This window comes from Gordonia sp. DT219, assembly GCF_049847065.1.
In the GTDB taxonomy this organism is placed as follows: domain Bacteria; phylum Actinomycetota; class Actinomycetes; order Mycobacteriales; family Mycobacteriaceae; genus Gordonia.
In genome coordinates, this window is record NZ_JBNCNR010000006.1 from 113,327 (window position 1) to 170,492 (window position 57,166).

The 57,166-nt window shown below is 68.7% G+C and carries 54 protein-coding genes (2 of these 54 cut by a window edge); 33 read left to right on the top strand and 21 right to left on the bottom strand.

From position 1 onward, the window contains the following. From ACPXB3_RS10360 to ACPXB3_RS10380, 5 genes are all read right to left on the bottom strand, one after another. Window positions 1–240, bottom strand: the beginning of a protein-coding gene (locus tag ACPXB3_RS10360; protein ID WP_425727533.1) for a serine hydrolase domain-containing protein. It extends 936 nt beyond the left edge of the window; only the first 240 of its 1,176 coding nucleotides appear in the window; it begins with the start codon at window positions 238–240; the stop codon falls past the left edge of the window. A gap of 4 nt (window positions 241–244) precedes the next feature. Beyond that, a complete protein-coding gene (locus ACPXB3_RS10365; protein WP_425727534.1) occupies window positions 245–1,435 on the bottom strand; it encodes an aminotransferase class I/II-fold pyridoxal phosphate-dependent enzyme in 1,191 nt (396 codons plus the stop codon). 114 nt (window positions 1,436–1,549) lie between these two features. Further along, window positions 1,550–2,380 (bottom strand): aldo/keto reductase, encoded by an 831-nt coding sequence (locus ACPXB3_RS10370; protein ID WP_425704576.1) that lies wholly within the window; start codon window positions 2,378–2,380, stop codon window positions 1,550–1,552. A gap of 66 nt (window positions 2,381–2,446) precedes the next feature. Beyond that, entirely contained in the window at window positions 2,447–3,445 is a 999-nt protein-coding gene (locus tag ACPXB3_RS10375; RefSeq protein WP_425727535.1) for an NADP-dependent oxidoreductase, read from the bottom strand. Window positions 3,446–3,530: 85 nt separating this feature from the next. Further along, a complete protein-coding gene (locus tag ACPXB3_RS10380) occupies window positions 3,531–4,004 on the bottom strand; it encodes an NUDIX hydrolase (protein WP_425727570.1) in 474 nt (157 codons plus the stop codon). Between the two features lie 154 nt (window positions 4,005–4,158). Here ACPXB3_RS10380 and ACPXB3_RS10385 point away from each other — a divergent pair, with 154 nt between their 5' ends. Both ACPXB3_RS10385 and ACPXB3_RS10390 read left to right on the top strand, forming a co-directional pair. Beyond that, entirely contained in the window at window positions 4,159–4,722 is a 564-nt protein-coding gene (locus ACPXB3_RS10385; RefSeq protein WP_425727536.1) for a hypothetical protein, read from the top strand. A gap of 62 nt (window positions 4,723–4,784) precedes the next feature. Next, window positions 4,785–5,009 (top strand): hypothetical protein, encoded by a 225-nt coding sequence (locus ACPXB3_RS10390; protein WP_425704579.1) that lies wholly within the window; start codon window positions 4,785–4,787, stop codon window positions 5,007–5,009. 47 nt (window positions 5,010–5,056) lie between these two features. Here ACPXB3_RS10390 and ACPXB3_RS10395 read toward each other — a convergent pair whose 3' ends face one another. Further along, on the bottom strand, window positions 5,057–5,800 hold the full coding sequence (locus ACPXB3_RS10395) for an SDR family oxidoreductase (RefSeq protein WP_425704580.1): 744 nt from the start codon (window positions 5,798–5,800) through the stop codon (window positions 5,057–5,059). A gap of 168 nt (window positions 5,801–5,968) precedes the next feature. Between ACPXB3_RS10395 and ACPXB3_RS10400 the strand changes: the two genes are divergently transcribed. From ACPXB3_RS10400 to malQ, 4 genes are all read left to right on the top strand, one after another. Then, window positions 5,969–6,808, top strand: coding sequence for a helix-turn-helix transcriptional regulator (locus ACPXB3_RS10400; RefSeq protein ID WP_425704581.1), 840 nt, complete (start codon window positions 5,969–5,971; stop codon window positions 6,806–6,808). A 101-nt stretch (window positions 6,809–6,909) separates the two neighbouring features. Beyond that, the gene (locus tag ACPXB3_RS10405) at window positions 6,910–7,557 is read left to right on the top strand and encodes an SDR family oxidoreductase (protein ID WP_425704582.1); all 648 of its coding nucleotides are present in this window, start codon (window positions 6,910–6,912) and stop codon (window positions 7,555–7,557) included. A 78-nt stretch (window positions 7,558–7,635) separates the two neighbouring features. Continuing rightward, window positions 7,636–9,024: an FAD-binding oxidoreductase gene (locus ACPXB3_RS10410; protein WP_425704583.1), complete on the top strand. Its 1,389-nt coding sequence runs from the start codon at window positions 7,636–7,638 to the stop codon at window positions 9,022–9,024. Window positions 9,025–9,078: 54 nt separating this feature from the next. Then, window positions 9,079–11,274 (top strand): 4-alpha-glucanotransferase, encoded by a 2,196-nt coding sequence (malQ, locus tag ACPXB3_RS10415; protein WP_425727537.1) that lies wholly within the window; start codon window positions 9,079–9,081, stop codon window positions 11,272–11,274. A gap of 19 nt (window positions 11,275–11,293) precedes the next feature. Here malQ and ACPXB3_RS10420 read toward each other — a convergent pair whose 3' ends face one another. Next, entirely contained in the window at window positions 11,294–12,544 is a 1,251-nt protein-coding gene (locus tag ACPXB3_RS10420; protein WP_425727538.1) for an MFS transporter, read from the bottom strand. Between the two features lie 52 nt (window positions 12,545–12,596). On the opposite strand from ACPXB3_RS10420, the gene ACPXB3_RS10425 reads away from it, so the two are divergent. Then, window positions 12,597–13,784: an ATP-grasp domain-containing protein gene (locus tag ACPXB3_RS10425; RefSeq protein WP_425727539.1), complete on the top strand. Its 1,188-nt coding sequence runs from the start codon at window positions 12,597–12,599 to the stop codon at window positions 13,782–13,784. Window positions 13,785–13,845: 61 nt separating this feature from the next. Here ACPXB3_RS10425 and ACPXB3_RS10430 read toward each other — a convergent pair whose 3' ends face one another. After that, complete coding sequence (locus tag ACPXB3_RS10430; protein WP_425704587.1) at window positions 13,846–14,268, bottom strand: globin domain-containing protein; 423 nt, start codon at window positions 14,266–14,268, stop codon at window positions 13,846–13,848. Window positions 14,269–14,490: 222 nt separating this feature from the next. Between ACPXB3_RS10430 and ACPXB3_RS10435 the strand changes: the two genes are divergently transcribed. Together ACPXB3_RS10435 and ACPXB3_RS10440 are read left to right on the top strand one after the other, a co-directional pair. Beyond that, window positions 14,491–15,987, top strand: coding sequence for a flavin-containing monooxygenase (locus ACPXB3_RS10435; protein WP_425727540.1), 1,497 nt, complete (start codon window positions 14,491–14,493; stop codon window positions 15,985–15,987). A 2-nt stretch (window positions 15,988–15,989) separates the two neighbouring features. Then, window positions 15,990–16,994 carry a zinc-binding alcohol dehydrogenase family protein gene (locus ACPXB3_RS10440; protein ID WP_425727541.1) on the top strand — a complete coding sequence of 335 codons (1,005 nt, stop codon included), beginning with the start codon at window positions 15,990–15,992 and terminating at the stop codon, window positions 16,992–16,994. 38 nt (window positions 16,995–17,032) lie between these two features. Here the strand turns inward: ACPXB3_RS10440 and ACPXB3_RS10445 are convergent, their stop codons facing one another. Next, on the bottom strand, window positions 17,033–17,797 hold the full coding sequence (locus tag ACPXB3_RS10445) for an SOS response-associated peptidase (protein ID WP_425727542.1): 765 nt from the start codon (window positions 17,795–17,797) through the stop codon (window positions 17,033–17,035). A 51-nt stretch (window positions 17,798–17,848) separates the two neighbouring features. Continuing rightward, window positions 17,849–18,352: an aminoacyl-tRNA deacylase gene (locus ACPXB3_RS10450; protein ID WP_425704591.1), complete on the bottom strand. Its 504-nt coding sequence runs from the start codon at window positions 18,350–18,352 to the stop codon at window positions 17,849–17,851. Window positions 18,353–18,651: 299 nt separating this feature from the next. On the opposite strand from ACPXB3_RS10450, the gene ACPXB3_RS10455 reads away from it, so the two are divergent. After that, window positions 18,652–19,464: a sigma-70 family RNA polymerase sigma factor gene (locus ACPXB3_RS10455; RefSeq protein WP_425704658.1), complete on the top strand. Its 813-nt coding sequence runs from the start codon at window positions 18,652–18,654 to the stop codon at window positions 19,462–19,464. Further along, complete coding sequence (gene rsrA, locus ACPXB3_RS10460; RefSeq protein ID WP_425704592.1) at window positions 19,461–19,769, top strand: mycothiol system anti-sigma-R factor; 309 nt, start codon at window positions 19,461–19,463, stop codon at window positions 19,767–19,769. The genes ACPXB3_RS10455 and rsrA overlap by 4 nt, the downstream gene beginning before the upstream one ends. A gap of 123 nt (window positions 19,770–19,892) precedes the next feature. Here rsrA and ACPXB3_RS10465 read toward each other — a convergent pair whose 3' ends face one another. Beyond that, window positions 19,893–19,967: a 50S ribosomal protein bL37 gene (locus tag ACPXB3_RS10465; protein WP_109239415.1), complete on the bottom strand. Its 75-nt coding sequence runs from the start codon at window positions 19,965–19,967 to the stop codon at window positions 19,893–19,895. Between the two features lie 155 nt (window positions 19,968–20,122). On the opposite strand from ACPXB3_RS10465, the gene ACPXB3_RS10470 reads away from it, so the two are divergent. Both ACPXB3_RS10470 and ACPXB3_RS10475 read left to right on the top strand, forming a co-directional pair. Further along, window positions 20,123–20,338, top strand: coding sequence for a biotin/lipoyl-binding carrier protein (locus ACPXB3_RS10470; protein WP_425704593.1), 216 nt, complete (start codon window positions 20,123–20,125; stop codon window positions 20,336–20,338). 30 nt (window positions 20,339–20,368) lie between these two features. After that, window positions 20,369–21,898: a sensor histidine kinase gene (locus ACPXB3_RS10475; RefSeq protein WP_425727543.1), complete on the top strand. Its 1,530-nt coding sequence runs from the start codon at window positions 20,369–20,371 to the stop codon at window positions 21,896–21,898. A gap of 125 nt (window positions 21,899–22,023) precedes the next feature. Here the strand turns inward: ACPXB3_RS10475 and ACPXB3_RS10480 are convergent, their stop codons facing one another. Beyond that, window positions 22,024–22,278, bottom strand: coding sequence for a WhiB family transcriptional regulator (locus ACPXB3_RS10480; protein ID WP_425704595.1), 255 nt, complete (start codon window positions 22,276–22,278; stop codon window positions 22,024–22,026). Window positions 22,279–22,690: 412 nt separating this feature from the next. After that, complete coding sequence (locus tag ACPXB3_RS10485) at window positions 22,691–23,644, bottom strand: diacylglycerol/lipid kinase family protein (RefSeq protein WP_425727544.1); 954 nt, start codon at window positions 23,642–23,644, stop codon at window positions 22,691–22,693. An 86-nt stretch (window positions 23,645–23,730) separates the two neighbouring features. On the opposite strand from ACPXB3_RS10485, the gene ACPXB3_RS10490 reads away from it, so the two are divergent. After that, complete coding sequence (locus tag ACPXB3_RS10490; RefSeq protein WP_425727545.1) at window positions 23,731–24,357, top strand: hypothetical protein; 627 nt, start codon at window positions 23,731–23,733, stop codon at window positions 24,355–24,357. Window positions 24,358–24,431: 74 nt separating this feature from the next. After that, window positions 24,432–25,223, top strand: coding sequence for a ParA family protein (locus ACPXB3_RS10495; RefSeq protein WP_425704598.1), 792 nt, complete (start codon window positions 24,432–24,434; stop codon window positions 25,221–25,223). A 46-nt stretch (window positions 25,224–25,269) separates the two neighbouring features. Here ACPXB3_RS10495 and ACPXB3_RS10500 read toward each other — a convergent pair whose 3' ends face one another. Both ACPXB3_RS10500 and ACPXB3_RS10505 read right to left on the bottom strand, forming a co-directional pair. Further along, window positions 25,270–26,472, bottom strand: a complete 1,203-nt coding sequence (locus ACPXB3_RS10500; RefSeq protein WP_425704659.1) for a hypothetical protein — start codon at window positions 26,470–26,472, stop codon at window positions 25,270–25,272. A 140-nt stretch (window positions 26,473–26,612) separates the two neighbouring features. Next, window positions 26,613–28,301, bottom strand: coding sequence for a DEAD/DEAH box helicase (locus ACPXB3_RS10505; protein ID WP_425704599.1), 1,689 nt, complete (start codon window positions 28,299–28,301; stop codon window positions 26,613–26,615). A gap of 345 nt (window positions 28,302–28,646) precedes the next feature. On the opposite strand from ACPXB3_RS10505, the gene ACPXB3_RS10510 reads away from it, so the two are divergent. Both ACPXB3_RS10510 and ACPXB3_RS10515 read left to right on the top strand, forming a co-directional pair. Further along, window positions 28,647–29,372: a ferritin-like fold-containing protein gene (locus ACPXB3_RS10510; protein ID WP_425704600.1), complete on the top strand. Its 726-nt coding sequence runs from the start codon at window positions 28,647–28,649 to the stop codon at window positions 29,370–29,372. Window positions 29,373–29,527: 155 nt separating this feature from the next. Beyond that, window positions 29,528–29,758 carry a DUF3107 domain-containing protein gene (locus ACPXB3_RS10515; RefSeq protein ID WP_425704601.1) on the top strand — a complete coding sequence of 77 codons (231 nt, stop codon included), beginning with the start codon at window positions 29,528–29,530 and terminating at the stop codon, window positions 29,756–29,758. A gap of 69 nt (window positions 29,759–29,827) precedes the next feature. Here the strand turns inward: ACPXB3_RS10515 and ACPXB3_RS10520 are convergent, their stop codons facing one another. After that, the gene (locus ACPXB3_RS10520; RefSeq protein ID WP_425704602.1) at window positions 29,828–30,526 is read right to left on the bottom strand and encodes a TetR/AcrR family transcriptional regulator; all 699 of its coding nucleotides are present in this window, start codon (window positions 30,524–30,526) and stop codon (window positions 29,828–29,830) included. 296 nt (window positions 30,527–30,822) lie between these two features. On the opposite strand from ACPXB3_RS10520, the gene ACPXB3_RS10525 reads away from it, so the two are divergent. The 8 genes from ACPXB3_RS10525 to ACPXB3_RS10560 all read left to right on the top strand — a co-directional run bounded on the left by ACPXB3_RS10525 (window position 30,823) and on the right by ACPXB3_RS10560 (window position 40,798). Further along, window positions 30,823–31,785 carry a DUF3152 domain-containing protein gene (locus ACPXB3_RS10525; RefSeq protein ID WP_425704660.1) on the top strand — a complete coding sequence of 321 codons (963 nt, stop codon included), beginning with the start codon at window positions 30,823–30,825 and terminating at the stop codon, window positions 31,783–31,785. A 126-nt stretch (window positions 31,786–31,911) separates the two neighbouring features. Then, a complete protein-coding gene (gene moeZ / locus ACPXB3_RS10530) occupies window positions 31,912–33,087 on the top strand; it encodes an adenylyltransferase/sulfurtransferase MoeZ (protein ID WP_425704603.1) in 1,176 nt (391 codons plus the stop codon). A 116-nt stretch (window positions 33,088–33,203) separates the two neighbouring features. Further along, window positions 33,204–34,058: a TIGR02569 family protein gene (locus ACPXB3_RS10535; RefSeq protein WP_425704604.1), complete on the top strand. Its 855-nt coding sequence runs from the start codon at window positions 33,204–33,206 to the stop codon at window positions 34,056–34,058. 207 nt (window positions 34,059–34,265) lie between these two features. Beyond that, a complete protein-coding gene (locus ACPXB3_RS10540) occupies window positions 34,266–35,774 on the top strand; it encodes a nitrate/nitrite transporter (protein WP_425704605.1) in 1,509 nt (502 codons plus the stop codon). Between the two features lie 89 nt (window positions 35,775–35,863). Continuing rightward, window positions 35,864–38,434, top strand: coding sequence for a nitrite reductase large subunit NirB (nirB, locus tag ACPXB3_RS10545; protein ID WP_425727571.1), 2,571 nt, complete (start codon window positions 35,864–35,866; stop codon window positions 38,432–38,434). Further along, window positions 38,431–38,835: a nitrite reductase small subunit NirD gene (gene nirD / locus ACPXB3_RS10550; RefSeq protein ID WP_425704606.1), complete on the top strand. Its 405-nt coding sequence runs from the start codon at window positions 38,431–38,433 to the stop codon at window positions 38,833–38,835. The genes nirB and nirD overlap by 4 nt, the downstream gene beginning before the upstream one ends. Beyond that, the gene (locus tag ACPXB3_RS10555; RefSeq protein ID WP_425727546.1) at window positions 38,832–40,058 is read left to right on the top strand and encodes a uroporphyrinogen-III synthase; all 1,227 of its coding nucleotides are present in this window, start codon (window positions 38,832–38,834) and stop codon (window positions 40,056–40,058) included. The genes nirD and ACPXB3_RS10555 overlap by 4 nt, the downstream gene beginning before the upstream one ends. After that, window positions 40,055–40,798, top strand: coding sequence for a sirohydrochlorin chelatase (locus ACPXB3_RS10560; protein WP_425727547.1), 744 nt, complete (start codon window positions 40,055–40,057; stop codon window positions 40,796–40,798). The genes ACPXB3_RS10555 and ACPXB3_RS10560 overlap by 4 nt, the downstream gene beginning before the upstream one ends. 15 nt (window positions 40,799–40,813) lie before the next feature. On the opposite strand, the gene ACPXB3_RS10565 is transcribed toward ACPXB3_RS10560, so the two are convergent. After that, window positions 40,814–41,122, bottom strand: coding sequence for an MGMT family protein (locus ACPXB3_RS10565; protein WP_425727548.1), 309 nt, complete (start codon window positions 41,120–41,122; stop codon window positions 40,814–40,816). Next, window positions 41,119–41,904: an alpha/beta fold hydrolase gene (locus ACPXB3_RS10570; protein ID WP_425727549.1), complete on the bottom strand. Its 786-nt coding sequence runs from the start codon at window positions 41,902–41,904 to the stop codon at window positions 41,119–41,121. Before ACPXB3_RS10570 ends, ACPXB3_RS10565 begins: the two co-directional genes overlap by 4 nt. Before the next feature lie 126 nt (window positions 41,905–42,030). On the opposite strand from ACPXB3_RS10570, the gene ACPXB3_RS10575 reads away from it, so the two are divergent. The 8 genes from ACPXB3_RS10575 (at window position 42,031) to ACPXB3_RS10610 (ending at window position 54,510) form a co-directional block, all read left to right on the top strand. Continuing rightward, a complete protein-coding gene (locus ACPXB3_RS10575) occupies window positions 42,031–45,612 on the top strand; it encodes an ATP-dependent helicase (protein WP_425727550.1) in 3,582 nt (1,193 codons plus the stop codon). Continuing rightward, a complete protein-coding gene (locus ACPXB3_RS10580) occupies window positions 45,605–49,048 on the top strand; it encodes an ATP-dependent helicase (RefSeq protein ID WP_425704612.1) in 3,444 nt (1,147 codons plus the stop codon). The genes ACPXB3_RS10575 and ACPXB3_RS10580 overlap by 8 nt, the downstream gene beginning before the upstream one ends. Before the next feature lie 53 nt (window positions 49,049–49,101). Next, a complete protein-coding gene (locus ACPXB3_RS10585; protein ID WP_425704613.1) occupies window positions 49,102–50,172 on the top strand; it encodes a potassium channel family protein in 1,071 nt (356 codons plus the stop codon). Between the two features lies 1 nt (window position 50,173). Then, on the top strand, window positions 50,174–51,115 hold the full coding sequence (gene nudC, locus ACPXB3_RS10590; protein ID WP_425704614.1) for an NAD(+) diphosphatase: 942 nt from the start codon (window positions 50,174–50,176) through the stop codon (window positions 51,113–51,115). Between the two features lie 57 nt (window positions 51,116–51,172). After that, window positions 51,173–51,445, top strand: a complete 273-nt coding sequence (locus tag ACPXB3_RS10595) for a mycoredoxin (protein WP_425704615.1) — start codon at window positions 51,173–51,175, stop codon at window positions 51,443–51,445. 115 nt (window positions 51,446–51,560) lie between these two features. After that, on the top strand, window positions 51,561–53,663 hold the full coding sequence (locus ACPXB3_RS10600; RefSeq protein ID WP_425704662.1) for an ATP-dependent DNA helicase UvrD2: 2,103 nt from the start codon (window positions 51,561–51,563) through the stop codon (window positions 53,661–53,663). A gap of 135 nt (window positions 53,664–53,798) precedes the next feature. Further along, on the top strand, window positions 53,799–54,041 hold the full coding sequence (locus tag ACPXB3_RS10605; protein ID WP_425704616.1) for a hypothetical protein: 243 nt from the start codon (window positions 53,799–53,801) through the stop codon (window positions 54,039–54,041). Between the two features lie 151 nt (window positions 54,042–54,192). Continuing rightward, window positions 54,193–54,510, top strand: a complete 318-nt coding sequence (locus ACPXB3_RS10610; RefSeq protein ID WP_425704617.1) for a WhiB family transcriptional regulator — start codon at window positions 54,193–54,195, stop codon at window positions 54,508–54,510. 104 nt (window positions 54,511–54,614) lie between these two features. On the opposite strand, the gene ACPXB3_RS10615 is transcribed toward ACPXB3_RS10610, so the two are convergent. The 3 genes from ACPXB3_RS10615 to ACPXB3_RS10625 form a co-directional block, all read right to left on the bottom strand. Continuing rightward, entirely contained in the window at window positions 54,615–55,928 is a 1,314-nt protein-coding gene (locus ACPXB3_RS10615) for an ABC1 kinase family protein (RefSeq protein WP_425727551.1), read from the bottom strand. Between the two features lie 17 nt (window positions 55,929–55,945). After that, window positions 55,946–56,920 carry a hypothetical protein gene (locus ACPXB3_RS10620; protein ID WP_425727552.1) on the bottom strand — a complete coding sequence of 325 codons (975 nt, stop codon included), beginning with the start codon at window positions 56,918–56,920 and terminating at the stop codon, window positions 55,946–55,948. 74 nt (window positions 56,921–56,994) lie between these two features. Beyond that, a protein-coding gene (locus tag ACPXB3_RS10625) for a zinc-dependent metalloprotease (RefSeq protein WP_425727553.1) crosses the window boundary here: on the bottom strand, window positions 56,995–57,166 show its 3' end. Its footprint extends 1,289 nt past the window's final position; only the last 172 of its 1,461 coding nucleotides appear in the window; its start codon lies beyond the right edge, outside the window; it ends in the stop codon at window positions 56,995–56,997.

The window sequence follows — 57,166 nt, forward strand, 5'->3', positions numbered from 1 at the left end:
GAGATCGAGTACGCCGTCGTCGACGAGTTGCAGGGCGACGGTCGCCGTGAGGGATTTGGTGACCGAGTACAGGGCCAGCACGGCGTCGGTGGTGATCGGTCCCGCGGCGCCGAGGTGGACCGTCTCGTCTGCGGTCGTCACACCGGCGACGACACCGGGGAGTCGCGAGACGTCGGCGGCGCGCAGCTGCGCATCGGCGGCGTGGGCGAGGCGTTCAGGGTCCGGCGGTGGCGTCGACATGGCTCTAGCCTCGCAGGCCGTCCACGAAGCGCTCCAGGCGTTCGAGGGCATCGGTCAGGTCGGCGGTCGATGCGGCGTAGGAGAGCCGGACGTGATCGTCGGCGGTGGCGACCCCGAAATCCATCCCGGGAGTGAGCGCGACGTGCGCCTGGGTGAGTGCGCGCTCGCAGAACTCGGCCGAGCCCAGTCCGGTGCCCGAGACGTCGAGGTAGACGTAGAAGGCGCCGTCGGGTGGCACCGGGACCGGCAGCCCGATGCCCTCGAGTCCGTCGAGGACGAGCCGGCGCCGGTTGCCGAACTCGCGTCGCCGCTCCTCGGTGACGGCCAGCGACTCGGCGGTGAAACAACTGAGTGCGGCCAACTGGGCGAGGGTCGGCGGGCAGACATAGAAGTTCTGCGCCAGACGTTCGGTGACGTCGACGAGATCCGGCGGCAGGATCGCCCAGCCCAGCCGCCACCCGGTCATCCCGAAATACTTCGAAAAGCTGTTGATGACAACGGTGTTCGCGTGGAAGTCGCCGCCGGCCGCCAGGACCGAGCGCGGCGGATGCCCATCGGCGCCGGGATCGGCGAGGCCGAGATAGATCTCGTCGACGATGCTCCATCCGCCGCGTCGGGCAACCGCCCGGCACAACGCGACGAGGTCGTCGTGGGGCACCGAGGTCCCGGTCGGGTTCGACGGCGAGGCGACGATCACGCCGCGGGTGCGCTCGGTCCAGGCGTCGGCCACCAGCGCCGGGGTCAACTGGAAACGGCTCTCCGGTGTGGTGGGGATCAACGACACCTCGGCGCCGAAGCTCTCGGCGAACTGGCGGTTGCACGGATAGGACGGGTCGCCGACGAGGACCCCGTCACCGGGATCGATCAGCGCCGCGCAGGTCAGCAGCAGTGCCGCCGATGCGCCGGAGGTGACCGCGACCTGCCGCGGATCCACCTCGGCGTGGAAATGCGTGGCATAGAAGTCGGCGATCGCGGTGCGCAGTGCCGGCGTGCCCAGGGCGTCGGTATAGGCCAGCGGCCGACCGTCGGTGAGTTCGCGGGCCGCGGCGAGGAACGCCGGCGGCGCCCCGAAATCCGGTTCCCCGATGTTGAGCCGGATGACGTCGTGGCCGGCCGCATCGAGTGCACCCGCCTTCTTCGCGAACTCCATCGCGTAGAACGGCGCGACCCGCTGGGCCCGTCGGGAGATCTGCATGGACCTCATTGTGCGACCGGCCGGCCGGCGCCTGGTCGGCCGGGTGGGGGCCGAGACACGGCTGCGGCCGGCGGGGGGATCCCCGCCGGCCGCAGCGATTGCCGATGTGCCGGATCAGGGCACGTAGTTGAAGGAGTCGGGATCGGGCCCGCGCCGCTTGTCCTTGTTGAGACCGTCGATCGCGGCGGTGTCCTCGGGGCCGAGCTCGAAGTCGAAGAGTGCGAAGTTCTCCTCCACCCGCGAGCGCGTCACCGACTTCGGGAAGATGATGTCGCCGCGCTGAATGTGCCAGCGCAACACCACCTGTGCGACCGTGCGGTCCTTCTCCTGGGCGATCTTCTTGAGCACCGGATCGTCGAGCACATCGCCCTGGGCGATGGGCGACCACGCCTCGGTGGCGATGGCGTGCTCGGAGTTGAAGGCCCGCAACGCGTTCTGGGTGAGATACGGGTGGATCTCGATCTGGTTCGCCGCCGGCACCACGTCGGTTTCGAGGAACAGACGCTCGAGGTGGTGCTTCTGGAAGTTGGAGACGCCGATCGCGCGGGCCTTGCCATCGGAGTAGATCTTCTCGAGCGCCTTCCACGTCTCCACGAAGTCGCCGACCTCGGGCAGCGGCCAGTGGATGAGGTACAGGTCGAGGTGATCGACACCGAGACGCTTCAGAGACTCGTCGGTGGCCTTGATGGCGTCGTCGTAGGCGTGGTTGCCGTTGTTCAATTTGGACGTGATGAAGACCTCGTCGCGCGAGATGCCCGACTTGCGAACGGCTTCACCGACCTCCGCCTCGTTGCCGTACATCTGGGCGGTGTCGATGTGGCGGTAGCCGACGTCGAGTGCCGAGAGGGTCGCCTCGACGGTGTCCTCGGGCGTGATCTGGAAGACGCCGAATCCCAGTTGCGGGATCTGCACGCCGTTGTTGAGGGTGATGGAAGGGACTGTCATGGAACACCTTTCACTTCATTGTTGTGGGGTGCCCGCCGGTGTGGCGGAGGTGGTCACCGACGCCGATCAGGGGATGAGGACGAACTTTCCGCGCGGATGACGTTCCATGAGATCGGCCAGCGCTTGCCCGGCCTGTGCGAGCGGGTAACGCGCGGCGACCTCGGTCACCAGTGAACCGTCTGCGGCGTCGCTGATCAATCCATCGACGGCCTCGGCTCGGTGGCGTTTGCTGTCGGCGGACGAACCGTCGACCAGCACGATGCCGTTGTCGGCCCGGCCGAAGGCGGCGATGCTCACGATCCGGGACCGGTCATCCACCAGGTGCAGCGAGACGTCGATGGCCTCGTCGGTGCCCACGGTGTCGATGGCGGCGGTGACCGGACCGGCGGTGGCGTCGCGTAGACGGTCGACCAGCCCGTCGCCGTAGGTGACCGGGATCGCGCCGAGTTCGCGGAGATGATCGTGGTTGGCGGGCGCGGCGGTGGCGATCACCGTCGCCCCGGCCCGCACGGCGAGCTGTACGGCGATCACCCCGACCGCGCCGGCACCGCCATGGATCACGACGACGTCGTCCGCGCCGATGCCTGCGGTGGCCACGGTGTCGGCGGCGGTCACACCGACCAGGAGCAGTCCGGCGGCGTGTTCGGCGTCGAGCGCGTCGGGGCGGTGGTGCAGCCGATCGGTGCCGACGACGACGTGGTCGGCGAACGCGCCGGGAACCGGATAGCCGACGACGCGTTGACCGACGGCGAATCCGTCGGTGTCGGGGCCGACGGCGTGGATGACGCCTGCGAGTTCGTTGCCGATCGGGCGGGGCAGTGCGGAGCGGTCGGTGCCCATGGCGCCGAGCACGATCTTCGCGTCGATGGGGTTGACGCCGATCGCCTCGGTGGCCACCACCACCTGCCCGGCGTCGGGGGTGGGTAACTCGGCCTTGACGACCTCGGTGACCTCGGTGGGGTCGCCGTAGTCGGTGGCAACGACCTGAACAGCGGTCACGGCCGCGGAGTCGATGTCGAGGGTGTTCTCGTTGGTGTTCTCGTTGGAATGTGGGAGTCCGGCCATGCTGGTTTCAAGGACTCGCTCGCGGGCGGTATTCCATCGCTCGCGTTCGGCGCGGTCACGACCGGGCCGTCACCGATCGGCATCCTCAGGTCGCGAACCAGGCCCGCTCCTCGTCGGCGAGCGCCTTGGCCAGACGCAGGCGCGTGGTCTCGGCGAGCGGTTGCGGCAGGTCGGCGGGGTCGAACCAGCCGACGTCGGTGTTCTCGTCGTCGGCGACGTGTGGTCGTCCACCGCGATATCGCGCGAGGAAGCAGACGTCGAGGTATCGGGTCTGATCACCGTTGGGATAGGTGATCAGCGGCGTGACGTCGACGCTCGTGAGCCGCACCACCTGGGCATCGATGCCGGTCTCCTCGGCGATCTCGCGGATGATCGCGTGTGCGGGTTCCTCGCCCGGTTCGAGAACGCCGGAGATGACCGCCCATTCGTCGGTGTCGGCGCGCCGGGCCAGCAGCACCCGGCCGGCATCGTCGACGACGACGCCGCTCACACCGGACAGCCATAGCGGGGAATGGCCCACATGGACACGAAGATCACGGATGAATTCGGGGATCGGCATGGCCTCGATCTTGCCGGTTAGTGCGGCGAGGGTCCCGCCCAGGCGGCATCCGCCCAGGTCGCGGCCGTTCACCGACCGGATTCGTACTCGCGTTCGAGATCTTGTCGGTGGCCGGTGCTTCACTGGCCCCATCCCGAGCAGAGGAGGCCCCCCGATGTCCGACCCGCACCAGTCCGACCCGCACCAGTCCGACCCGCACCAGTCCGACCCGCACCAGTCCGAACCGCACACGCCCGAACCGCACACGCCCGATCCCGATCCCGGCCGGTCGTGGGCTGCGATGCGCGACTGGCTCGCCGACTCGGTGACCGGCATCCCGCAGGGTGGGGTCCTCGACCTCGGCCCGGGTGAGCACGACGAGTCAGACCCCGATGCCGGGGATGTCCCGTGCGCTCAGATTCTCGTTCTGCGTGACCACACGATGATGGTCCGGCTCTCGACCACGGTGATGGACGTTCCCATGATCGGTGGATATGTGGTGCCGCGGGCGATGCTCGACCGGTGGAACTATGAGGACCGGTTCGGCGACTGCACTCACGGATACCTGCTGACTCGCTCGCCCGGATGCGTCGCCGACATCTGCATCGCATGGTTCCGGGACCGCCGCGCCATCACCGCCCCGACGATGCTGGGATGCAGTTACGCCACCGGCGACCCTCGACTCCTGAGCCCCAGTAGGAATGTACCCAGTCGGAACGCAGATGGGGGAGACCCCTGATCTTTCCCCCAGAAGTACGTCTGACCAGTGAAATCCCGCTCGCGGAGAGGCATGGTGGAGTCATGAACACACCACAAGACACCACCACAACCACCCACGGCAGCGGCCTCAATTTCTGGAAGGTCCTGGGCATCATCGCCATCGCGCTGATCGCGCTGGCGATGCTCGGCCCGATCATCAAGGGACTCTTCTGGGTCGGGCTGATCGCCTTGGCGATCTACGGCGGCTTCATGTTGTTCCGCGCATGGCGCAAGGGGCCCGGACGCACTCCCCCCTCGTCGTTCTGAGCCGAGGCCGCGGCGGAGCGGGGGCGCCGGAGATCCGGCGTCGAGGCTCAGTGCTGTTGTGCCAGTTGCTCGAGCAGCGCCTGACGGTTGCCTCGCACCTCGGAATGCCGTAGCGGCATGACCTGCTCCACCAGGATCTCGTCGGTGGCGTCCGGCAGCAGGGCGAGCACCTCGTCGAGGAAGTCGTCGAGCGGCATCGCCCACTCGGCCTGCCCCTGACCGGGCAGCAAATCGGTGCGGACGGCCGGTGGAGCCAATTCGAGAACGTCGATTCCCTTGGGCGCCAATTGGAATCGCAAGGAATCGGAGAATGAATGGATCGCGGCCTTGGTGGCGCTGTAGGTCGGGGTCGCCACCAGGGGAGTGAACGCGAGACCCGACGAGACGGTGATGATGGTGGCGCCGGGGCGGGCGGCCAGGAACTCGGTGAAGGCGGCCACCAGGCGCAGGGGTCCGAGGACATTGGTCTGTACTTCGGCTTCGGCGGTGTCGAGGAAGCCGGGTCCGGTGAGGTCCTCGACACGCATGATGCCCGCCATCGCGATCAGCACGTTGGTCTCGGGAAACCTGCGCTGGACGTCGGCGCTCACCTTTGCGACGTCGTCGGCGTCGGCGGTGTCGATCCGCACCGTGTGGATGCCGGGATGGCCGGCGGCGATCTCGTCCAGCAAGGCGGTGCGCCGGCCGCCGACGATGACCGTGTTGCCCAGTTCGTGCAGACGCACGGCCAGTCCCAGGCCGATCCCGGAGGTCGCCCCGGGGATGAAGACGGTGTTGTCGGTGAGTTTCATCGATGTACTCCTTGGCTGTGTGGTTTCGGTTCGGTGTCTGCATCTCGATCGTGTGGTCACGTCGACAACCCACTTCAGCTCGGTGTGCACCGGGCTGCCAGGCCGCAGTCATCCACGGACCGGTGATCCCTGGATCCGGGTCCGCGGTGGGGAGTAGAGGTGTAGGGCATGACCACCACCATCGATCGGGCGGGACTCGCGCAGTTCCTGCGCAGCCGCCGCGACGCGCTGGCCCCCGCCGATGTCGGACTACCTGCGGGTGTGCGGCGACGCACCCGCGGATTGCGGCGTGAGGAGCTCGCACAACTCGCCGGGATGTCGACCGACTACTACAGCAGGCTCGAGCAGCAACGCGGGCCGCATCCGTCGGCTCAGATGTGTGCCGCAATCGCCCAGGCCCTGCACCTGGGACTCGACGAACGCGATCACCTCTTCCGCTTGGCCGGGCTCAATCCGCCCGACCGGATCGATCACGACGACCACGTCGGTCCGGGGATGATGCGGATCGTCGACCGCCTGTCCGACACGCCGGCCATGGTCGTCAACAGTGCGGCGGAGACGTTGTGGCAGAACGCGCTGGCCGTCGCACTCGTCGGCGACGACAGTGTCTTCACCGGGTACCGCCGCAGTATCACCTATCGGTGGTTCACCGACCCCGCCACGCGGGCCCGATACCCGGCGGCCGACCACGACCACCACGCCCGCGCGCATACGGCGCGGCTGCGTGCGGCGGTCACCATGCAGGGCCCACGCTCGCGCCCGGCAAAGATCGCCGCGGCCCTGCAGGCCGAGAGCGCCGATTTCGTCGCGCTGTGGGAGCGTCACGATGTCGGTGCCCGGCTGACCGACGAGGACAAACGTCTCCTGCATCCCGAGCTCGGCGTGATCGAGGTGCGCTGTCAGACCTTGCTCGACCCTGAACGTGCGCACGCCCTGCTGGTGTACACCGCGGTGCCGGGCAGTGAGAGCCACGACAAGCTGGCGATGCTCGCGGCCGTCGGTGTGTGATTCGGTCGGCGCAATCGCGTCGTGGCGCATGCACGTCGTCGATGCCTAGGGTGGTGGGGACCGACCCCGATCGAATCGACCGACACGAAACGAGGTGCACTGTGGCACGAGTGATCATCATCGGCGGACACGGAAAGATCGCGCTGCGACTTGCGCGGCTGCTCACCGCGCGCGGCGATGCGGTGAGTTCGGTGATCCGCAACGGGGCACAAACCGATGACGTGGAGGCGACCGGTGCCACGCCTGTCGTCGCCGACGTGGAGAAGCTCGACGTCGACGGGATCGCCGGGCTGCTGCGGGGTCACGACGCGGTGGTGTGGTCGGCCGGTGCCGGCGGTGGTGATCCGGCGCGCACGTATGCGGTCGACCGGGACGCCGCGATCCGCTCGATCGACGCCGCCCGCGCCGCCGGGGTCGACCGCTACGTCGTCGTCTCCTACTTCGGTGCCGACCGCAACCACGGTGTGCCCGAGGATGATTCGTTCTACCCGTATGCCGAGGCGAAGGCTGCGGCGGATGCTCATCTGAAGGACACCGACCTGGCATGGACGATCTTGGGCCCGAGTCGCCTCACCGACGAATCGGGCTCGGGACGCATCGCGCTCGGTGGTTCGGGCGAATCGAAGGGCGAGACGAGCCGGGACAATGTGGCGCAGGTGGCCGCTGCGGTCATCGCCGATCCTGCCACGGCGCAACGGATGATCGAGTTCAACGACGGCGACCAACCGATCACCGAGGCGCTGCACTGATCGTCCTGCTTCGCCCGGTGTGCTCCGTTGCACCGTCCGTACCGCGCGGTCCGCGTGCCGGCCGGTGATAATCGGGTGATGACTGCCGTCGGGGACGTCGAACACGTCGAGGATGCTCTTGCCCGGATCGTCGGTGATGCCAATGTGCTCACCGACGCCGACGCGATGGCCGGATATCTCGTCGACTGGATGGGCCGTTACACCGGGTCGGCCGATGCGGTGGTGCGTCCCCGGAGCACCGACGAAGTTGCCGAGGTCGTGAGACTGTGTGCGGCCCAAGGCATCCGGATGTGTGTTCAGGGTGGTAACACCGGACTCGTCGGCGGGTCGGTCCCGCCGCCCGCGTCCGGTGGTGCGCCGCTGATCGTGCTGAGCACCGCGCGGATGACCGGCATCGACGAGGTCGACCCGGTCGGCCGGTGCGTCGGCGCGCAGGCCGGTGCCACCATTGCGGCGATCGACGCCCGCGCCCAGGACTACGGGTTGATGTTCCCGGTTGATCTCGCTTCCCGCGACAGCGCGACCGCGGGCGGGGTGGTCGCCACCAACGCCGGGGGCATGCGCATGATCCGGCACGGCAACACCCGCGCCCAGATCCTGGGCGTCGAGGCCGTCCGGGCCGACGGAGAGATCCTGCGACGCTGGTCGCCGTTGGTGAAAGACAATGTGGGATACGATATTCCGGCTCTTCTTGCCGGCAGCGAGGGTACTTTGGCGGTGATCACCCGGGTGCTGTTCCGCCTCGTCACGCCCCCCGCCGAGACCGTCGTGGTGGTGTCCGCGCACGAGCAGGTCGCCGACGCGCTCGCCCTGATCGGGCGGGCACGCGAATCGGGGCTGGCGGTCGAGGCCGCCGAATTCATGACTCACGACGGACTCGATCTCGTCCACGAGTACGGAACCCGGCGGCCCGTTGCCACGCCCGCGCCGTACTATCTGCTGGTCGAGGTGTCGGGCGCCGGCGACACCGAGGAGGTCGTCGTCGACCTACTCGAGGATGCCGAGGGGATCATCGACGCCGTGCTGGAACCCGGTCCGGCGCGGGCCCTGTGGGAGGTTCGTGAGCGCCACACCGAATCGATCGCACGCGCCACCTCGACGCCGGTGGTCAAACTCGACGTGTCCTTTCCGATCCGTGCCCTCGCGGCGGCGATCACCGAGCTGCAAGACCTCCCGGATCGGTTCGACTTCGCGTGCCGGCCGATCCTGTTCGGCCATGTCGGCGACGGAAACATTCACGTGAATCTGCTCGACGTGCCGGTCGAGTCGACCGGCGCCGCCACCGATACGGTGTTCTCGATCGTCGCAGCTCTCGGCGGCAGTATCAGTGCCGAACACGGTGTCGGGCGCGCCAAGGTCGCGTGGACACATCTGGGCCGATCAGCCGTCGACCTCGCGACGATGCGTGCGATCAAGGACGTCCTCGATCCACACGGACTGCTCAACCCGGGAGTGCTGTTCGGCTGATCGCCACCGGCGAGATGCCGCGCGCCCAGCCGCCGACGGTGAGACGATGCAGGCGTGGCCGATTCAGTGGTGCCCGATGCAGTGGCGACCGACGCGGTGGGAGCGCGACTGGCCGAGTTGGCGCGCCGCAGCGGGGTGGCGACGAGCTATGTGGGATGGGGTGACACCGATCACGAGGTGAGCGCATCGACGCTGCGGTCGGTACTCGACGCGATGGGGATCGCCGCCGACACCGACGAGCAGATCGACGATTCGCTGGCCGAACTCGACATCGCCGCGTGGCGGACGCTCGTCGCGCCGGTCACCGTGCTCACCGAGGGCGACGCGGCGACCTTGTGGGTCCATGTGCCCCACGGCAATCCGGTCGAGCTCACCCTCACCACCGAGGGCGGCGACCGGATCCGCCCGGTGCAACTCGACATCTGGTGGGAGCCGCGCGAGGTCGACGGGGTGCGCACCGGCCGGGCGAGTTTCGCCGTGCCCGACGGCCTGCCGCCCGGATACCACGAGATCACCGCCACCGACACCGTCACGCAGCGCACCGCGTCGGCACCGCTGATCGTGACGCCGCGCCGGCTCGACACCGCCGACGCGCTGCTGGGGGAGCAACGGTGGGGGACTGCTCTGCAGCTCTATTCGGTGCGGTCCTCACGGTCCTGGGGCGTCGGTGATCTCGCCGACCTGGCCGAGATCGCGGCGTCGACGGCGAGCACCTATGGCGCCGACTTCGTCCAGGTGAACCCGCTGCATGCGGCGCAGCCCGTCCCGCCGCTCGAGAACTCGCCGTATCTGCCGGTGACCCGTCGCTTCGTCAACCCGCTCTATATCGCGGTCACCGACATCCCCGAATTCGTCGACGTACCCAAGGCGGATCGCAAGGTCATCGAGAGGCTCGCCAAAAGCTTTGTGGCCGAGGACCTCTCGACGAAGAAGATCAAACGCAACAAAGCCTACCGGGCCAAGCTGGCGGCCCTGGAGATCATCCACCGGGTGCCGTTGCGGACCGCACGCGCCGCCGCCTACCGGCAGTTCCGGCGCCGGGAGGGGGAGGGCCTGCGCGACTTCGCCACCTGGTGTGCGCTCGTCGAGGAGTACGGCGCCGACGGTCCCGAATGGGAGGGCGAACTCCGCGATCGGGAATTCGTCGCGCAGCAGCGCCGACGGCTCGCCGAACGTGTGGAGTTCTACACGTGGCTGCAGTGGATCTGCGACGAACAGCTCGCCCTCGCCCAGCGTGCCGCGCGGGCGGCGGGGATGCGGATCGGCATCGTCGCCGATCTGGCCGTCGGGGTCGGCCGGGACGGCGCCGACGTGTGGACGCTCGGCGACGTCCTCGCGACCGGCGCCACGGTCGGCGTCCCGCCGGACGGCTTCAATCAGCAGGGACAGAACTGGAACCAGCCGCCATGGCATCCGCGGCGGCTGGCCGAATCGGGGTACGCGGCCTACCGCGACATGCTGCGCACGGTGCTGCGGCACGCCGGGGGCCTGCGCGTCGACCACATCCTCGGTCTGTTCCGGCTGTGGTGGATCCCGGACGGGTGCTCCCCGGCCGAGGGCACCTATGTGCACTACGACCACGATGCGCTGATCGGCATCCTCGCTCTCGAGGCGCAACGTGCCGGCGCCGTCGTCATCGGCGAGGACCTCGGGGTCTTCGAGCCGACGGTGCGCCAGACCCTGGCCGACCGGGGCATCCTCGGCTGCTCGATCCTGTGGTTCGAGCAGGGCGCCGAAGCGCCGGTCCCGCCCGAGGACTATCGCGAACTCTGTCTGACGTCGGTCACCACCCACGATCTGCCGCCGACCGTCGGCTATCTCGCCGGTGACCACATCACCTTGCGTGCCGAACTGGGACTGCTCACCGAGAGCGAGGACGCCGACCGCGCGCGCGAGGAACACGACCGCGATGCCATCCTCGCGATGGCCCGGAAACGGGGGCTGTGGTCGCCGGACATCCCGTTGACCGATCCGCGCACCGTCGATGCGCTCTACCAGCTCATCGCGGCGAGCCCGTCGGTGTTGCTCGGGGTGGCGCTCGTCGACGCGGTGGGCGAACGGCGCATCCAGAATCAGCCGGGAACCGACTCCGATCAATATCCCAACTGGTGTATCCCGCTGGCCGACGAGGACCGGCGCCCGGTGCTCATCGAGGACCTGCCGGCGAATGCGCGGTTCGCGGCGCTGGTCGCGGCGCTCGAGGCGGCCGGAGTCGGTGGGCGCCCAGAGTCCGACGACACCTTCGGCTGAACGCGATGAGCCGGCGCCGTCAGGCGGTATCCGCACTGCGGCGCAGGGCGAACACGATGAGGATCATCGCGAGCGCGCACAGGATGCCGACCCCGATGTTGAATGCGATGCCCGCGGTGACCAGGCCCCAGTGGGCCGCGGCGATCCCCTGCCCGATGATCGGGACCGACAACGCGACATAGGCGACCACGAAATAGGTGGAGGTCACCTCGGCGCGGCGGTCGTCAGGGCTGGCGGCCACCACTGCGGCCATCCCCTTGCTGAACGAAATGCCTTGGCCGACACCGGAAATCACGGCACCGATGATCAGCAGCGTGAGCGAGGCCGCGGCCAGCGACCACGCCAGCACCGCGACCCCGACGACGAGTATCGCGCATCCGGCGATCAGTGCGGTGCCGGTGGGTGCGCGGCGGCCGATGATCTGGATGGCCGCCGACGAGGCCAGCAGCAGTGCGACGAGGGCACCCGCAGCGGCATGATTGTCGATGCCGATCACCTTCGCCAGAAACGACGGAGCGATGCCGGTGAAGGTGCCCAGCACTGCGAACCCGGCGAACGCGGCGATCGCCGGGCCCGTGAAGACCGCCCGCACCTGCGGTGGCACCGACAGTCGTTGCAGGCTCAGCCGGGCGCCCGGGGTGATCGTGACCGGTTCGGCGATGAACCAGATGGCTGTGCCGACGAGGGCGAGGACGACGAGGTCGACCACGAAGACGGTGTGCAGCGGTGCCGGCGCGTACTCGGCGAGCAGGCCCGCCACCAGCGGGCCGAGCCCGAGTCCGCCCATGTTGGCGGCGGTGGCGATCGCCGGGGCCCGCGACTGCCACGAGCGGGGCGCGAGTTCGATCACCGCGGCCGTCGCGGTGCCGGTGTAGATACCCGCCGACAATCCGGAGACGACGCGGCCGGCGAGTAACTGGCCGAGCCCACCCGCGGTGACGAAGATGACCGCGCTCACCGCCGAGATCAACACGCCCGCGATCAGCAGCGGCCGTCGGCCCACGACATCGGACCAGCGTCCGCACAAGATCAGGGCGGCGATGACCCCGGCGGCGTACACGGCGAAGATCACCGTCGTCGTGGTCACCCCGAAATCCAGTTGCGAACCGTAGATCGAATACAGCGGCGTCGGGATGGTCGTCCCCATCATCACCACCGCAAAGGCGGCCACCGCCGCCCCCAGCGCGGGACCCGGGCGCAACGTCCGGCGCGCGGAGGCCGGACCGTCGGGGTGTCGGCCGGTGCCGCCGGGTGGTGTGTTGGTTGCCATGGCGTTTCTCAGCGTATCGCCGGCGGCGCGCGGTCGACTACTCTACGACCACATGGCGCCTGCTGATCCGCGAATCCTCGTCACCACCTCCCGGATGCCGTTCGCGGTGGACGAGATCCACAAGCTCGGCGAGACCGGCCGGTTCGTGGTGGCCACCGACACGTTCCGGGCCGCGCCGGGAAACCACTCGCGCGGTGCGAGCAAACACCGCATCGTGCCGGCCCCCGCGCAGGAGCCGCGGGCCTTCGTCGACACGATCGCGACGATCATCGACGAGGAGCAGATCAACTGGCTGCTCCCGATGTTCGAGGACGTCTTCTACCTCGCCCGGCACCGCGAACAACTGGCGGCCGACCGCGATATCGAGCTCTTCTTTCCCGACCTCGACACCTTGCGTCTGGTCCACGACAAGGTCAGTTTCACCCAGTTGTGCAAGCAACTCGATCTCCCGGTCGCCGAGACGATCACCGCCACCGACAAAGATGAGCTGCGCACCGCGCTCGGGCACTGGGATCACTGGTTCGCGCGCGCGGCCTTCGGCCGCGGCGGGCTCGACGTGGCGACCAACACCGGCCCGCTGGCCGGCGAGATCAGCCCCGAGGACATCGAGCCGACCGCCGAGAACCCATGGCTGGTGCAGGAGTTCCTCAAGGGCGTCGATCGATGCAGCTGGAGCGTCGTACACCACGGCGAGGTGGTGCTGCACTCCTGCTACGAGCATCCGCTGGCCATCGACAATCGCGGCGGGATGATCTTCCGTTCGGTCGACTCGCCGGAATCGCTGGAGACCGCGCAACGCATTGCGCGCGAACTGAATTGGCACGGTCAGCTCAGCTTCGACTACCTGATGACCGAAGACGGTGTCCACCACATGGTCGAGTGCAATCCCCGCCCGACCGCTGGTTGCACCGTGGCCACCGCCGAGGAATTGGACACCGCGCTCTTCGCGCCCGGCGAACTCGTCGTCGTCCCGGCCGGCCGCAAGAGGATGATCCGGGCGGCGGTGATCCGCGACGCCCTGATGCACCCGAGTCACGCGCGCGCCGACCGGGACGCCGCACGCGGCGCCTTGGGAGTGTACGAACAGCGCAAAGACCATCTGCCGCTGCTGTATTCGGCGTTGTCGCTGCAGCACGTGTGGGCCTACCGCAAACAGCTCGGGATCGATCGCGACAAGGGCGAGACGCTGGTGGCCACCCAGTTCTTCGACGTGCTCTACGACGGATCGCCGATTCCCTGAGCCGGTACTTCCCTGAGCCGGCAACTTCCCTGAGCCGGCAAATTCCCTGAGCGGCCGATGCTCAGGCGGCGCCGGAGTCGGTTTCGGCCTCCGGATATCCGGCGAGCATCAGGTCGGCGACCGCGGTCAGTGCCTGCGCCCACTGCGCCGTGTACTCGTCGGTCCATGCGGGCCCGGCGATCTCGGCCATCGTGGCGATCAGGGTCTGCGCCACCACCGGATACAGCGCCTCGCCGACACCGAGATCGGCGTGGCGGCGGCCGAGCGCGCCGAGTGTGGTGGTCAGCCATTCCGGATCGTCGAGGTGTTCGACCACGCTGATCACCGCCGTCCGCAGCATGGCGGCCTGGCCGCGGGTGCTGCGGCTGAACATCGGCTGGACCTCGGGATGGGCGGCGAAGAGCTTCTCGTAGAACAGTACGGTGAGTCCGTCGTCGGGCAGATCGACGAGGGCGAGGCTGGCGGTGAGGGTGTCTTTGTCCATGCCCACAGGGTGGGTGGCGCGGGTTTCGTCTGCGCAACCTGCGGAAAGCGCTCGGTAAAAGCAACCTCACAGCGGGCGGGGCCCCGTGTGAGGACTTTCTGCCCACGCGCTCGGACTGTGCGACAAACGCTAGAGTGATCTGCGTTACTGTGGAAGCGGGTAACAGATAGAGATGGGGGTCGCGGGCCCGGACGGCACAGCGACACTCGGGAGGAGCGGGTCATGTCATTGCATCATGAGGTCATCATCGTCGGCGCCGGATTCGGTGGGCTCGGCGCGGCCATCGAGTTCCGGCGGCTCGGAATCGACGACATCGCCATCCTCGAACGCGAGGACGACCTCGGCGGCACCTGGCATGTCAACCACTACCCAGGGCTGGCCGTCGACATCGCGTCGGTGACCTACTCGTACTCCTTCGAGCCGAATCCGTATTGGTCGCGCTTGTTCGCCCCGGGCCCCGAACTCAAGCGCTACGCCACCCACATCGCCGACAAGTACGACCTCAAGCGGCACATGGAATTCGGCACCGCGGCGGCCGGCGCAGAGTGGGACGATGGCCGGCAGCGCTGGACGGTCCGCACCGCCGACGGCACCGAACGCACGTGCCGGTATCTGGTGACCGCGACCGGCTTCCTCTCGCAACCCCATATCCCCGACTTCCCCGGAGTCGATACCTTCACCGGCAGCATCCTGCACACCGCGGCCTGGGACGATTCCGCCGATCTCACCGGCAAACGGGTGGCGATCATCGGGACCGGGGCGACCGCCGTCCAACTGATCCCCGAGGCGGCGCGCGTCGCGAAACACCTGACGGTGTTCCAGCGCACCCCGATCTGGGTGGTGCCCAAGGTCGACTTCGCCATCCCGAAGCCGGTGCAGCGCTTGTTCGCCCGGGTCCCCCTCGCGCAGCGGGCGGCCCGCCTGGTCAACACGTCCCTGCTCGAGATGCTGATGGTGTTCGGGGTGCTGCACTTCCGGCAGGCGCGGCTCGGCAACATGGCGGCGGCGATGCTCGCCAAGATGCATCTGCGCGCCCAGGTGCCCGACGCATCGTTGCGGCGGGCACTGACCCCGGACTACGACTTCGGCTGCAAGCGACCGACATTCTCCAACAGCTACTTTCCCGCGTTCGTCCGCGACAACGTGACGCTCGAGACCAGCGGCATCGGACATCTCGACACCGGTGCCATCGTCGCCGGCGACGGCCGCCGGACCGAGATCGACACCTTGATCCTCGCGACCGGATTCGACCTGTGGGACAGCAACTTTCCCGCTTTTCCGGTCGTCGGCCGGGACGGCGTCGAGTTGGGGCAGTGGTGGCGGACCGAGCGGTTCCAGGCATATCAGGGCATCACCGTCCCGCGCTTCCCGAACCTGTTGTCGCTCAACAGCCCGTACTCCTACAGCGGACTCTCGTACTTCACCACCATCGAGGGACAGATGACCCACATCGGCCGGCTCTTCGAGGAACTGAGACGACGCGGGGCGTCGACCTTCGAGGTGACCGAGCAGGCCAACGCCGACTTCCTCGGCGAGGTCACCGACAATCTCGCGTCGTCGGTGTTCTACCGGGGCAACTGTGCGAGCTCGCGCAGCTACTACTTCAACCACCAGGGCGAGGCCGCGTTGTTGCGGCCCAACTCCACGCTGACCACCCTGCGGAAAATGGGTAACTTTCCGCTCGACGCCTATGCGTATCGGAACGCGCCTACTGTGTGACCATGCGTGCATGGGCCGTGAACCGTCCCGGACCGATCGACACCGCGCCGTTGGCGTTGGTCGACAAACCGGTGCCCGAACCCGGGGCCGGAGAACTGCTGGTACGCATGCGTGCCTGCGGGGTGTGCCGCACCGATCTGCATGTCTGTGAAGGTGATCTGCCGGTCCACCGGCCAGGGGTGACGCCCGGCCACGAGGTGGTCGGCGAGATCGTCGGCCTCGGCGACGGCGTCGCCGGATTCGGTATCGGTGACCGGGTGGGCGTTGCCTGGCTGCACCACACCGACGGCACCTGCGCGTACTGTGCCCGCGGCGACGAAAATCTTTGCCCTGCATCGGTCTACACCGGGTGGGACGTCGATGGGGGCTACGCCGAATACACCACCGTGCCCGCCGATTTCGCCTATCCGCTACCGGCGGGGGTCGACGATGTGACCCTGGCCCCGCTGCTCTGTGCCGGCATCATCGGATACCGCGCGCTCAAGCGGGCCGCACTCCCGCCCGGCGGTCGACTGGGACTCTACGGCTTCGGCGGCAGCGCGCACCTCGCCGCGCAGGTGGCGATCGCACAGGGCGCCCGGGTGCATGTGATGACGCGCGGCGAACGGGCGCGTGAGCTGGCGCGCTCGCTCGGCGCGGTCTCGGCGGTCGGCGCCTGCGACGCCCCGCCCGAGCCGCTCGACGCCGCGATCACCTTTGCCCCGGTCGGCGAACTGGTACCGGTTGCGATGCGTGCCCTGGACCGGGGTGGTGTCCTGGCGATCGCCGGCATCCATCTCAGCGATATCCCGGTGCTGAACTATGAGCGAGAGCTGTTCTACGAGAAAGAAATTCGTTCGGTCACCGCCAACACCCGCGCCGACGGCCGCGAATTCCTGGAGCTGGTCGCCGAATACGGCATCACCGCCACCACGCACCGATACCCACTCGCCCGCGCCGATGTGGCCCTCGCCGACCTGAAGGCCGGGCGCTTCGACGGCGCCGCGGTGCTCGTGCCCGACGATTGAGTTCTCACCGAGCCTCGGGCACGCGGCCGGTGGGCCGGTCAGGCCGGGTTGAGCAGTTCTGGCGAATTGTTGACGACCCGATTGACCAGCGGCGACACCTCGCGGATCGCGATGGCGGCCGCGACGTCGGCGCTCGGCGGCGCGAACAGATCCGTCGGCGCCTGATGATCGGGATCGAGCCACGCATCCCAATTTCCGTACGGCATGATCAGCGGCATCCGATCATGGATGTCGCGCAGGTCGCCGACGGCGTCGGTGGTCAGGATCGAGCAGCTCAGCAGCGGTGACGCAGCAGGATCGGTACGGTCGCGCCACACCGACCACAGGCCCGCCATGAACACCCGGGTGCCGTCGGCCGGGGACATGAAGAACGGCACCTTGGTCGGCTTGCCGTTGGCGTCGGGCGGCCCTTTCTGCCACTCGTACCAGCCGTCCATCGGCACCAGGCAGCGGCGCGACTTCACCGACGACCGGAACGAACTCTTCTCGCCGGCCGTCTCGGCGCGGGCGTTGAACAGCAGCGGACCCTTGCCGATCTCTTTGGTCCAGGCCGGGACCAGACCCCACCGCATGGCGCGCACGCGCAGCCGCGGGTCGTCCTCGGGCTCGTCATGGTCGTGCCGCTTGACGACGGTCATCACCGTCGTGGTCGGTGCGACGTTGTAGTTCGGGCCGGGCACACCGGGCGCCTTCTGACCCGATCCGTCGGCGTTTGTCGGTGCGTCGAGCGGCACCTCGTTCACGGCATCGATCTCCGCGGCGAGTTTCGCCGGGTCGGTGGTCACCGCATAGCGTCCGCACATGACCTCATGTCTACCCGACGGGGCGTCCGGATCGGTGGTCGGACGACGGTGTCAGGCGGTCTTGTCCGCGCAGATGCCCGCGGTCACCGCGGAGGTGATCGCGATCAGGTCGGCCGGCGCCAACTCGACCTCCAGACCACGGCGCCCGGCGCTGCACAACACCCGCGGCCACCGCAGCACCGACTCGTCGATCACGGTGGGCAGCGCAGTGCGCTGACCGATGGGGGACACCCCGCCGAGTACATAGCCGGAACTGCGGGTGACCGCCTTCGCGTCGGCCAGCACCGCTCGGCCCGCGCCCAGGACGGCTGCTGCGGCCTTCAGCGACAACTTGTACGGAACGGGCAGCACGGCCACGGCCAGGCCTGAGGCTGCCCCGGTCAATTCGATGACCAGGGTCTTGAGGACCTGTTCGGGCGCCACACCGAGCCTGCCGCCGAGTAGGGCGACGGCCTCGGCGCCATATGCGGCGCTGCGCGGATCGTGGCGATACCGGTGGACCTCGTGGGTGATCGCCGCCGCGGTGAGCGTGGCGATGGCCGGTGTCGCGGACACACATACCTCCTCGGTGAGACCGGTGGGCCGACCGGTCGGAGAAAGCCTGGCAGGGGAGAACTGATGGCGGAACACAGCAGGCGTCGGACGGAACAATTGTCGCGCCGGCCCTGTTATCACCACAGGACCGGGCGGATATGACCGCATCATCGCAGGTGGATGCGGCGTGTAGCCCCAGTGACGATCTCGGGGTCTCCTTGGGAGACGACTCGAAGCAGCGGAAGGCAGGTGGGCAGATGAACTCGGAGATGCTGCTCGATCCCCCTCGAACACCGCCGGCCGGTGCCGGCTCGGTAGACTTGATCGACATCATCGGATCACCGGAATCGGTGTCCGCCGGCGTCATCACCGAAGGGATCGCAGTGACCGAACCCGATTCAGGCGCTCGCGAGAGTGCCCCGGCCGACTCCGCGCAGGACTTGTCGGGCAAGACTGCCGACAAACGGTCCGCGCGTACCGTCACCGGTTCGGCCGAGGGCCCCGGCTCCGCCGCTCCGCGCCGCGCCGACCCCGGCGAGAGCGCCGCCGACCTGACCGAGCGATTCGAGCGTGACGCGTTGCCGCTGCTCGATCAGATGTACGGTGCGGCGCTTCGGATGACGCGCAAACCGGCCGACGCCGAGGACCTGGTCCAGGAAACCTACGTCAAGGCCTTTTCCGCCTTCGCGTCGTTCCGGGAGGGCACCAATCTCAAGGCGTGGCTGTACCGGATCCTGACCAATACCTACATCAACGGCTACCGGAAGAAGCAACGGCAGCCGGCTCAGTACCCGACCGACGAGATCACCGACTGGCAGCTCGCGGCGACCGCCGAGCACTCGTCGACGGGTCTGCGGTCGGCCGAGATCGAGGCGCTCGACGCGCTGCCCGACGACGAGATCAAGGCAGCCCTGCAAGCGCTGCCCGAGGATTTTCGGATGGCGGTCTACTACGCCGACGTCGAGGGGCTGCCGTACAAGGAGATAGCCCAGATCATGGACACCCCGATCGGCACCGTGATGTCGCGTCTGCACCGAGGTCGACGGCAACTGCGCGAACTGCTCGCCGACGTCGCCCGTGAGCGGGGCTTCAACCGTTCGGTCAGCACGACCACGAGCGAGGTGGCCCGATGAGCGAAGCCCACGTACCCACCGACGACGACCCGGAATTCAGCTCGCTCGATTGCTCGGCAGTCATCGCCGACGTCTGGCTGCTGCTGGACCACGAATGCGACCCGGACGCGCGCGCACGGCTTCAGGGGCACCTCGACAACTGCCCGTCATGCTTGGCGCACTATGGCATCGAGCGTGACCTCAAAGCGCTGATCAACCGCAAATGCGGGGGCGAGCACGCGCCCGCCGGACTCCGCGACCGGCTGCGGGTGGAGATCCGCAAGACCGTCATCGTGCAGGAGACGCGCTACACCTCCGGAGACTGACACACCCAGTAGATTGAGAAAAGACGCAGGTCATCGGCCTACGACAACGCCCGGGCGGAACCGGTCCCATCGGACCGGGCTCACCGCACCGGGCGTTTGTCGTTCATACGCCGAGAACTGAGCTCAGGCGTTGGGTCGCTTGCCGTGATTGGCTGCGCTCTTCTTCCGAGCACGCTTCTTGCGTCCGCGCTTACCCATGGCGGGCCTCCTTCATCGAGTTGTGCCCCCAGATTGTCCCACGAGCAGTGCAGTGTCCGGGAATCGGTGCGTGACTGCCCCTGCCGAGGGGCGGATGCGGCCGTCGTCGGCGCGCGCGGGGTGGACCAGATCCAGGGTGGGCTAGATTCAGGGGCATGGCTGAAGACGTCGTGGCAGAGATCGTGGCGAGCGTGCTGGAGGTGCGGACCGGGTCGGGCCGGCACGTCGAGGTCGGCGACACACTGGTGCTGCTGGAGTCGATGAAGATGGAGATCCCGGTGCTCGCCGAGGAACCCGGCACCATCGCCGAGATGAAGGTCCACGTCGGGGACGTGATCCAGGCCGGCGACATCATCGCCGTCTACGAGTGATCGCCTGAGGCGAGGCGAGATCCCACCGCCATGTCCACCCTGGCCGATCTGCTGGCCGAGCACACAACGCTGCGCGAGCGTGCCGCGGCGCATCTGCAACGGCTGGTGGCCGAATGGCAATTGCTGGCCGACCTGTCCTTCGCCGATTTCGTCCTGTCGGTGCGTACCGAGGCCGGTGACATCGTCAACGTTGCCCAATGCCGGCCCAACACGGCGTCGACGGTGCTGCCCGACGACGAGGTCGGACGCGTCGTCGACCCGGCCGTGCACCCGCAGGTCTTCGGCGCCTTCGCCGAGGGCCGCATCCTTCGCGACGAGGACCCCGTCTGGCTGGGCGCGACGGCCATCCGGCGTGAGACGGTGCCGGTGCGGTTCATCGACTCCACCGGCGGCGTCGCGGTGGTGGGCGTGCTCACGCGCGCGGTCGACCTGACCCATCCGCGGCTGCCGTCCCCACTGGAACTCGCCTATCAGAATTCGGCCGGCGACCTCTGCCAGATGGTCTCCGACGGCACGTTCCCGCAGCAGGAGGGCAATCCGCGGGGGCTCTCGACGCCGCGCGCCGGGGATGGTTTCGTGCGCATCGACGACCGTGGGGTGGTCGTCTACGCGAGCCCCAACGCGTTGTCGGCGTTCCACCGCATGGGCTGGAGCGCCGAACTCGGCGGAACGCGCCTCTCGGAGGTGACCGCGGCCCTGCTGACCGATCCGTTCGAGTCGCAAGACGCGGCTTTGCTGATCGACGCCGCATGCGGGGTGAGTGATCCGCCGACCGGGCCCTACCGCGATGTCGGGATGCGGATGGAGGCGAACGCCCGCCGCGCCACCGTGCTCATCCGTGCCGTGCCGTTGGCCCCACGCGGAGCCAGCACCGGTGCAGTGGTCCTGATCCGTGACGTCACCGAGGTCAAACGTCGTGACCTCGCGCTCATCAGCAAGGACGCGACGATCCGAGAGATCCACCATCGGGTCAAGAACAATCTGCAGTCGGTGTCGGCGCTGTTGCGACTGCAGGCGCGGCGCACCTCCAACGATGAGGCACGCACCGCGCTCACCGAGGCGGTGGGGCGGGTGGCGTCGATCGCGCTTGTGCACGAATTGCTCTCCGGCAGTGTGGATGAGGAGGTCGACCTCGACGAGGCCGTCGATCGACTGGTGCCCACCCTCGTCGACGTCGCCTCCGGTGACCGGCCGGTGTGGGTGCGCCGCCGCGACCGCCTAGGCGTTCTGGCCGCCGACCTCGCGATGCCGTTGGTGATGGTCCTCACCGAGCTGATCCAGAACGCGATCGAGCATGGCTTCGTTGCCGCGCGCACCGACGCGCGAATCGACATCCACGCCGACCGTGACGTGCGCCGCCTACGGATATCGGTGCGCGACAACGGTTCAGGGCTGCCCGACGGCTTCGACATGACCTCGTCGGAACGGCTCGGCCTGCGTATCGTGGCGACGCTGGTGTCGATCGAGCTCGGCGGTGAGGTGAGTGCGATGCACAACCCGGATGGTCCCGGCGCCGAGTTCGTCGTGGTGATCCCGCTGCATCGGGAAGCCACGCGCTGACCCTCTGGTGCAGTTGAATCCGGCCGTGCAGGCAGATGTGGGGTGGCCGGTCGGCGCAACAAAAAACCCGGCCATGGCCGGGTCTCTTGTGCGGCCGCCGGAGGCGGCCGGTGTTCGTCGCTCGCTCAGACGCCGCTGCGGGTGCGGGTGCGGGCGGTGCGACGCTTGAGTGCGCGTCGTTCGTCTTCGCTCATGCCGCCCCAGACGCCGGCGTCCTGGCCCGATTCGAGGGCCCACGCCAGGCAGTCGGCGGTGACCGGGCACCGTGCGCAGACGAGCTTCGCATCGGCAACCTGTGCGATGGCCGGACCGCTGGTTCCCACCGGGAAGAACAGCTCCGGGTCCTCGTCGCGACAGATGGCCTTGTGACGCCAGTCCATTCCTTCTCCTTAAGGTGCTCCGCGCACCACTCGACAACCGTTGGTTGGTTTGTATTGGCTGTAACCGATAATTCACGCGAAGACACCGATTGTTTCCGCGCTGTTGCTTGTGAATACTTTCACGAATCCAGGCGAAGTCAATGGTCTTGCGTTAACACGTGGGCAATATCACTGTCGTCGCACTATCACTTCACGTGTCCGGTCCCCGCGGGGGGCCGGTGTGTCAGCTCCAACTCCGGTGAACTATCCTACGCCGAGTCGGGCCGAGCCGTCACGCGTTTTTGCAGGTCGGGCTCGTGGCAATCGTCTGATCGATCACAGTGCGTGTGAGCAAGCGCACGCGGCATGGCTGGTCACACGCACCCCGCGGGGCGGTCGCGAACGGATGTCAAGCGCTCGGGTCGGGCTGAGATCAGCGGTTGACAGTCGGCTCACCGGCCGGGGCGACGACGTCGAGGACATCGGAACGATGGTCGAACCGGATGTCGGTGAAGGCGCCGATGTAGTCGCCGTCCATCTGCACGTCGAGTGCCTCCGGAGCCGCGAAGGCCACCCACGCCACGTCGTCGTCGCGAAACAGGTGGCGGGCCTTCGGGGTGCGCCCGGCGACCAGTCGCGTGGCCAACGGGAGATTGCGCAGCACCCCGGTCGACGTCGCGGCGAAGACGCCCAGGCGCGTCCCGAACCCGGTCGCGGGATTGATCCGGATCTCCCGCCGCCCGAGGTAGGTCCACGGGCTGGTGTTGCTGATGAAGGCGAACCGCGTGTCCTCGACCGGGTCGTGGCCGGCCGCGGTCACCGTGAAAGTCTTTGTGTCGCGGGCATTTCGAAGGAAACTCGCGATCGTCGTCCGTAGGTAGCGGGCGGGCGTCGCGGCTTTGCCCGCGTGGCGCTTGTCCTCCATGGCGTGAACGATGATGGCGTCGATGCCCATGCCCGCGTTGAACAGGAACCACCGATCCGCGGAGTGCCCCAACCCGACCCGGCGGTGGCTGCCGTGGTCGAGGAGATCGATGATCTGCCGCGTCGCCTGCAGTGGATCGGGATCGATGCCGAGCGTGCGGGCGAACACGTTGGCGCTGCCACCGGGGATCACCGCGAGAGCGGGTAGCCGGGTGGGCGCACTCCGCCACGGAGGGCCGAGCAGACCGTTCACGGTCTCGTTGACCGATCCGTCGCCGCCGTGGACGATCACCGCGTCGTAGTTGTCTGCGACGGCTCGTGCGCCGAGTTCACCGGCGTGGCCGCGATGGGTGGTGTGTTCGACGTCGACGGGGAAGTGTGCGCTCAGCGTGTTGACGAGGGCATCGCGGCCTGCGGGGCTGGTCGCGGTGGCGAACGGGTTGACGATGAGCATGACGCGCACGACATCCGAGGATATGGGGTCATGGCGGACCGCCGCCGCCCGGGCGGGCGTGTGGCCATCCGGGCGGGCCGACCTACCCTGGACGGGTGAGCACACGCAGTGGACAGGGGGACCGGCCGCGCGGTCGCGGAACCGGCGGCGATGAGCGGCGCGCGAGCGCCGCCGATCGGGCGCCGACCCCGATCCGGGTGGCCGGTGCCCTGACGGCCGCCGAGGGCGTGGCTGCGCTCGTCGTGGCGGTGATCCTGGTCGTCCGGGGACTCACCGACGACCGGCACGATGCGTTCAACGGCCTGGGGACCGCACTGTGGCTGGCGATCATCTTCGGTGGTGTGCTGGCCGGCGGGCTGGCCTTGATCTTCGGACGACGCTGGGGCCGGGCGATCTCGGTGGTGGCCCAGATATTGCTGTTACCGGTCGCCTATTACCTGTTCACCAGCCACCAGGCGGTGTTCGCGGTGCCGCTGGCCATCCTGGCCCTGGTGACCCTCGGATTTCTCTTCGCCCCGCCGTCGCTGCGCTGGCTGGCCGGTGACCTGGAACTCGACGGTGTGGATCCCGACGGTGTGGATCGCGGCGGCAACGCGAGTGGCCGCGACACGAAGGGTCAGGGCGCAAAGGGGCAGGGCACGAAGGGGCAGTGCGCAAAGGGGCAGGGGCAGGGCCCGAAAGGGCCGGGCTCGAAGCGGAACAAGCGTCGCGACGCGAGGTAACCCGGACGTCATCGTCGCCCGCATTGTGGTCGGCAGCACAGAATTCACCGACCCGAACCACTACAGTGAACGCCATGACGCGCATGCTCGCGGTTGCGAACCAAAAGGGTGGGGTTGCCAAGACCACGACCGTCGCGTCGCTGGGGGCCGCGTTGGCCGACCTCGGTGTGTCGGTGCTCGTCGTCGATCTGGATCCGCAAGGGTGTCTTACCTTTTCCCTCGGACATGACCCGGATCAGTTGCAGTCGTCGGTACACGACGTGTTGCTCGGTGATGCGGAGATCGCCGATGTGCTGGTCGAGACCGACGACAAGATCACGCTCCTGCCGGCGACGATCGACCTGGCCGGCGCCGAGGCCCTGCTGCTGATGCGGCCCGGCCGCGAGTACGCCTTGAAGCGTGCGCTGGCCGAGGTTGCCGAAGACTTCGACGTGATTCTCATCGACTGTCCGCCATCGCTGGGTGTGCTCACGCTCAACGGACTCACGGCCGCCGACGAGGTGATCGTGCCCCTGCAGTGCGAGACGCTCGCCCATCGTGGTGTCGGACAACTCCTGCGGACCGTCACGGAGATCCAGCAGATCACCAACCCGAATCTGACGATGCTCGGTGCGGTCGCCACGCTCTATGACGCCCGGACCACCCACAGCCGGGACGTGCTCGCCGACATCTCCGATCGTTACGGTCTGCCCGTGCTCGATCCGGCGATACCGCGCACGGTGCGCTTCGCCGAGGCGTCGGCGTCCGGCGCGTCGGTGATGCGGGGCCGAAAGAACAAGGGCGCCACCGCCTACCGCGAACTTGCCGAGAATCTTTGGAAGTACTGGGACAGCGGCGAGGACGTGCACACCGCAGATCTGAGCTGAAGCTCTGCGTATTCGTTTGTGCGCTGCCTGCTGAGCCGAGCCGGCGTCAGCCCCTCGGTCCGTACACCTCGATGAGCGGGCCGCGTTGTTCGACGACCAGATCGCCGAGGACCCGCAGACCGACGGTGCCACCGGTGTAGCCGCGGCGATCGAGCTTGACGGTGCGGATGTCGGCGCCGGTTGCCGGATCGCGGACACTGATTCCCGACGGACTCGGCAGCAGCAACTGCCCGCCCATCACCGCGCCGGGCCCGAGCGCCGCCGGGATCTGATATCGCGGCCGCAGCGATTGTGCGTCGAGTACCACCGTCGCCTGGCCGGTGAAGTAGGTGACGAGTCCATCGGAGAAGGTCGCGACGCTGTCGGCGGGAGGCTGCGCCGATCCCTTCACCTCGCTCGAAGCTCCGGGGGCGCCGTCGGCGTTGAACAGCCGGATCGACGGTGGCTGCGATGCCGCCGCGTTGGTGCCGCCGTCGTAGACCGCGATTCCCGAGGTGCTCATCGCGACCAGTCGGGGTGGATCGTCGGACGCGCGTTCGGTGATCAGCGTCGACCCGTATTGGGTGACCTGGTCGTTGCTGTCGAGAAGTGCGCCGAGCACGGTCAGCCGATACCCGGGGTCGCCGGCACATCGTTCGATCACCGCGACCCGGTCTCCGGCGAGGGTCGATGAATACAGATGGCAGTCGGTACGCCCCGGCTGCACCCCTGGTTTCACCGGCGCGCTGACCCGCCCGTATTCGATGCCCCGCACCAGGTTGGATCCCCAGGTCTCGAGGCGTCCGGGTCCCTGGGCGAGGACATAACCGGAGCCGGCGAACAGGCGCAACGTGTCGTCGGCGTCGCTCGTGCGCGCCGCCTTGCGTGCGCCGGTGGAGCCGTCGAGTGCGGTGACCTCCGAGCAGCCACGCGAGTTGCGATACACCGCCAGAACCTCGTCGACGCTGCTCGGCCACGCCGCTGCCGCACTGCACAGCGATTGACTGCGGTCATAACTCCACAGGGGACGACCGCTCGTCGGATCGTGACCGGTGACGGTTGTTCGGTCAGCCGTCACGATCACCGCACGGGCGAGCGCGGGTTGGTCGGTCGCCGCCGACCGAGCCGACCAGCGCGAGGCGAACGCGGCGGGCACGGTCGTGGCGGGCACGACCTCCGCCGGAGCGGTCGTCGCCGTGACGCTGTGGGCGTGGCGGGCCGGACTGATCCACCAGACGACCGCACCCGCCACGACGAGGACCACGACGATACCGAGACTGACCAGGAGATCGGCGCGGGTGCGTCGTTCTGGCCGAATCCGTCGCGCAGACGGCGTGCGGGGTGGGGTCGACGTGCTGATCGGAGGCTCCAGGTTGTCGTGCGGGTCCGCGTCGGCAGGCTCGCCTGACCCTACTCGGAGGCCGCCGCGGCCGGGGCTCCCGAAGTGGCCGAGTCCGCCGATGGCTGCTCGGCTGCGCCGTCCTGTCCGCCACGTCGCCGCGAGCCGCCGCGACGGCGACGCCGCTTACGCGGGGCGTCGGCGGCATCCGATGCCGGATCGGCGCCGGCCGAACCCGGGGCGTCACCGGCCGAACCCGCTGCGGATGCGGCGTCGGATGACGTGGCGGGCTCCGCGGTCTTGCCGGTGTCGTTCGTGGCGCCGCCACCGGTCGTGGGGCTGCCGCCGCGGGTGCGGCGGCGCGACCGCGAACCGGCAGCGGGCCGTTCCCGGCGTTCGCGCCGTTCGCGGCGCTCTCCGTCGGCCTCGGCAGGTGCGCGCCGCGGTGCGGCGATGCGGCCGGTCGCCGACTCGGGGATGCCGAGCTCGGCGCGCAGGTGCTCAGAGGTCGAGTAGGTCTCGACCGGCTCGGGCTGGCCGAGTTGCAGTGCCGCGTTGATCAATTCCCAACGATGCAGTTCGTCCCAATCGACCAGGGTCACGGCGATACCGGTGCGCCCGGCGCGGCCGGTACGTCCGATGCGGTGTACGTAGGTCTTGTCGTCGTCGGGGGACTGGTAGTTGATCACATGTGTGACGTCGTCGATGTCGATGCCGCGTGCGGCCACATCGGTGGCGACGAGCACGTCGATCTCGCCGGTTCGGAACTTCTTGAGGGCCTTCTCGCGCGCGACCTGCCCGAGGTCGCCGTGTACGGCGCCCACCGAGAAGCCGCGCTCGGCGAGGTCATCGGCGACCTTCTGTGCGGTGCGTTTGGTGCGGGTGAAGATCATCGTCGCGCCGCGGCCCTCGGCCTGCAGGATGCGGGCCACGAGTTCGGCCTTGTCGAGCGCATGCGCCCGGTAGACGTACTGGGTGGTGCGCTCGTGAATGGCCGAGTCGTTGGCATGCTCGGCCCGGATGTGGGTGGGCTGCTGCAGGAAGGTGCGGGCCAGGGTGACGATCGGCCCGGGCATCGTCGCCGAGAACAGCATTGTCTGCTTCTGCTCGGGCAGTGCGGCCATGATGCGTTCGATGTCGGGCAGGAAGCCCAGATCGAGCATCTCGTCGGCCTCGTCGAGGACCAGTACGGCCACCTTGCCGAGGATCAGGTGACCCTGTTTTGCCAGATCCAGCAACCGTCCCGGAGTGCCGACCACGACGTCGACCCCGGCCTGCAGATCGGCGATCTGCGACTCATAGGGGCGCCCGCCATAGATGGAGGTGATCTTCAGCGGCCGTCGGCGCGACCCCGTCGGTGTGCCGTCGGCGTCCTCGCCCTCGGGCAGGGTGACGACGACTTTCTTTGCGGCGACCTTGAGATCGCCGGTCACCTGCACGCACAACTCTCGTGTCGGCACGATCACCAACGCGCGGGGGGTGTTGTCGAGCGGGCGGATCCCCGACTGTTCGGGGTGGATGAGCCGGTGCAGCAGCGGGACACCGAAGCCGAGTGTCTTGCCCATCCCGGTGCGCGCCTGCCCGATGAGGTCGTCGCCGGCGAGCGCCAGCGGCATCGTCAGTTCCTGGATCGCGAAGGTATGGGTCTTGCCGTCGTCGGCGAGCGACGAGACGATCGCCTCGTCGACGCCGAGATCGGCGAAGGAGGGGGAGTCATGGGCGTCGTCGACGATGGTCGTATGTATGCCGGGTTCGGTCATGTTGTTACTCGTGTGCCTTTCGTATGTCGCTCGAGCGCGCACGAAAGGCTCCACTGATTCGTCGAGTGTCGGGTTCTCCGGATCTCGGATCTCCCGGTGTCTCGCGTTCGCCGCGCGACCGTCGCGATCGCGTCGGGCGACAGGGTGGGCTCGCAAGTGCGCGCACAATGTCTGGTGGTCTGCGAGCGTTCTCCGGCTGCCCGGGCGATGCGCTCCGCCGTCGACGTGTGGGCGCCGACAGGCTGCCCGCACGCGATCGGCCGATCGACGTTCGCCGACTACACCGTCCGCAAGTGTACGTGGTGGCCGAAGCCGACCGATACGCGCGACCGTTACCATCGGGGCATGTCGTCGTCGACCGCCTCGCCCGAACCCGTACCGGCCATCTCGGGCGACCTGTCGGAGCGGGATGGGTCGGCCCGCCTCGACGAGGAGCAGGATGCGGCCGTCGGCAAGCTGTTCGCGGTTCTCCTCGCCGGCGAGTACGCCGCGTTCTACCGGCTGATCGACGAATCCTCGATGGCGCCCGACACGGTCAGCGGCATCGCGATCGCCCGGATGGCGGCGTCGGAGATCGCGCATTTCGAACTACTCGCCGAACAGGTGGTGCAGCGCGGGCTCGACCCGGCGGAATCGGTGGAGCGCTACCGCCCGGTCTTCGACCGATATCACCTCGCCACGACCCCGCAGACGTGGCTCGAGGCGCTGGTCAAGGCATACGTCGGCGATGGGCTGGCCGCCGACTTCTACCTCGAGCTGTCGGAGTTCATGCCGTCGGCTGCGCAGCGGGTGGTCGCCGGGGTGATGGCCGAGACCGGCAATTCGCGGTTCGCGCGCGAGCAGGTCAGGGCCGCGCTCGCCGCCGACCCGGCGTTGCGCTCGCCGTTGACCCTGTGGGGCCGCCGCTTGCTCGGCGAAGCCGTCACGCATGCGCAATGGGTCCTCGCGGCCGAGGAGGACGTGACCGACCTGCTGTTCTCGGGTACGACATCGCTGAACGGGGTCGCCGACTTCTTCGAGTCGATCACCGCCCGGCACGCGCAGCGGATGGCCGACATGGGGTTGGGCTGATCGCGTCGGGCAGATCGTCGGGCCGGCTTGCGCTGTGAGCGGAGCCGCTGCCCGTGGCCGGTTCCGCTGGACTAGCCTGGTGCGGCAGGCAACAGCCGCATCGTGATGTCGGCGTTGCACGTTCAACGTGACAGTTTCTCCAGAGAAGGGTGGCCATGACCATTGAAGTGAAGATCGGTATCACCGACAGCCCTCGTGAACTGTCGATCCAGACGCCCCTCGACAGCGACAAGGCGCTGGCCACCGTGGAGGCCGTACTGAGCGGCAAGGAGCAACTGCTCACGCTCACCGACGAGCGTGGGGCCCGCTACCTCGTGCCGGTCGCCAAGATCGCCTACGTCGAGGTGGGGGCCTCGGAAAACCGTCGCGTCGGATTCGGTTCCTGAATCTGAATCTGCCCGACCCCAGCGCACCGGTGCCATCGGGCCCGGTGCGTTGTCGTGTCCGGCGGGAGACTACTCGGACGGGGTCGTCGTCTGCGCGGCTTGCGCCGCCGCTGCTTCCTCGGCCAGGCGCGCCTGCGCGTCGAGTTCGGCCTGTCGCGGCACATGGGAGAGACCGCCCCACAGAAGTGCGACGGTCGTGTCGATGGCGGTCTGTTTGTCGATGGGCCGCCGTGCCTCGAGCCAGTAGCGGGCGTTGACCTGGCTGGCGCCCACCAACCCCGCGGCCAGCATGCGCGAGCGATACGGATCGAGTCCCGAATCCTGCATGACCAGGCCGTAGACGGCGTCGACACATGCCTCGGTGGCGCCCTCGGTACGTCGGATGACCGCCGGATCCATCACATCGGAGGCAAAGATCAGCCGGTATCCGGAGTTGTCGGAATCGATGAAGTCGAAGAACGCCTGGACCGCGGCCTGGACGCGTTGCCGGTTGTCGGTGGTCGTGAGCAGCGCATTGTTGACATCGACGACCAGTTTTTCCGCGTGGGAATCGACGACCGCGATGTAGAGGTCGAGTTTGGACGGAAAGTGCTGGTACAGGACCGGCTTGCTCACCCCCGCGTGGATGGCGATCTCGTCCATCCCGGCCGAGTGGTAGCCGCGTTCGACGAAGATCTCGCTGGCGGCCTCGAGTAACTGCAAGCGCCGTGCACTCCGGGGAAGCCGGGTTCCGTTGCGTCCGGCGGAGACGTTTGCGGCCGTGGGCATGGTTAGAGGGTACTCGGGTGCGGTGGCCGCAAACCCTGCGGTTCGTCGAAGTGAATACCCGGCCTTACGTGAGGACCAGTGATGTCGGACATGGTAACGGCGCGTTCTATGAGAAGGTGTGAACCGTGAGCCGCACAGATGATGCGTCGGGGACGCCGAGTGCGCCGAGCGGTGCCGGACGATACCGGGGGCGCGATGGCGAGACGGGTACGGCGCGTACGGCCGGCACCGGCGGCGCTGCGTCGTCGACCGGATCGGCCGGGCGCAGCGGGAGCACCACGACCCGTCGACGGCCACTGCCCGATCAGCCGCTGCGGGCGCGCTGGGACCCGACCGACGACAACGGCAGGCAGCGGTCCGATCGTGACGCGGCGGCGCCGCGGAAGAAGCAGAGCGCGCTCGGACGATTTGTGACCACCTACGGCTGGCGTGCGTACGCGATCCCGGTCCTGGTGGTGCTGACCATCGTGCTGCTCGTGTACACGGTGCGTGACGGGGGAACCGAGAACACCGGCGCCCCGATCACGCCGAGTCCGTCGTCGCGCAATGTCGGGGTGACCAAGGAGACCCGGCCGATCGGCGCGCCCACCGGTGACATCCAGGCGGCGCAACTGACCGAGGCCGCGCTGCCCGGCGGCGGCGGTTTCACGACCGCGGGGCGCAAGACCTACCACGTCGTTGCGGGCACCACACCGCGAGTCGGTGGCGGCGGGCAGGTCTACACCTACACCGTCGAGGCCGAGAACGGGCTGGTCCCTTCCGAGTACGGGAGTGATCAGGCCTTCGCGAAGATGGTCGACGCCACGCTGGCCAACCGGAAGAGCTGGATCGGCGACGGCAAGGTCTCGTTCCAGCGGATCGATCGGGGCGAACCGAACCTGCGGATATCACTCACCTCGACCGACACCACCCGCGAATTGTGCGGCTACCAGATCAGACTCGAGACGTCGTGCTTCTACCCGCCCGACGAGCGGGTCATCCTCAACGAGGCCCGGTGGGTACGCGGGGCGCTGTCCTATCAGGGCGACGACGTCTCCTACCGGCAGTACCTGGTCAACCACGAGGTCGGCCATGGCATCGGCTACGAGCACCACGAGCCGTGTCCGGCCAATGGGGCACCCGCCCCGATCATGATGCAGCAGTCGTTCGGCGTCTCGAATTCCCAGATCATGGCCCTCGACCCGGACGTCCGCGCCAACCCGTCGCTGGTCTGCAAACCCAACCCGTGGCCCTTCCCCGATCGCACGAGCAGCAGCTGACCCTTGCCGCCGTCGCGGCTGGGCGGTGGCCGCACGGCCGGCGTGGCGCCGGGGAATGCCGGTATGCGCGGGGTCGTTGTTCCCCACAGTTTCTTCAACTCCGATGCACAATCCGGGAGGCCCATCGTGTCGTCCTTGCCACCGCTGGTCGAGCCGGCAGCCGAACTGTCCAATGACGAGGTCGCGCGCTACAGCAGGCACCTGATCATCCCCGACGTCGGGATGGACGGTCAGAAGCGGCTCAAGAACGCGAAGGTCCTGGTGATCGGGGCCGGCGGCCTCGGTTCGCCGACGCTGCTGTATCTCGCGGCGGCCGGCGTCGGCACCATCGGCATCGTCGAATTCGACGTCGTCGACGAGTCGAATCTGCAACGGCAGATCATCCACGGACTCTCGGACGTGGGCCGCCCCAAGGCAGAGAGCGCGCGGGATTCGATCCTCGAGATCAACCCGTTCGTGACCGTCGACATCCATGACCGGCGCCTGGAACCCGAGGACGCGATCGACCTGTTCTCCGGATACGACCTGATCCTCGACGGTACCGACAACTTCGCCACCCGCTACCTGGTCAACGATGCCGCCGTGCTGGCCCACAAGCCGTACGTGTGGGGATCGATCTACCGGTTCGAGGGCCAGGCATCGGTGTTCTGGGAGGATGCCCCCGACGGGCGCGGCATCAACTATCGCGACCTCTACCCGCAGGCTCCGCCGCCGGGCATGGTGCCCTCGTGCGCCGAGGGTGGTGTGCTCGGCATCCTGTGCGCCTCCATCGGCGCGATCATGGGTACCGAGGCGATCAAACTCATCTGCGGTATCGGGGAGCCCCTGCTGGGTCGCCTCATGGTCTACGACGCCCTCGACATGACTTACCGCACCATCAAGATCCGCAAGGACCCCGAAGGTGAGAAGATCACCGGTCTCATCGACTACGAAGAGTTCTGCGGGGTCGTCTCCGACGAGGCCGCGCAGGCCGCCGCCGGATCCACATTGACCGCCGCGGAGCTCAAGGCGAAGATCGATGCCGGCGAGAAACTCGCACTCGTCGACGTCCGGGAACCGGTCGAGTGGGACATCGTGCACATCGACGGGGCCACCCTTGTCCCCAAGGACCGGATACTCTCCGGTGCCGCCCTCGCAGAGATTCCGCAGGACCGGCCGACCGTCCTCTATTGCAAGACCGGGATCCGCTCGGCCGAGGCACTCGCGGCGCTCAAGCGCGCCGGCTTCGCCGACGCCAAGCATCTGCAGGGCGGTATCACCGCCTGGGCCAATCAGGTCGACAAGGAACTCCCGGTCTACTGATACCGGCGGCCACTGATACCGGCGGCCACTGATACCGGCGGCCACCGACACCGGCGGTCGGCCGGCGCCGGTGTCGCTGCGGGATGCCGGGCGACGACCTCGGTATTCTCTGCAATGTGAACACCGTAGAGCCACCCGAGCACGTGCTCAACACGTTCGGGCTGACCGCCCATCCGCCCATCGCGATGGGCGATACCTGGGCCGGTGGCTGGCGCGTGGGCGAGGTGGTGCTCTCCATGGTCCCCGACCACGCGCGTGCGGCGTGGTCGGCATCGGTACGTGAGAACCTCTACATCGACGGCCTGCGGATCGCGCGGCCGTTCCGCGCCACCGACGGCCGATATGTGGTGTCGGGCTGGCGCGCGGACACCTACATCGCAGGTGTCCCCGAACCCCGTCATGACGAGGTGGTGTCGGTGGCCGAGCGACTGCACGAGGCCACCGCCGACCTGCCGCGTCCGAGGTTCCTCCTGCAGCAGCCCGCCCCGCCGCACACCGACGTCGACGTCTTCGCTGCCGCCGACCGCGCGGCCTGGGAGGACACCCCGATGCGCGCAGCCCGTGCGGCCGGGATGGCCGAGCCGAGCGCGCCGGACGGGCAGGAGAGTGTCGAGATACTGAAAACCCTTGCGCGCCTACGCAAAGACGTGGATCTGAAAAGCCAGATCGTGCACGGCGATCTATTCGGAACGGTGCTCTTCGCCGGCGCGGCCGCGCCCGGGATCACCGACATCGTGCCGTATTGGCGCCCCGCATCCTGGGCGTCGGCCGTCGTCGTGGTGGACTCGCTGGCCTGGGGCGGCGCCGACGACGATCTCGTCCGGCGCTGGTCGGATGAACCGGAGTGGCCACAGATGATGCTGCGCGCCACCATCTTCCGGCTCGCGGTGCACGCGCTGCACCCACGCTCCACGGCCGGCGCGCTGCCCGGTCTCAAACGCGTCGTCGACATCGTTCGGCTGATGGTATAAAACCGCAGATGGCACCGGTTGGTGCCGTCTGCTCCCGATCTCGGGCTCTCACACGCTTCGGGCGCCGATGTGAGAACAACGTGACGTCGCGGTCACCGAGGTGAAAATCGGCGCAACACGCACTTCGTACTTTTGGTTCCAACGACCGACGCCGTCGTCGGTGGTCAAGGCATTTCAGCCCGCTTCGACCCGATGGGACCAACACGAATGGCATTCTCGACACTTGTGCACGACCTGCGCAGAGACCACAAGATCACCGATTGGGATCCCGAGGATCGGCAGGCGTGGGACGGCGGAAATTCTGTCATCGCCCGCCGTAACCTCCTCTGGTCGGTGATCTGCGAACACATCGGCTTCTCCATCTGGTCGCTGTTCTCGGTGATGGCCCTGTTCATGGGTCCCGAGTACGGCATCAACGCCGACCAGAAATTCGTCATCGCGGCCACCGCCACCTTCGTCGGCGCCTGTCTGCGCGTGCCCTACACCCAGGCCACCGCGCGTTTCGGCGGCCGGAACTGGGCGATCTTCTCCGCGGTGGTCCTGCTCATCCCCACCGGTCTGACGATGATGCTGATGATGAACCCCGGCGAATTCGGCTACGGTTGGTTCCTCGCGGTCGCCGCGCTCACCGGTTTCGGTGGCGGCAACTTCGCGTCGTCGATGACCAACATCAACGCCTTCTATCCGCAACGGCTCAAGGGCTGGGCGCTCGGACTCAACGCAGGTGGCGGCAACATCGGTGTCCCCGTCATCCAGCTCCTGGGCCTCCTGGTCATCTGGCTGGCCAGTGACAGTCCCGAGATCCTCTGCGCCATCTACCTTGTGGCACTGGCGGTTGCGGGCATCGGCGCGGCCATCTACATGGACAATCTCGATCACCAGACCGCCAGTGGCCGCGCAATGATCGACTGCCTCAAGCACTACGACAGCTGGCTGATCTCGATCCTCTACGTCGGCACCTTCGGCTCGTTCATCGGCTTCTCCTTCGCGTTCAGCCAGGTGCTCAGCCTGAGTTTCCAGTCCTCGGGTGAAACCGCCTCGGCGGCAGCGCTTTCGGCCGCCCAGATCGCCTGGATCGGTCCGCTGCTCGGCTCGCTGTTCCGGCCCATCGGCGGCAAGCTCGCCGATCGATTCGGCGGCGGCCGGGTCACACTGTGGTCCTTCGCCGCGATGGTCGCCTCGTCGATCGTCCTGGTGACCTCGGGAACCATCGCCGACGGCCACCCCGGGCACCGGATCGAGACCGGGCAACTCGCCGGATTCATCGTCGGATTCATCCTGCTGTTCGCGATCTCCGGCGTGGCCAACGGCTCGGTCTACAAGATCATCCCGACCATCTTCGAGCACAAGTCGCGCAACCTGCCCGGCATATCCGGTACGGCAGCGGTGCTGTGGTCGCGCTCGATGTCCGGCGCGCTCATCGGTATCGCCGGCGCGTTCGGTGCTCTCGGCGGGGTCGCCATCAACCTCGTCCTGCGCAGCAGCTACAAGGCCAATCATTCGGCGACCGTGGCATTCTGGATCTTCATGGCCTTCTACGTCATCGCCGCGATCATCACCTGGTGGTTCTACGCCCGCCGGGAGGTCGTTCTCGACCCCGACCACCGCCACACCGACGACATCGAGGTGGCCACCGCCGGTGCCCCCGCCCCGAACTCCGCTTCCACGACCGATACCCGGGGCACCGACGCCCCGACCGAGGTGAATGCCCGATGACCCACTCCCACAACCCTCTGGGCACATTCGAGAAGCCTGCTTCGGTGACGGCCCCCACCGCGAAGACCGCCGTCGTGATCGGCCACGGCATGGTCGGCCACCGGTTCGTGCAGACGCTGCGCGAGCGTGACCAGGCCGGCGCCTGGCACATCGTGGTGATCGCCGAGGAGTCCGAACCCGCTTACGATCGCGTGGGGCTGTCGTCCTACGTCGGTGCCTGGGAGCGCTCGGCCCTGGCGTTGGCCGGCAACGACTACGCCGGTGACGCCGCGGTTCAGATGCATCTGGGTGAGGCGGTGACCGCGATCGACCGCGACGCCAAGCGGGTGCGCACCGATCGTGGTGCCGACATCGCTTACGACGCACTGATATTCGCCACCGGGTCGTATCCGTTCGTGCCGCCGGTGACCGGACACGACCATGAGAAGTGCTTCGTCTACCGGACCCTCGACGATCTCGACGGCATCCGCCTCGCCGCCGAGGCGGCCGGTCCGGGTGCGGCGGGTGTCGTCGTCGGCGGTGGCCTACTCGGGCTGGAGGCCGCCAATGCCCTTCGGCTGCTGGGGATGACGCCGCACGTCGTCGAATTCGCACCGCGGCTCATGCCGATGCAGGTCGACGCCGGCGGTGGCGCGGTCCTGGAGAATCTCGTCACCGATCTGGGCCTGCACGTGCACACCGGGGTGGGGACGTCGTCGATCACCGATGGCGCCGACGGCGAGTCGCTGACGGTCACCCTCAGCGACGAGTCGACGATCGACGCCGCGCTCGTGGTGTTCTCCGCCGGGGTGCGCCCGCAGGACTCGTTGGCCCGCGCCGCCGGTCTACCGGTCGGCGAACGCGGTGGGATACTGGTGGATTCGGCCTGCCGGACCGTCGATGCGGACGTCTTCGCGATCGGTGAGGTCGCGGCCGTCGACGGTCGCTGCTACGGGCTCGTGGCACCGGGATACAGCACCGCAGAGGTGGTCGCCGACCAACTGCTCGACGGTTCGTCGACGTTCCCCGGCGCCGACATGTCCACGAAGCTCAAACTGCTCGGCGTCGATGTCGCCAGCTTCGGTGATGCGATGGGGGTCACCGAGAACGCCCTGGAGATCGTCTACTCCGACGCGGTGGGCGGGAAGTACGCCAAGATCGTCATCTCCGACGACGCCACCACGTTGCTCGGCGGCATCCTCGTCGGCGATGCGTCGGCGTACGCGATGCTCAAACCGATGGTGGGACGGGAGATCCCGGGTGATCCCGCCGCCCTGATCGCCCCCACCGGCGGGTCGGCGGGCGTCGGCCTCGACGCACTGCCCGACGACGCCGAGATCTGTTCGTGCAACGCGGTGTCGAAGGGCACGATCTGTTCGGCGATCGCGGACGGCGCATGCGATCTCGCCGCGGTGAAGGCGTGCACATCGGCGGGCACCACCTGTGGCGGTTGTGTGCCGAGCATCACCGCACTGCTCGCCGCGTCCGGGGTGGCGGTGAGCAAGTCGTTGTGTGAACACTTCTCGCAGTCGCGCGCAGAACTGTTCGAAGTCGTTGCGGTGACCGGTATCCGGACATTCACCGAGCTGATCGCCAACCACGGCACCGGCAGTGGATGTGAGGTGTGCAAGCCGACCGTCGCCTCGATCCTCGCGTCGACCTCCGGCGAGCACATTCTCGACGGTGAGCAGGCGGCACTGCAGGACACCAACGATCACTTCCTCGCGAATCTGCAGAAGAACGGCAGCTATTCGGTGGTGCCGCGGATGCCCGGCGGTGAGGTGACGCCCGAACAGCTGATCGTCATCGGTGAGATCGCGCGCGACTTCGATCTGTACACGAAGATCACCGGCGGTCAGCGCATCGACCTGTTCGGTGCGCGGGTCGAGCAGCTGCCGAAGATCTGGCGCCGCCTCGTCGACGCCGGAATGGAGTCCGGGCACGCCTACGGCAAGAGTCTGCGCACGGTGAAGAGCTGCGTGGGCGAGACGTGGTGCCGCTACGGGGTGCAGGACTCGGTGGGCATGGCGGTACTGCTGGAGAAGCGCTATCGCGGCCTGCGGTCTCCGCACAAACTCAAGTTCGGCGTCTCCGGGTGCGCGCGTGAGTGCGCGGAGGCCCGGGGCAAGGACGTCGGGGTGATCGCCACCGAGAACGGCTGGAATCTCTACGTCGCGGGCAACGGCGGGCAGAGTCCCAAGCACGCCCAGCTGCTCGCCGGCGGAGTGGATGACCAGACCCTCGTCGCCTACATTGATCGGTACCTGATGTTCTACATCCGTACCGCGGATCGGCTCCAGCGCACGGCCCCGTGGCTGGAATCACTCGAAGGTGGTCTCGATCATCTGCGTGCGGTGGTGTGTGATGACAGTCTGGGGCTGGCGGCCGAACTGGAGGCCGCGATGGAGGCTCACGTCGCGGGGTACCGCGACGAATGGGCCGCGGTACTCGAGGACGAGGAGAAGCTGGCACGGTTCGTGTCCTTCGTCAATGCGCCGGAGGTCGCCGATCCGACCATCCGGTTCACCGATGGGCCGTCGGCATCGGCGGCGCTGGGCGACATCGACCTCACGCACCCCGGCGGGGACCGCAAGGTGCCGGTACTACTGGAGATGCCGCGCGTGCGAGCCGGACGACCGGCGCCCGGCCAGACGAGCGAACGCGAAGGAGTTCCGACATGACCGCCATCGAGGCGCCGAGCACGGCGAACGGACAGTGGGTGCGGGCCTGTCCGCTCGAGCACCTCATCGAAGGACGCGGGGTGGCGGTACTGGGCCCGGACATGACGCAGGCGGCGCTGTTCCGGATCTCGGCGGCCGAGACCGACCGTGAGGCCGTGGGACGCTCCCGGCTCTACGCGATCGGAAACATCGACCCGTTCGGTCGGGCCGCGGTGCTCTCGCGCGGGCTCACCGGTGACCATGCGGGCGAGCCGACGGTGGCCAGCCCGCTGGGCAAGCAGGTGTTCTCGCTGCGTTCCGGGGTCTGCCTCGACGACGAGTCGGTGTCGGTGCCCTCGTATGGGACGCGGGTGGTCGACGGCAACGTCGAGATCTGGTTCACCGGCAACGGGACACGATGAGCCCCGATCCCGCCACACCGGATCCCGCCCACCCGACTGCGGCCGGCGCGGATTCGGCCGGTCCGGAGCCGACCACGCCCGACGAGCTGCCGCTCACCGGATTCACCATCGGGATCACCGCGGCGCGCCGTGCCGAGGAGTTCGCGGCGCTGCTCATCCGGCGCGGGGCCGACGTCGTCATGGCGCCGACCATCCGCATCCTGCCGCTGGTCGACGACACCGAACTGCAAGAGGTCACCGAACGCATCGTCGTCGAACCACCGGATCTGATGGTGGCCACCACCGGGATCGGCTTCCGGGGCTGGGTGGAGGCCGCCGACGGGTGGGGCGACGCCGAGCAGTTGCTGAGCGCGCTGGGCCGGTCGCGACTTATTGCCCGCGGGCCCAAGGCCAAGGGTGCGATCCGGGCCGCCGGCCTGCGCGAGGAGTGGTCGCCGGAGAGCGAGTCGTCCTCCGAGGTCCTCGACCGGCTCCTCGAGGAGGGCGTGGAGGGCAAGCGGGTCGCAGTGCAGTTGCACGGCGCCACCAGCGAGTGGGAGCCGCTGCCGGACTTCTGTGCCGTGCTGCGCGCAGCGGGGGCCGACGTGCTCCCGGTGCCCGTGTATCGCTGGAACACCCATCCCGACCTCGCACAGATCGACGCGATGATCGCCTCGGTGATCCGCGCCGACCTCGACGCCCTCACCTTCACCAGCGCGCCGGCTGCCGCGTCGATCCTCACGCGCGCAAAGGAACTGGGCAAGTTGCAGCCATTTCTGCATTCCCTGCGCACCGCCGTCCCGGTCTACTGTGTCGGGTCGGTGACCGCCGGACCGCTCGAGGCGCTGCAGATTCCCACGGCCTATCCCCGGCGCTTCCGGCTCGGTGCACTCGCCCGTCTCATCACCGACGAACTGCCCCGACGTAGTCATATCCTGCGAGTTGCCGGACATGACACGGCGATTCGCGGCCAGGCCGTCGTCGTCGACGGTCAGGTGCGGGACCTCTCGGCGACGGGTCATCTGCTGCTCAAGATGCTCGCCCAGGTGCCCGGACGTGTGGTGGCACGCCAGGAGTTGCTGCGCGGGCTGCCCGGTGACAGCGCCGATACCCACGCCGTCGAGGTCGCGGTCGCCCGGCTGCGCGCGGCCCTCGGCGATCCCAAGATGATCCAGACGGTGGTCAAGCGCGGCTATCGCCTCGCTGTCGACCTCGAATACGATGAAGCCGAGGACAATCCATGACTTCTCACGATCCCGCGCGGCTACCCCACGGGGACCGGCTGCGCGACGTCGAGCCGGTATTGGTCGCGCACGGAACCCGCAATCCGCAGGGTGTGGCGGTCATCGCCCAGATCGCGGAGAAGGTGTCGGCCGTCGTCGGTCCGACGCGCACCGCCTTCGTCGACGTCCTCGGGCCCACGCCGAGCGAGGTGCTCGCCGACCTGTCCCGGCCCGCGGTGCTGGTACCCGCTTTCTTGGCATCGGGATACCATGTGCGCCAAGATATTCCCGATCATGTTCAGGCATCCGGTGCCGCCGGCACCATGGTCACCCGCGCGCTCGGCCCCGATCCGGCGATCGCCGGGGTGCTGCGCCGCCGGTTGATAGAGGCCGGCTGGCGGCCGGGTGACGCCGTCGTTCTTGCGGCCGCAGGCTCCTCGGACCGATCAGCCTGCGGCCAGGTACATCTGGCCGCCCGCCAGCTCGAGGGACTCATCGGCGGCGACATCCGCGTCGGATTCATCACCACCGCGACGCCCAGCGTTCCGGACGCGATCGCCGCGGCCCGCGCCACCGGCCGGCGCGTCGTGGTGGCGTCATACCTGTTGGCGCCCGGTCTGTTTCACGACCGGCTGCACACCTACGGAGCCGACGTCGTCGGCGCGCCGCTCGGCGCCGACCCGGCGATCGTCGACCTCATCGTGACCCGGATGCGTGCGGCGGTCAGCCCGTACCGCACCGACGCAGTCCTCCTGCGCTGAGGGGCTTTCCCGCGGTCAGGTGTCCGCATCGATCTCCCAGCGGCACTCACGCAGGACGACGCGGTCGTCGCGGATCGGCACACCTTCCTCGTGTAGCCGCGCGAGCTGACGACGGGCCAGATGCGGTGCGGGCGTACCACTCGCCGAGATGACGCGATGCCACGGCAGATCGGCGGCGTCGGTGCGCATGATCGTGCCCACGATGCGCGGCGACGATAGACCCGCGGCCGCGGCGAGGTCTCCGTAGGTGCTCACCTGCCCGCGGGGGATGGCCGCCACGAGCGCACGCACCCGTTCGACGTCGTCGTCGGAGATCGCACTCACAGCAGCGCGCGCACCGAGCGAGCGCACAGGTCCGGCTCGAGGAACGGCACCATGTGGTCGCAGTCGGCGTGGACGACGTGCACATCGTCGGCGCGTTCGCTCGCACAGGCGGCCAGATATGCCGGACGCACGAAGGGCGGGTCGACGCGGCCGGCGACGACGAGATGCGTCGGCATTCCCCGGGGCACAAGTGCGGGCGGGCGGCTCATCTCGCCCCACGCCGCCGCCGCCGCCGGCGCACTGACCCGCCAGCCCACCCGGCCGTGCGGGCGGGCGACGAGATGCTCGGTGATCTCCGCCTCGAGGATGGCATCGGGCACCGCCGCCCAGCCCTCCGCGCGTTTGGCGGTCCGCGCGGCGTCGGCATCGGGGTAGTCCCAGTGATCGAGGCTGTCGGTGGCCACCGACAACGTGAACTCCGGGTCGAGTCCTTGCGCCGGGTCGAGCAAGACGAGTCCGCGCACGGCGTCGGGCCGTTGGTTGGCGAGGTGGATGGCCAGCGCGCCGCCGAACGAATGGCCGATCACCACCAGTGGGAGCGCCGACGGATCGATCACCGTGTCGATGAATTCGGACAACGCGCGCACATGGTTCTCGATCGCCCAGGGGCCAGGCCACGGCGACCGGCCGTGACCGATGAGGTCGGGCGCGACGACGTGCAGGTCGGGCAGTTGCTCGGTGGCCAGTGGGGCCCAGCGCGTCCCGTGCCCGGTCAGGCCGTGCAAAGCCAGCACCGTCGGTGCGCGGTGGTCGCCGAACTCGACGTGATGAAGTTCTGTCACCCGGACAATGATGCCGCGTCCGGGCCGGGTGCACGGCGTCGGCCCGGCTGTGGTCGTGCGGCTGTGGTCGTGCGGCGGGCCGGGTGGGTCGCCACGACTGTCGGTGTCGCGTGCTTGCATGGACCCATGGCTCGCGAGCGTCTCTCGACCCCGGCGGCGGCGTCCCCGAAGCGGGGCGCGGCGTCGTCGGCGCGGGCACGTTCGGGGCCCGACCACCCGCCGAAGCGTTCGGGGACCGCGCTGCGCGCACATCTGGTGGGTGCCGGCGGCGGCGCGCTCCACCCGCGTGAGTGGCCGGTAGCCGTGCAGCGTGTCATCGACGCCCACGGCCCTGCCGAGGACGCGTCGGCGCAACCGTGGCGGCCCTTTCGCGTGCACGGTGGTCCCGGGTCGGGCAAGACCGCTGTCGTCGTCGACGCGGCCGTCGCGCGGCTCACGCGGCCGGGAACCGATCCGGAATCGGTCCTCGTCCTCGCCGCCGATCGGCGTGCCGCGGTGGCGCTGCGCGAGGAGATCACCCGTCGCGTGCTGGCCGGTGCGTCCGACGGCCCGGTCCTGGGCGGGGCATTGCGTGAACCGCTGGTGCGGACGGTGCATTCGTACGCGTTCGCGATCCTGCGTCTGCAGGCGCAGGCGCACGGCAATCCGCCGCCGCGGCTGATCACCGGCTCCGAGCAGGATGTGGTGCTGCGCGAGTTGCTCGCCGGTGATCTCGAGGACGGTGCGCACTACTGGCCGGCGCACCTGCGGCCGGCGTTGGGTACCGACGGATTCGCGCAGGCACTGCGGGACCTGATGATGCGCGCAGCCGAACGCGGCGTCGGCCCGGAAGAACTGGCCGCGCTGGGCAAACGCCATCGACGTCCCGAATGGGTCGCCGCCGCGCACGCCTTCGCCCAGTACGAACAGAACGTCCTGCTGCGTGGAGCGGTCGGTTCGCAGACGCCGGGTGCCTCGGCACCGGCCGTCGACGCCGCCGAACTCGTCGGATCGGCATTGTCGGCGTTTGCCACCGATCCCGACCTCCTCGCCGGCCAGCGGCGCCGCATCCGCCACCTGATCGTCGACGACGCCCAGCACCTCGATCCGCAGGCCGCGCAGTTGGTGCGGCTGGTGGGCACCGGGACCGACTCGACGATCATCGCCGCCGACACCGACCAGTCGATCTACGGATTCCGTGGCGCCAGTCCACGTTTCGCCGATTCGCTGGCGCCGTCGGGTGGGGAGCGAGACATTGTGCTGCGCACCGACTTTCGTCATCACCGGCAGATCGCGGTCCTCGGCCGGGCGCTGGCTGCCCGGCTGCCCGGCGCACGGCCGCACCGATTCCCGGTGGTGCCCGACGACGACCCCACTCCGCCCGGCGGCGCATCGGTACGCGTGTACAGCTCCGCGGCGAAAGAGGCGACGGCGGTGGCCGATCTGCTGCGCCGGGCACATCTCTTCGAGGGGGTGCCGTGGTCGCAGATGGCGGTCATCGTGCGGTCGGCGCACCTCGCACTGCCCGCGCTGCGCCGCGCGTTCCGGTCGGCCGGGGTGCCGCTGACCACCCCGACCACCGATCTGCCGTTGCACCGGCAACGCTCGGTCGCCGCACTGATGGTGGTGCTGCGTGCGGTGGCCGCACGCGAGTGGGCCGCACGCGAGGGGGCCGCACGTGCGGGGGCCGATCCCGGCCCCGATGACCTCTCGCCTGATGACTTCTCCGCCGAGGACACGCTGGCCGTCCTCACCGGACCGGTCGGAATGGCCGATCCCGGTTCGATGCGCCGCCTGCGGCGCGGAATCCGGCGCTGTGATGAGAAGGCCGGTGCCGAGCGGGCCGGGCGCGACTCGCTCACCTCCCTGCGGCTGGCCCTGTGCGATCCGGGCCTCGGCGCGGAGTATCTGCGGGCGCTGACCGAACACGAGGCCGCGCCCTTGGCCCGCGTGCTCGACGTCATCGGCGCCGGCGCGGCGGCACATCGCGCCGGGCGCAGCGTCGAGGAGATCCTCTGGGCCGCATGGCAGGCGACCGGACTGGAACGGCGCTGGGCGGGTTCGGCGATCCGCGGTGGGCCGGCCGGTGAACAGGCCGATCGCGACCTCGATGCCATGATGGCGATGTTCGAGTCGGCGGCGAACTTCTCCGACACCTTGCCGTCCGGCGGCCCGGGCGGATTCGTGCACTACCTGTCGCAGTTGCAGATCCCTCGTGACAGCCGGACGCCGGCTGCGGTGGCCGACTCGGTGTCGGTGCTCTCCGCGCACGCGGCGGCCGGTCGCGAGTGGGAGGTCGTCGCGGTCGCCGGTGTGCTCGACGGTCTGTGGCCGTCGCTGCGCAGCCGCGGAAGTGTGCTCGGCACAGCACAATTGGTGGACCTGCTGGATGGAATGGATCCGGCGGCGATAGACAAGGTGTCCCGGGGCGCCGGCGCGCTCGCCGACGAACGCCGGCTGCTGCTGGTCGCATGCACCCGCGCGCGCCGGCGGTTGCTGGTGACCGCCGTCGAGGACGGCGGGGGCGAGTCGTCGCCGTCACGCTTTGTCGCCGAGATCTCCGACGCACTGCGAATCGACGCGCGGCGGGCCCAGCAGCGACCCGACCCGGACACCCGCGGCCCGGACACCCGCGACCCGGAGACACTCGACACCGAGCCCGACACCGATCTGCCCATCGATCCCGGCGTCGAGCGGGTGCTGTCGCTGCCGTCGCTGGTGGCGACCCTGCGTGCGGCCGTCGTCGCCGGCGCGGACCAGCCGGACGAGCGCACCCGCGCGGCTGCCGAACTGCTTGCGCAACTGGCCGATTCGGATATTCCGGGTGCGCATCCGCGGGAGTGGTTCGGGCTGGCGCAGCCGAGCACCGACGAGCCGCTGTGGACGCGGGACGCCGGACCGGTGGTGCTCTCACCGTCCAATGTCGATCAGCTGTCGCGGTGCTCGCTGCGGTGGATGCTCGAACGCGCCGGTGGCCGCGACGGTGACGGCACCCCGGCCCTGACCGGAACGCTCGTACACACCCTCGTCCAGGCCGTCGCCGGCGAGATCGAGTCCGCCGAGGTGACCGCCGCGCTCCGCGAGATCTGGGACCGGGTGGACACCGGCGCCGCCTGGTATTCGGCGCGCGAACTCGAACGGGCCGAGGCGATGCTCACCAATTTCCGTGACTGGCTGAAGATCTCGCGCGACGATCTCACCTCGGTGGGTGTCGAGTCCGTCATCGACGCGACCATCCCCCCCGCAGTCGAGTCCGACGAACCGGCGACCGGCGCGCCGGCCGCGGACGGCTCAGATCTGCCGGTGCGACTACGCGGCCGGGTGGACCGGCTCGAACGCGATGCTGCGGGACGGCCGGTGGTCGTCGACGTCAAGACGGCCAAATCCGCGATCACCAAGGCCGACGCCGCCGACCACGCGCAACTCGCCGCGTATCAGGTCGCCATCGCGCACGGCGGGGCGCGCGAATTCCCCGGTCCCGAGGTACAACCCGGTGGCGGCCGGCTGGTGTACGTGTCGGCGGCGCACCGCTCGACCGGGGCCACCGAACGCGAACAACCGCCGCTGACACCAGAGTTGCTCGACGAGTGGCGCGAGCTGGTTCGTCGGGCCGCACGATCGGGTATCGGGCCGGTCTTCGAGGCGACCATCAATCCGGGCTGTGCGCACTGCGCACTGGCGACCAGTTGTCCGGCGCAGCTGCGCGGAAAGGCGGTCACCGATGACTGAGGGCACCCGCGTCGACTCGCCCACCGCCGCGCGCCCAAGGGTTTCGGCGGCCTCCCTGGCCGCGGCGCTGGGATTGCCCCCGCCGACTCCCGAGCAGGTAGAGGTCATCGAGGCGCCCACCGAACCGCTGCTGGTGGTGGCGGGCGCGGGAGCGGGCAAGACCGAGACGATGGCCTCGCGCGTGGTGTGGCTGGTGGCCAACGGCATCATCGGGCCCGATGAGATCCTGGGGCTGACCTTCACCCGCAAGGCCGCCAGCGAGCTCGGCGCCCGCATCCGGCGGCGGCTGTCGATGCTGGCCGGGTCGCCGGCCCTGGTCAACTGGGATCCCGATGGTTCGCTCGCGGCGCGTCTGGGTGCGGGCGATCCCGAGGTGAGCACCTATCACGCCTATGCCGGACGGCTCATCGCCGACTACGGGCTGCTGCTGCCCGTGGAACCGCACGCGACGCTGATGTCGGAGACAGAACTGTGGCAGATGGCCTTCGGCGTCGTCTCGTCCTGGACGGGGCCGCTGACGACCGCCAAGGTGCCCGCGAGCGTCACCGAGGCGGTGCTGCGGTTGTTCGGTGAGATGTCGGAGCATCTGGTCGACCTCGACGCCCTCACCACGTGGGGGGATGAGCTGTACCGCATGGTCGACGACCTTCCCAAGGCCCCGCGGCAGCGGGGTGGACCCAATGCCGCGTTGCGCACCGTCCAGGAGGTGATCGACGAACGCCGCGAACTCCTGCCGTTGGTGGCGGCCCTGATGCGCACCATGGCCGAGCAGGCGGTCCTCGACTTCGGCAGCCAGATGTCACTTGCCGCACGTCTCGTGGCCGCCAACCCGGAAGTGGTTGCCGCCCAACGTCAATCGTTTCGTGCGGTGTTGCTCGACGAATACCAGGACACCGGGCATTCGCAGCGGGTCCTGCTCTCGGCGTTGTTCGGTGGTCGCCCCGGTCCTGCGGCGAATCCGGTCGCGGTCACCGCGGTCGGCGACCCGATCCAGTCGATCTACGGCTGGCGCGGAGCCTCGGCGGCCAATCTGCCGCGGTTCGCCACCGACTTCCCGCGCGCCGACGGGTCACCCGCCCACCGGCGTGAGCTGCTGACGAGCTGGCGCAATCCGGTACAGACCCTGCGCCTGGCGAACGAGGCGTCCGAGGAACTGCGCCGCCGTGGGGTTCCGGTCAGTGTGCTGCGCCCACGACCCGACGCCGATACCGGCAGCGTGACGGTCGCGCTGACCGAGACCGTCCTCGACGAGCGGGCCTGGCTCGCCGACCAGATCGCCGCGCGCTATCACGATGTCGACGGGGCGGGGCCGCCGACCGTCGCGGTCCTGGTGCGGCGCAACGAGGATTCGGCACCGATCGCCGCCGAACTCGAGAGCCGCGGAATCCCCACGGAGGTGGTCGGCATCGGCGGACTGCTGCACGTACCGGAGATCATCGACGTCGTCGCCACGCTGAGGTTGATGGCCGATCCGATGGCAGGCACCGCGGCGATGCGGCTGCTGACCGGCGCGCGCTGGCAGCTCGGCGCGCGCGACCTCGCGGCGCTGTGGCGCCGTGCCACCGACCTCGCGGCCGGTCAGATCGCCGCCGGCGGGGTGGTGACGTCGCGCGCCGAGCTCGACGACGCCCTCGACGCGGTGCTGCCCACCGAGGTGGTCGATCGCGCCGGGATCGCCGACGCCGTGGTCGATCCCGGCGATCCGGCGGCCTACAGCCCCGAGGGATACGCCCGCATCCGTGCCTTCGGGGCGCAACTGGAGTCGTTGCGCCGCCGGATGGGTCAGCCGCTGCCCGAGCTCGTCGCCGACGTGGAGAACACCATCGGGGTGGCGATCGAGGCGCAGATCCGGGCCCGCCGGATGCGCGGGGCGATCACCGGTCGCGAGCACCTCGACGCCTTCGCCGACTACGTCACGCGCTACGCCGACCGCCCCGGGGCGAATCTGCCCGGCCTGCTGGCATTCCTCGACACGGCCGAGACCATCGAGAAGGGACTCGAACCCGGCCGGGTAGAGGTCGCCGAGGCGCGGGTACAGATCCTCACCGTGCACGCCGCGAAGGGACTCGAGTGGGATGTGGTGGCCATTCCGCACCTGTGTCAGGGCATCTTCCCGTCGGCCAAGGGGGAGACGACGTGGATGCGCAGCGCCCGTGAACTGCCCGGGCCGTTGCGCGGCGACCTCGCCGACCCCGAACCGCGCGGCCCACAGGCCGCGAAGCTCGCGGCCGCCCGGCCCGCCGGTGCCGGCGACGGCTTCCCGGTGCTCGACCTGAGCCGGGTCGGTGACCGCAAGGAACTCGAGGACGCCCTGACCGAGCACAAGGAGGCGATCGGGCAACGCCGGCTCGAAGAGGACCGCCGGTTGCTGTACGTCGCGATCACCCGTGCCCGCCACGATCTGCTGGTGTCGGCGCATCACTGGTCGGAGACCGGTGACAAGCCCCGTGGCGGGTCGCCGTTCTTCGACGAACTGCTCGCCATCGTCACCGACACCCTCGAGAACGGAACTGCCACGCAGTCAGCGGGTTTGGCGGTTGACGTGCGCACCGCCGATCCGCCCGACGGCGCATCGAACCCGCTGGCCGAGGTCGCTGCCGTGCGCGAGTGGCCGGGCGATCGGCTCGGTGCGCGACGCGACGCGGTGCAGGCCGCCGCGGACCTGGTGCTCGACGAACTGCGGCACCGAGGGGCGCCGGTGCTGTTCGCCGACCCGGCCGCGGCCACCGAGCACGCCGGTCACGCCCATGACGATGACGCCGACCCCGCCGACGAGATCGCGGCGTGGCGCGCCGAGGTGGCGGTGCTGCTCGCCGAACACGGGCGCGGCAACCAGGCGGAGGTCGACGTCGAGTTACCCGCACATCTGTCGGTCAGCCAGCTCGTCGACCTCGACACCGACGAGCGGGAGTTCGCGCGCCGGCTGCGCCGCCCGACGCCCTACCGGCCCAATCCGATCGCCCGGCGCGGCACCGCATTTCACGCGTGGGTGGAGCGGTGGTTCGGGGCCACCCGCCTGCTCGACATCGACGAGCTGCCCGGCGCCGCCGACGAGAGCGCGCCGTCGGACGCCGATCTCGACGCGCTGCGCGAGGCATTTCTGGCATCGCCGTGGGCCGCGCGCAGCCCCAGCGAGGTCGAGGTGCCCTTCGAGACCGTCATCGGTGAGACGGTCATCCGCGGGCGGATCGACGCGGTGTTCGCCCAACCCGACGGGTCGTGGGTGGTGGTGGACTGGAAGACCGGCGCCGAGCCGGCCGCCGACAGTTCGTCGGTGTTCATCCAGCTCGCGGCCTACCGGATCGCGTGGGCGCAGCTCGCCGGCGTCGAGTTGGAGCGGGTGTCGGCCGCATTCCACTACGTCCGGACCGGGCGCACATTGGCGCCGGCCGAGCTCCCGGATGCCGCGGCACTCGCGGCTCTGCTGGCCAGATGAGCTAGATTCCACACTGTGACATCAGGGGCCCGGTCCACGCGCGGAGGCGAGCGATGAGGACGCGCGGATTCCGCCGCCGATTTCGCGGAGAGGACCTCTCCGAGGGGCCCGACTATGCGTTGGTCGGTGTCGTTCGTATCCCGGAGTTGCAACAGAGCCCGGCGCGCGCCATCGGAAAGCGGGTGGTCTTCGCCATCTTCGCGCTGTTCTTCACCGCGGTGCTGGTCTATCTCGACCGCAGCGGCTATCGCGACGTACAGGACAACGCCCTGTCGTTCCTCGATGCCCTCTACTATTCGGCGGTGACGCTGTCGACGACCGGCTACGGCGACATCACGCCGCTGTCGCCGTCGGCGCGACTGCTCAATCTGCTCCTCGTGACCCCGTTGCGTGTGCTGTTTCTGATCGTGTTGATCGGAACGACCCTCGAGGTGCTCACCGAACGGTCGCGTCAGGCACTCAAGATCCAGCGTTGGAGGAACAGCTTGCGCAATCACTCTGTGGTCATCGGCTACGGCACCAAGGGCCGCACCGCGGTCGACGCGATGATCGGTGACGGCATCAAACCCGCCGACATCGTCATCGTCGATGCCGATCCGACAGTGCTCGAGGCCGCCGAATCCGACGGGCTGGTCACGGTGCGTGGCGACGCCACCAAATCCGACGTGCTAAGGCTGGCCGGGGTGGCACACGCGGCGAGCATCGTGGTCGCCACCAACCGCGACGACACCGCGGTGCTCGCGACACTCACCGCGCGCGAACTCAATCCGCGCGCAAAGATCGTCGCCTCGATCCGGGAATCGGAGAACACCCATCTGATGCGCCAGTCCGGTGCCAACTCCGTGGTCGTCTCCTCGGAGACGGCCGGACGACTACTGGGTATCGCGACGATGACGCCGTCGGTGGTGGAGGTGATCGAGGATCTGCTCACCCCCGACGCCGGATATGCGATCGCCGAACGTGAGGTGGACCCGACCGAGACCGGCGGCTCCCCGTCACACACCCGCGACATCGTGCTCGGGGTCGTGCGCAACGGAGTGCTGCACCGGGTCGACGACAGCGTCGTCGAACAGATCGAGGCCGGCGACCGGCTGCTGTACGTCCGCAAGGGACCGTCCGACTGATATGGGTGCCTTCGTCTTCGACCAACCGCCGCTGCTGACCCAGGGCACCTTCGACCGCGCCGACGAGGTTCGCGACGATCCCGATCGCATGCGTTCGGGCTGGCCCAGCGCGAAGGTCCTGCAGATAGATCCGGCCGGACGATACCCGGTGACCGGGGAGCATGGCCTCGCGTGGCGGCCCGCGACCGAGATCGCCGACGAGCCGCCGGAGGACGCGGTCTTCCTCGCCCACATCGACACCGATCTCTGGGCGTTGCGCGTCGACGCGCTCGACGGCCGCACCGCCGATGCGCGCCGCGGCGCGGCCCGGCTCTCCGCCGATGAGGCCGGGCTGCTCGCCACCGCACTCGGAGTGCTGAATTGGCATGAGCGGGCGCGCTTCTCGCCGGTGGACGGTCGGCCGATGCGACCGGCGCGCGGCGGGTGGGTGCGGCGCCACGTCGACTCTGGTGCCGACGAGTTCCCGCGTACCGATCCGGCCATCATCACCGTCGTGCATGACGGTGCCGACCGGATCCTGCTCGGACGCCAGGCGGTGTGGCCGCAACGCTGGTACTCCACGCTCGCCGGCTTCGTCGAACCCGGGGAATCGTTGGAGCAGTGCGTGATCCGCGAGGTGCACGAAGAAGTCGGCATCACCGTGACCGGGCCGCAATACCTGGGCAGCCAGCCATGGCCGTTCCCGCGGTCGTTGATGCTCGGCTTCACCGCGCTCGGCGACCCGGACGAACCGCTGCGGTTCCTCGACGGCGAGATCGGTGACGCGCAATGGTTCCACCGCGACGAGATACTCGAGGCGCTCGCGAGCGGCGACGAATGGCAACGAGGCGACCCCGATCCGCACGACCCCGATCCGCGTGCGCCCGGGCCGCGTCTGCTGCTGCCGGGAACCATCTCGATCGCACACGCCCTGATCACCGGCTGGGCGCACGCCCCCGCGTAGGCCCGATGGAACACCCCGTCATGGAACACCGCACCGGTCGATGCTGTTACCCCACCCATGAGTGACGCATCCGCGAACGAGACGAACCCAGCCGACCAGCTGACCATGTACACGACGAGTTGGTGCGGCTTCTGCGCACGACTGAAGACCGGTCTGCGCAGCGCTGGAATCGGGTGGGACGAGATCGACATCGAGACGAATCCAGAGGCCGCAGAGTTCGTCGGCAGCGTCAACGGCGGCAACCACGTGGTTCCCACCGTGCGCTATGCCGACGGCACCACCGCCACCAATCCGAGCATCGCCGACGTCCGGTCGAAGCTCGGCGTCTGACGTCGGCCGCGCAGCCGCGGACCGCGCCGCACTGTGGAGCGCGGCGACGCCGATGTCATAGGCGGCTGACATAGTGGAACGCGTGCCGCAACGTTCTGCCCGATCCGCTCTCGAGGTGTCGGACGCCCCGCCGCACCACCGTGGCGGCGTCCTCGACGGCCTCGATCCCGAGCAGCGTGAGGCGGTGCTCGCGCCACGCGGCCCGGTGTGCGTGCTCGCCGGCGCCGGCACCGGTAAAACCCGCACCATCACCCGCCGGATCGCGCACCTCATCGATACCGGGCAGGTCAATCCGTCGCAGGTGCTGGCGGTCACCTTCACCGCCCGGGCGGCGGGGGAGATGCGTACCCGCTTGCGGTCGTTGGGAATCGGCGTGTCCGGGCCGTCGGTATCGGCGCAGACCTTCCACGCCGCGTCACTGCGGCAGTTGCGGTTCTTCTGGCCGCGGGTGTTCGGCAACGCGTCCTGGGAACTGCTGGACAACAAGTTCCCGCTGATGGCCCGCGCCGCCCGCCGATCCGGGCTGAGTACGTCCACCGACACCGTGCGCGACCTGCTCTCGGAGATCGAATGGGCCAAGGCCTCGCTCATCGGCGCCGAAGGTTATGTGCAGGCGGCAGAGCAGCTGATGCGCGAGACGCCGACGGCGCCGGAAAAGGTCGCGGAGGTGTATGCGGCCTACGAGGACTCGAAGGTGTCCCCAGAAGGCGACCGGCTCCTCGACTTCGACGACCTGCTCATCTACATGACGGAGATGATTCGCGTCGAACCCGCTGTGGCCGAAGAGTTCCGGTCCCGGTACCGCTGTTTCGTCGTCGACGAGTACCAGGATGTCACGCCGGTCCAGCAGGGCCTGCTCGACGCGTGGCTCGGTGAGCGCGACGATCTGACCGTCGTCGGCGACGCCAACCAGACGATCTACACCTTCACCGGCGCCAAGGCCGACCATCTGCTCGACTTTCCGCGGCGCTTCCCCGAGGCCACCCTGGTGCGGCTGGTCCGCGACTACCGGTCGACCCCGCAGGTGGTCGGCCTGGCCAACCGGGTCATCGGGGCCGCGCACGGACGCATCGCAGGCACGAGACTCGAACTCGTCGGCCAGCGGCCGGCGGGCCCACAACCCCGCTTCGTCGACTACCCCGACGAGCCGGCCGAGGCGGCCGCCGTCGCCAAGCGGATCAAGCGGCTGATCAACGATGGCGTGGCGCCGTCGGAGATCGCGATCCTCTATCGCGTGAACGCGCAGTCGGAGAACCACGAGCAGGCGCTCACCGAGGAGGGCATCGCCTATCAGGTACGCGGCGGTGAGGCATTCTTCACACGCACCGAGGTACGACAGGCCATGCGCCGGCTCGAGGCGGTGGCCGAGCGCGGGCTGCGCGAGGACGTCGACGTTCCGACCGCGGTCACCGCGGTGCTGCGTGAACTCGGTCTCGACGACGAGGAGCCGTCGGGTGCGCAGGCCAAGGCGCGGTGGCAATCGTTGCGTGCCCTGGTCGATCTGGCGCACGACATGGTCACCGAGACCCCGGATCTGACGCTGACGCAGTTGGTCGGCGAGTTGCGCACCCGGTCGCAGTCCCGGCACCCACCGACGGTGCAGGGGGTGACCCTGTCGTCGCTGCACGCGGCCAAGGGCCTCGAATGGGACGCGGTCTTCCTGGTCGGACTCACCGACGGATCGTTGCCGATCAGCCAGGCCATCAAGGGATCGCCCGAAGCGATCGAAGAGGAGCGGCGTCTGTTCTACGTCGGCATCACCAGGGCCCGCGAACATCTGCAGATATCCTGGGCCGCGGCACGCAACGAGGGTGGCCGATCCCGTCGGCGGTCGCGCTTCCTGTCGGGACTCATCCCGGACGATTCACCGGCCGCACGCGTGGCCCCCCAGCGCACCCCGCGACGCGGCCCGACCTGCCGGGTCTGCGGGTCGCGGCTCATCGACTCGACCGCGACACTGCTCGGCCGATGCGCCACCTGCCCGTCCGATCTCGACGAAGATCTGCTGGTCGCGTTGAAGGAGTGGCGACGCGAACGCGCCGACACCAAGAAGGTGCCTGCGTTCGTCGTGTTCTCCGACAAGACGCTGCTGGCCATCGCCGAGCAGCGCCCCACCGATCCGGCCGGTTTGGTGTCGATCTCGGGGATCGGGGCCGCCAAACTCGACGAGTACGGCGCCGACGTCATCGAGCTCGTCAAAAACGCAGGTCAAAAATAGGTTGTGCGATTCCGGCGGCCGCATTTAGGCTGTTATACGCATCAGCACGGGGATAGCATCTGCATGGGACGGTCGAGTGCCGCCACGGCAACGGCTGTCGACCGTAAGCACGTGAGACCAGAAAGGAGCGGATCAGTGAACGGAATCATTCTCGGCGCCGACAAGTCGGCAGCAGTGATCGGCAGCGGCATGACCATGTGCTCGCAGCCCGTCGCCCGTCGTGACCGCTTCTGGCCGGACGCGAGCGCCCATGCCGCCGCTCATCACGCCGCCGCGCCGGCGCAGCCCGCCGGCCGACCGGCTCGGGCACTGACGGCAGTAGCCGCAGCACGAGCCGACAAGCGGTTCCCCGTGCATCACCACCGATTCAGACGCTGACCGCGTCGGAACGACGGCCACGGGCGAATCGCGCAAGCGAACCCGTGGCCTTTTCTGGTTGACCACCCACCCGTCGCATCGACGCGGGACAGGGATCCACCGGGGGCTCGGGTCGAGAACATCCGAAATCCGAGTAGAGGTGGAGACAACAATGACGACCGAGTGCGTTCTCGAATCCTGTATGTCCGCCGATCGCATCGACGCGGTCGGCGTTGCGCCCGTCCCGGCCGCGGGGCAGGCCGAATTGCCCTGCCAGCTCGCCGACGCCGATCTGTGGTTCGCCGAGGATCCCCGTGACCTCGAGCGCGCCAAGGTGATGTGCGCCGACTGCCCGTTGCGGCAGGCCTGCCTGAGGGCGGCGATCGAACGCGGTGAGCCGTGGGGCGTATGGGGCGGCGAGATCTTCGAGCGCGGTGCCGTGGTGGCACGCAAGCGGCCGCGTGGCCGTCCGCGCAAGAATGCCGCCTGAGCGAACCGGCCGTTCCCGTCACGAAAGTGGCTCGGGGACGGCCGGTTTCGTCATCAGACCGACCGGCCATCGCGTCGCAGCCGACGCACCCCACTCGCTTCGGTTCAGGCCAGGCCCGGTACCCATTTCTCCATGATCGACCGATACGGCGCCTCGGCGTCGAGTTGCGCGGCGATGCCCACACAGCCGGCGAGAACCCGGAAGACCATCACGTACTGCTTGGGCACATTGAGGTGGCGCGACGTCTTGTACACGTCACCGCGCACATCGGTCGCATGACCGGCGGCGCGCTGCAACCACTTTCGGCTGAAATGGAAGGACTCGGTGTAGAGCGGGTCGACATAGGGCCGCAAATACGCCTGCAGGTCGGTCGGGCTGACCTTGTCCACCTGAGAGCGCAGGATGAATCCCGCAGCGACCAGGTGCTCTTTGAGTTCGTCGTACTGCTTGTCGCGCGCGAGGCGCAGGATCGGACCCGTCTCGGGTGGTAGACCGTTCGGGTAGTGGCCGACGGCACCGAAGTCCAATGCGCCGAACCGTCCGTCGTCGGTGATGAAGAAATTGCCCGGGTGTGGATCGCCGTGCAGCAATCCGACGCGGAACGGTGAGGAGACCTCGAACTCCGACATGAGCGCGGCCGCACGATCGCGCGTGGCCTTGTCGCCGGTGGTGATGACCTTCGACAGCGGCGTACCCACGAGCCACTCGGAGACGATGACCTTCGGTGAGCTCGCCACGACCCTGGGGACCACGAACTTCGGGTCGTCGGCGAAGGCCTTCGCGAACGCGCGCTGGTTGTCGGCCTCGCCGAGGTAGTCCAGTTCTGCCTCGGTGCGATCGATGAGTTCGTCCATCATCGATTTGACGTCGGTGCCGGGGGAGAGCTTCTGGATCAGGCTCGACATGCGCGAGAGGGTCTTCAGGTCGGCCTTGAGGGCGTGATCGGCTCCCGGGTACTGGATCTTGACCGCGACGTCGCGGCCGTCGGACCACACCGCCCGGTGTACCTGGCCGATACTCGCGGCGGCGGCCGGCTCGTCGGAGAACTCCCGGAAACGGGAACGCCACGTGGTGCCGAGCTGCTGGTCGAGGACCCGATGTACCTTCGGCGCCGACAGCGGCGGCGCCTCGGCCTGCAGCTTGGTGAGAGCTTCCCGGAACGGCTCCCCGAGCTCGTCGGGGATGGCCGCCTCCATGATGGACATGGCCTGGCCGACCTTCATGGCCCCGCCCTTGAGTTCACCGAGAACTGCGAACAACTGGTCGGCGGCCTTCTCCAGCAGCTCTTGGTTGACCTCGTCCTTGTCCCGGCCGGCCATCCGCTTGCCGAACCCGGCAGCGGCGCGTCCGGCCATGCCGATGGGCAGCGAGACGAGTTTGGCGTTACGGCGACCTTGCCCCCGTGTGATGTCGGTCATGGCTTCCTTTCGCCTCCTCAGGATAGAGGACGGGCAGGCGGGTGCCCGGGCCGCGCCCGCTGCGGCACCGTGACCTCGTGGCATCCGCAGAGCGGATGCGGCAACCAGGTCGTGCTCTCGAGACGCGACGGCTGCGGGCGGAGTTCGAGAACCCGGTTCACCAAATGCGGAGGCCCGACGGTGCCGTCCTCGGCCAAGGCGTCGGCCAGGTGCTCGACCTGGTCATGGGTGAGAGCGGCAGTGGCCCGGGCAATCGAGGTGGACGCGTGGCCGGTGGCTCCGACGAGTTGGGCGGCCAGCACCGGCCACGCCGAATCCCGATCGGCACGGTGCCGGTCGGCGCAATCGAGACAACTCGAGAGGCCGGGCAGCACGAGCGGCCCGATGAGACCGGCTCCGTCGCGCAGCCGCACCTGCAGATGGGGTGTGCGTGTCCGCATCAACCGTTCGACCATCCACGGTTCGTGGACGAGATGGTCGGCCAGTATGACGAGATTGGGTATGGCCAAAGGCGATACGGCAGCCGCATTCGCCGGCACCATCGGCCGGCGCGCGCTGCGCGTGACGCCGAACCCGGCGTCGGTCAACGACGACATCAGCAGGGCGGTGAGCGGGCCGGTGCCGTGTACCCGGATCCGCAGGGTCGAGGTCCGGGAGCCCGGAGCCGGGCGTAGCGCCTTCCCGGCGGCGACGAGCCGGTCGAGGATGGTGTCGAGATCGGCACGGGTCAGTCCGGTGTCGACGAGGTCGGAGAAGATCTCGGTTCGGGTTCGCGGTGTACGCAGAGAACCGAGCAATGCTGCCACCGCACGACCGGATACCCGAGCCGGCAGTTCGAGTACGAGTGCAGTGTGCGGGTCCGCCCCGATGTGTATCCGATTGTCCGGACGGATCAGCACGGCCGTGCCATCGACGAGGACGGGAAGTGCGGTGCCGGCGGGCACGGACGCCCGCCGCGAAGGGGGATACGGTGTCGCGGCCGCCGCTGTCATGCGATCACCTTGCCATCGACCGGCGTCGATCGGCCGCCGCCGACGCAGTTATCCACAGGCAGGGACCGACTTGCTCAGCGGGTCGCCGGACCGCCCTCGTCGTCGCCCTTGTCGGGGCCGGCCGGGTCATCGGTGGGGTCGGTGGCATCGGTATCGGTGGCATCGGCATCGGCGGCCAGGGACCTCTCGAGTTCGGCGATCGCCGAGTCGAGCTCCGAGGTGCCGCCGATCATCCGATCGATGAAC

Excerpts from the sequence above, each read along its gene's own strand:
- ACPXB3_RS10385 (WP_425727536.1), top strand. The coding sequence starts at position 4,159 with ATGTCCGACCCGCACCAGTCCGACCCGCACCAGTCCGACCCGCACCAG.
- ACPXB3_RS10435 (WP_425727540.1), top strand. The coding sequence starts at position 14,491 with ATGTCATTGCATCATGAGGTCATCATCGTCGGCGCCGGATTCGGTGGG.
- ACPXB3_RS10365 (WP_425727534.1), bottom strand. The coding sequence starts at position 1,435 with ATGCAGATCTCCCGACGGGCCCAGCGGGTCGCGCCGTTCTACGCGATG.
- ACPXB3_RS10475 (WP_425727543.1), top strand. The coding sequence starts at position 20,369 with ATGTCCACCCTGGCCGATCTGCTGGCCGAGCACACAACGCTGCGCGAG.
- ACPXB3_RS10510 (WP_425704600.1), top strand. The coding sequence starts at position 28,647 with ATGTCGTCGTCGACCGCCTCGCCCGAACCCGTACCGGCCATCTCGGGC.
- ACPXB3_RS10555 (WP_425727546.1), top strand. The coding sequence starts at position 38,832 with ATGAGCCCCGATCCCGCCACACCGGATCCCGCCCACCCGACTGCGGCC.
- ACPXB3_RS10610 (WP_425704617.1), top strand. The coding sequence starts at position 54,193 with ATGACGACCGAGTGCGTTCTCGAATCCTGTATGTCCGCCGATCGCATC.
- ACPXB3_RS10400 (WP_425704581.1), top strand. The coding sequence starts at position 5,969 with ATGACCACCACCATCGATCGGGCGGGACTCGCGCAGTTCCTGCGCAGC.
- ACPXB3_RS10595 (WP_425704615.1), top strand. The coding sequence starts at position 51,173 with ATGAGTGACGCATCCGCGAACGAGACGAACCCAGCCGACCAGCTGACC.
- ACPXB3_RS10445 (WP_425727542.1), bottom strand. The coding sequence starts at position 17,797 with ATGTGCGGACGCTATGCGGTGACCACCGACCCGGCGAAACTCGCCGCG.
- ACPXB3_RS10520 (WP_425704602.1), bottom strand. The coding sequence starts at position 30,526 with ATGCCCACGGCCGCAAACGTCTCCGCCGGACGCAACGGAACCCGGCTT.
- ACPXB3_RS10615 (WP_425727551.1), bottom strand. The coding sequence starts at position 55,928 with ATGACCGACATCACACGGGGGCAAGGTCGCCGTAACGCCAAACTCGTC.
- ACPXB3_RS10420 (WP_425727538.1), bottom strand. The coding sequence starts at position 12,544 with ATGGCAACCAACACACCACCCGGCGGCACCGGCCGACACCCCGACGGT.
- ACPXB3_RS10395 (WP_425704580.1), bottom strand. The coding sequence starts at position 5,800 with ATGAAACTCACCGACAACACCGTCTTCATCCCCGGGGCGACCTCCGGG.
- nirB (WP_425727571.1), top strand. The coding sequence starts at position 35,864 with ATGGTCGGCCACCGGTTCGTGCAGACGCTGCGCGAGCGTGACCAGGCC.
- ACPXB3_RS10575 (WP_425727550.1), top strand. The coding sequence starts at position 42,031 with ATGGCTCGCGAGCGTCTCTCGACCCCGGCGGCGGCGTCCCCGAAGCGG.
- ACPXB3_RS10370 (WP_425704576.1), bottom strand. The coding sequence starts at position 2,380 with ATGACAGTCCCTTCCATCACCCTCAACAACGGCGTGCAGATCCCGCAA.
- ACPXB3_RS10515 (WP_425704601.1), top strand. The coding sequence starts at position 29,528 with ATGACCATTGAAGTGAAGATCGGTATCACCGACAGCCCTCGTGAACTG.
- ACPXB3_RS10480 (WP_425704595.1), bottom strand. The coding sequence starts at position 22,278 with ATGGACTGGCGTCACAAGGCCATCTGTCGCGACGAGGACCCGGAGCTG.
- ACPXB3_RS10425 (WP_425727539.1), top strand. The coding sequence starts at position 12,597 with ATGGCGCCTGCTGATCCGCGAATCCTCGTCACCACCTCCCGGATGCCG.
- ACPXB3_RS10470 (WP_425704593.1), top strand. The coding sequence starts at position 20,123 with ATGGCTGAAGACGTCGTGGCAGAGATCGTGGCGAGCGTGCTGGAGGTG.
- ACPXB3_RS10620 (WP_425727552.1), bottom strand. The coding sequence starts at position 56,920 with ATGACAGCGGCGGCCGCGACACCGTATCCCCCTTCGCGGCGGGCGTCC.
- ACPXB3_RS10540 (WP_425704605.1), top strand. The coding sequence starts at position 34,266 with ATGGCATTCTCGACACTTGTGCACGACCTGCGCAGAGACCACAAGATC.
- ACPXB3_RS10560 (WP_425727547.1), top strand. The coding sequence starts at position 40,055 with ATGACTTCTCACGATCCCGCGCGGCTACCCCACGGGGACCGGCTGCGC.
- ACPXB3_RS10375 (WP_425727535.1), bottom strand. The coding sequence starts at position 3,445 with ATGGCCGGACTCCCACATTCCAACGAGAACACCAACGAGAACACCCTC.
- ACPXB3_RS10585 (WP_425704613.1), top strand. The coding sequence starts at position 49,102 with ATGAGGACGCGCGGATTCCGCCGCCGATTTCGCGGAGAGGACCTCTCC.
- nudC (WP_425704614.1), top strand. The coding sequence starts at position 50,174 with ATGGGTGCCTTCGTCTTCGACCAACCGCCGCTGCTGACCCAGGGCACC.
- ACPXB3_RS10430 (WP_425704587.1), bottom strand. The coding sequence starts at position 14,268 with ATGGACAAAGACACCCTCACCGCCAGCCTCGCCCTCGTCGATCTGCCC.
- ACPXB3_RS10380 (WP_425727570.1), bottom strand. The coding sequence starts at position 4,004 with ATGCCGATCCCCGAATTCATCCGTGATCTTCGTGTCCATGTGGGCCAT.
- ACPXB3_RS10580 (WP_425704612.1), top strand. The coding sequence starts at position 45,605 with ATGACTGAGGGCACCCGCGTCGACTCGCCCACCGCCGCGCGCCCAAGG.
- ACPXB3_RS10390 (WP_425704579.1), top strand. The coding sequence starts at position 4,785 with ATGAACACACCACAAGACACCACCACAACCACCCACGGCAGCGGCCTC.
- ACPXB3_RS10505 (WP_425704599.1), bottom strand. The coding sequence starts at position 28,301 with ATGACCGAACCCGGCATACATACGACCATCGTCGACGACGCCCATGAC.
- nirD (WP_425704606.1), top strand. The coding sequence starts at position 38,431 with ATGACCGCCATCGAGGCGCCGAGCACGGCGAACGGACAGTGGGTGCGG.
- rsrA (WP_425704592.1), top strand. The coding sequence starts at position 19,461 with ATGAGCGAAGCCCACGTACCCACCGACGACGACCCGGAATTCAGCTCG.
- ACPXB3_RS10440 (WP_425727541.1), top strand. The coding sequence starts at position 15,990 with ATGCGTGCATGGGCCGTGAACCGTCCCGGACCGATCGACACCGCGCCG.
- ACPXB3_RS10410 (WP_425704583.1), top strand. The coding sequence starts at position 7,636 with ATGACTGCCGTCGGGGACGTCGAACACGTCGAGGATGCTCTTGCCCGG.
- ACPXB3_RS10495 (WP_425704598.1), top strand. The coding sequence starts at position 24,432 with ATGACGCGCATGCTCGCGGTTGCGAACCAAAAGGGTGGGGTTGCCAAG.